Here is a 56,708-nt window from a genome sequence, read left to right as displayed (position 1 = left end):
GCCCACATCCTGGTGGCGTCAGTCCCGCAGCGCCGCCACCATCACCGCCCGCGCGATCGGCGCCGCGTCCCCGCCGCCGCTGATCTCCGCCCGGTTCGCCTCCGCGTCCTCCACGACCACCGCCACCGCCACCTCGGCCCGCCCCGCGTCGCGTGCCTGCGCCCAGGCGATGAACCAGGCGTACGGAGTGCCGGTGTTGCCGACGCCGTGCTGCGCGGTGCCGGTCTTCCCGCCCACCACCACGCCCTTGATCGCGGCCCGCCGCCCCGTGCCCTTCTCCACCGCCGCGATCATCATCCGCCGCAGGTCCAGCGCGGTGGCGGGATTCACCGCCCGCCGGTACGACCGCCCGGACGTCTGCCGCACGAGATCGCCGTCCCACGTCGTGGTCCGGTCCACCAGATAGGGGTATGCCAGCTCCCCGCCGTTGGCGACGGCCGCCGCCACCATCGCCATCTGAAGAGGGGTCGCCGCCGTGTCGAACTGGCCGATGGACGACAGCGCCAGCTGGTCCACGCTCATCCGCCGGTCGAAATTCGAGGGCGCCACCCAGGCCGGGATCCGCAGCGCGTCGTCGTTGAAGCCGAACCTCTCGGCCGTCTCCACCATCCGTGCCCGCCCCACCTTCACCCCCAGGTTCGCCATCACGGTGTTGCAGGAGAATCTGACGGCGTACACGAGCGAGGCATTCTTGCAGCCCTTCACCGGGTTGGGGAGCCTCGTGCGGGTGCCCGGCAGCACATAGGGGTCGGGCGTGTCCGTGCGGGCGTCGGGATCGGTGACGACGCGCGCCTCCAGCGCGGCGGCCGCCGTCACGATCTTGAAGGCGGAACCGGGCGGATAGGTCTGCCGGATGGCCCGGTTGAGCATCGGCCGGCTCGCCGCCCCGCCCAGCCGCTTCCAGGCGGCGGTGACGGACGGGTCGTTCCCGGAGAGCAGCCCGGGGTCGTACGACGGGCTGCTGACCAGCGCCAGGATCTTCCCGGTCGACGGTTCGATCGCGGCGACCGCGCCACGCCGGCCGGCGAGCCCGGCGTACGCGGTCCGCTGCAAGGAGGCGTCGATTGTGGTGACGACCCGGCCGCCGGGCGGCAGGGAGCCGGTGAACTCGCTCCAGAAGGGGAGCGGGGCGAGCATCGGATGCGTACCGGACAGGACCGCGTCCTCGGCGTTCTCCAGGAGCGTGGTGCCGTAGAGCTGCGAGGAGTAGCCGGTGACGGGGGCGTACAGGGGGCCGTCGCGGTACGTGCGCTCGTAGCGCAGCTGCTGGCCGGTGTCCTTGGAGCCGGTGACCGGCTTGCCGCTCACCACGATGTGCCCGCGCGGGTCGGCGTAACGGGCGATCTCGGGGCGCCGGTTGGCGGGGCTGTTGTTGAAGTCGTGGGCCTGGAGCACCTGGACGCGTACGGCGTTGACGAACAGCGCGGCCAGCAGGACCAGACAGAGCCCGGCGGCGCGCCGGATGTACCGGGTCATCGCGTCTCCACCTCGAACGCGACCGTTCCGCCGGCCTCGATGGTCTCGATGTGCTCGGGGTGCGGGGCGCGGGCCGAGTCGCTGACCCGGATGAGCAGGGCCACGATGATCCAGTTGGTGACGACGGACGAACCGCCCTGCGCCAGGAACGGCATGGCCATACCGGTGAGCGGGATCAGCCCCGTGACGCCGCCGGCGATGACGAAGGCCTGGACGGCGAGGATCGTGGCGAGGCCGGCGGCGAGGAGGCGGCCGAAGGCGTCGCGCAGAGCGAGCGCGGCCTGGTAGCCGCGGGCGACCAGGAGTGCGTAGAGGAGGAAGACGGCCGTCAGTCCGGCCAGCCCCAGCTCCTCGCCCGCGGTCGCGAGGATGAAGTCGGACTTGGCGGCGAACCCGATGAGCATGGAGTGGCCCGCGCCCAGCCCGGTCCCGAAGATGCCGCCGGCGGCGAACGAGAACAGGGACTGGGCCAGCTGGCCGGGGCCGTCGCCGGCGCGGATGGAGGCGAACGGATCGAGCCAGTCCTCCACCCGGCTGTGCACATGGGGTTCCAGGGCGCCGACGGCGAACGCCCCGACGGCGGCGAGCAGAAGTCCCACCGCGATCCAGCCGGTCCTCCCCGTCGCCACGTAGAGCATGATCACGAAGAGGCCGAAGAAGAGCAGCGAGGTCCCGAGGTCCCGCTCCAGGATCAGCACGCCGACACTGAGCAGCCAGATCGCGACGATCGGCCCGAGCACCCGGCCGGTGGGGAACTGGAGCCTCCAGATCCGGCGGCCCGTGTACGCGAGGGCGCCCTGGTTGGCGGCGAGATAGGCGGCGAAGAAGACGGCGAGCAGGATCTTGGCGAACTCGCCCGGCTGGAAGGAGAACGCGCCGATCCGGATCCAGATCCGCGCGCCGTTCACCGCCGTGAAGAAGATCGGCACGATCATCAGGGCGAGCGCGGCGGCGACCGAGAGGTACGCGTACCGCTGTACGAGCCGGTGGTCCCGGATCAGCACGACGACCGCGATGAACAGCGCCACGCCGAGCGTCGACCAGATGAGCTGGGCGGGCGCCGCCCGGTCGGCCGGGGTCTCCAGATCGAGCCGGTAGATCAGCACCAGGCCCAGCCCGTTGAGGAGCACCGCGATCGGCAGGAGCAGTGGATCCGCGTACGGGGCCCGCAACCGCACGGCCACATGCGCGAGCAGCGCGAGCATCCCGAGGCCCGCCCCGTACCCGACGACATCGGGCGGAACCGCGCCGCTGCGGGCGAGCCCGACGTCGACGTACCCGTAGACGGAGATGAGGACGGCGCCGACGAGGAGGGAGAACTCGACACCTCGCTGTTTCGACACGGGCGGCGGTGCGGGTGCCGGTGCCGTTGCTGTCCTGGGCATGGCACGCAACGTAGCAAGTGGCGGTCTTATGTCCCTTTATCTGCGACTTTGACGCGCACAATCCGCCTTGGCGGCGTGCCTGGGCCGCACAACCAGCCTCGCCGGCGTTTGAGGCGCGGGGTCCGGGGCGGAGCCCCGGCGGGGGTTCGGGGGCGGAGCCCCCGCAGACGGGGGCTGGGGCGGAGCCCCAGTTTCGGGAAGGGGCGGGTAGGGGACAAAGCCCGCCGCAGGCGCCACCACCCGCACCGGTCACCCACTCGCGCGGCCGGCGCCTTGCGCTGCGAGCGCCTTCCGGCACAGCGCCAGCAGCCGCTCGTCCTGCTCGATGTCGTGCCCCCCGGACCCGCCCTCCAGCACGTTGTGCCGCCGCTGCCGCGAAAGCTCCGCCCGCAGCAGGGGCCCCGCCTCCACCGCCCCGCCGCCCATCTCCGCGAGGCACTCGGCCACCTCGACCCGCCCGTACCGGTTCTCCTCCCACGCCGTGAGCAGCAGTGGGAGCGCCTCCCGCACCTCACCCGTCACCCGCCACAGCGCAACCGCCGCGTCCATCCGCAGCCAGCTCTCGGGTGCGGTGAGCAGCTCCCGCAACGCGTCCGCCGCGTCCGCCGCGGGTCTCCCGAGGAAGCCCAGCGCGGCCGCGGCCGAACGGCGCTCGTCGGGCCCGTCGGCCGCGAGCCGCTCGCGCAGCACCGGCAGCACGGCGTCCACGTCGCCCGCGATCGCCCACAGCGCGCGGGCGGCGGCCGTCGCGACCGTCGCCGACGGGCTCCGGACCAGCCCGCGCAGCTCCGGCACGGCCTCCCGCGCAGCGGGCCCGAAGGCGGCGAGCGCCCGCAGTGCGGACTCGGTCACCCACTCGCCGCCCCGCTCCGGAGCGCCGCGCAGCACCCGGAGCACCTCGGGCAGCGCCTCGGCGGCCCGCAGTTCGGCGAGCCCGTGCAGCAGCGGCGCGGCCCGGTCGTAGAGCGCGTCGTCCAGCTCGATCTCGCCGAGCCGGCGCCGTAGCAGCGGAGCGAGCGGTGCCGCTCCGGCGCCGAGGTACGGCACCGCGAAGACCACCTCACGCGGTAACTCCGGCTGCTCCAGCGCCTCGGCGAGCGCCGGTACGGCCCGGGGGTCACCGAGCCGCGCCAGCGCGATCAGCGCCCGTCCGGGCCCCCCGGGCCGAGGGCGCTCGCGGCCCGCGTCCGCCTCGTCCCGGCAGACCTGGTCGGCGAGCGCGTCCGCCGCGGGCAGCGCGAGCCCGAAGAGGCTCTCCAGCAGGCTCGCCGCGGCGTCCCGCAGCCGCGGTTCCGGCGCGCCGAGCTGCGCCCCGACGTGCCGCACCAGCTCCTCGTACGGACCGCGCCAGGTGCGCATCAGGCCGTGGCACATCCACACCGCGTCGGCGCGCCGCCCCGGATCGGCGCTGCCGAGCTGCCCGATGAGCAGCTCGGCCCGGTCCTCGATCCGGTCGCCGAGCGCGGAGTGCAGGGTGCGCAGCAGGTCGTCGGCCCACGGGGCCCCGTCTCCTTGCGGTACGCCGTCCCCGTCCGTGGCCCGCAGCAGGAACGTCGCCGTCGTCGCGACGTTCCCAGGAAGCCGCCCCGGCGCACAGCGCGCCAACTGCGCCAGGGCGGACAGCCGCAGGCCCGGCGCACGGGGCGGGGCGACGAGCCCGGCCAGCCACTCCGCCGCCTCCTCCCGCAGGGAGGCGTGCCGCAGGGCCATCCTGCCCACCGCCTCGACCAGGGCGAGCCGCACCTCCGTGTCCGGCTCCGCGTCCAGCCGGTCCCGCAGCAGGGCGAACACCCGTGGCGGCTCGCCGTGCAGCATCGCCAGCGCGCACGGCGCCGCCAGCCGCACCCCGCGGTCCTCGTCCGCGACCAGCGCCAGGAACGCGTCCGCCCCGGCGCCGACCGCGGCCGCCGCCATCGCGAAGTTGGCCGCCTCCTCCTCGAACTCCTCCTCGTCGGGGCCGGGTTCGTCGTCGCCGTCCAGCTCGATGCCCCCGATACTGGTGAGCAACTCCACGATGGCGCCCCGGTCCTGGACCTCGGGGCTGGCGACGAGCTCCAGCAGGAACGGGATGCAGGCCAGCGTCGAGTCGTACACGTCGCCCTGGTGGTGCACCGCGGCGTACATCCCGTCCAGCGCGCCCTCCCGCTCGGCCGGATCCGCCGAGGCCAGCCCGTGAAGGAGCTCCGGGACATCGTCCGCCGGACCGTAGGCATGCCTCAGCGAGGCCCAGTCGACCTCGTCGATCCCCGTGAACACGCTGATCCCTCCCGCGAGCAGGTACTTGGGGAGAGTGTGCACCAGGACCACGTGGGCGTCAGCGCAGGTTGTCCCCCCAGCCGCCCTGGAGCATGGTCTGGAACGACCACTTCCCGTCCTGCTTGATCAGGATGTCGGCGTACCGCAGCTCCTGGGTGGCGCCGCCCATGGTCATGGTCGAGTCGGTGAAGACCACCACCATGGCGGACGTGAGGAACACGGGCGTACGCACCGAGGTGAAGCTGATGTCCTCGGAACCGTCCCCCATGACGTGGGTCATGGTCGCCACGAACTGTTCACGATCCCACTGGGCCGAGGCGCCGTTGCCCGAGCTGTCGTCGCTCACCAGGTTGAGCGGGAAGACCGCCATGTCGGCCATCCGCTCGATGTCGCGGCGGCCGCTGGCCGCGTCGTACTCGGCGAACCACTCCTCGATGCTCGCGAGCTCGCCGGGGGTGGGGGTGTAGCCGGTGTCGGGCAACTGGGGCACGTGCACTCCTTGTCAAACTTGACTACTTGATGACAGTGAGAGTAATCCCCTTCCTCTCGCTAGTCAAACTTGATTAATGACATCGTCCCGAATCCGTAGGACCGTCACCACCGTGTGTCGCGTCGTCCCCTGCTCGACCTCCGCCGTGAGCCCGGCCCGCACCGTGCGGTACGGGACCTCGCCCACCCCGACCGCCATCGCCACGCCCTCCGACTCCCAGGGCTCCCCGGGGGCTGCGGTCCCGAGGCCCGCCAGCAGGGCGCCCGCCTGTGTGCGCAGCGCGGGTGGCAGGGGGCTGGAGACGGCCGGGGTGTCGTCGTCCGGCAGCACCAGCACCAGTGCGGCGGGCCGCCCGGCCGGGCCGGTGAAGCCGACGACCGCAGCGTCCCGGACGTCGGTGTGCCGCAGCTTGCGCCAGTCGCGCGCACCGGCCCGGTACGGCCCGCTCAGCCGTTTGATCACCAGCCCCTCGACCCCGGCGGCGGGGAGCGTCTCGTACCAGGTCGCGGCCAGCTCCGGGTCCGTCGTCATCGGCACCGGCTGGAGGGGCGGGCCGAGCGGACCGAGCAGTTCCACGAGCCGCTCCCTGCGTCGCTCGTACGGCGCCGGGCGCAGGTCCTCGCCGTCCGCCGCGAGCAGATCGAAGGCCGCGTACGAGGCGGGCAGCCTGCGGGCGAGGAGCGTCGCCCGAGCCGCCGTGGCGGCCGCCCGGCGCTGTACGGCGGCGAAGTCGATCCGCCCGCCGGTCCAGATCACGACCTCCCCGTCGAGCACCGTGCCCTCCGGCAGCGCGAGCGCCGCCTCCGCCAGATCGGGGAAGGCGGCGGTGACGATCCGCCCCGAGCGGGCCTGGAGGACAGGCTTCCCGTGCGCGTGGAAGATCACCATCCGGTGGCCGTCGAACTTCGGTTCGTACGCCAGGCCCGCTCCGCGCGGCAGCCGCGCCACCGTCCCGGCGAGCGCCACCTTCACCGGCGGGCGCGGCACGCTCATGGCAGGGTGCCCGCGAGGGCGGGGTCGAAGAGCGATTCGAGCAGATCCCCGTACCGCTCCAGCCGCTCCGTCATGTCGCCGAGCCGGAACATCAGCCTTTCGGGGGAGTCGCAGTCCTCGATCTCCTCCCACGTGACGGGTGCGGACACGGTCGGCTCGGGCCGGGCGCGCAGCGTGTAGGGGGTCGCGGTGGTCTTGGCCGCGGAGTTCTGGCTGTGGTCGACGAAGACCTTCCCCGGGCGCAGCGCGCGGGTCATCCGGTGCACCACCAGGCCCGCGAGCTCCGCCTCGGCCGCCACGGCCAGGGCCTTCGCGTAGGCCGACACCTCCCGCGACGGCGTCGGCTCCAGCGGGACCAGCAGATGCAGCCCTTTGGAGCCGGACGTCTTCGCGTACGCCTCCAGGCCGTCGGCGGCGAGCCGCTCGCGCAGCCACAGGGCCACCTCGCAGCACTCCACGACGGTGGCGGGCGGCCCGGGGTCGAGGTCGAGGACCATCCGGTCGGCCCTGGCCGGCTCGGCCACCCGCCACTGCGGAGTGTGAAACTCCACCACCAGGTTCGCCGCCCACATCAGCGACGGCAGGTCCTGTACGACGACCTGCTCCCCGCTCTCCCGGGAGGAGCGCGGCACCTCGGCGACGCGCACCCAGGAGGGGGTGCCCGGGGGCGGGTTCTTGGTGAAGAACCGCTGGCCGTCCGGGCCGTCCGGGTAGCGCAGGAAGGACAGCGGGCGGTCGTGGAGGTGGGCGAGCAGCGGGTCGGCGGTGAGGGCGTAGTAGTGCAGCACCTCGCCCTTGGTGGTCCCGGTCGCCGGGTAGAGGACCTTGTCCAGATTGCTGAGCGTCAGGCGCCGCCCGTCCACCTCTGTGATGGGCGTCATACGATGAGAATCCCACGAATCGCCTCGAACCCGGATGAAAGGGATGGACGTGCGATCCATTTGGAACGGCGCGATCTCCTTCGGGCTGGTCAGCATCCCGATCAAGCTGGTGAACGCCACGGAGAGCCGGTCGGTCTCCTTCCGGCAGGTCCACACCGCCGACATGGGCCGGATCCGCTATCGCAAGATCTGCGAGCTCGACGACGAGGAAGTGCCGACCGAGGAGATCGGCAAGGCCTACGAGGACGCGGACGGCACGATGATCCCGATCACGGACGAGGACCTCGCGTCGCTGCCGCTGCCGACCGCGAAGACGATCGAGATCGTCAGCTTCGTGCCGACCGCGCAGATCGATCCGCTCCAGATGGACGCCGCGTACTACCTCGCCGCGAACGGGGTGCCCGCGGCGAAGCCGTACACCCTGCTGCGCGAGGCGCTCAAGCGGAGCGAGAAGGTCGCGGTCGCCAAGTTCGCCCTGCGCGGTCGTGAGCGGCTCGGCATGCTGCGCGTCGTCGACGACGTGATCGCCATGCACGCGCTCCTGTGGCCGGACGAGATCCGCGCGACGGAGGGCATCGCCCCGGAGACGGAGGTCAAGATCCGCGACGCCGAACTCGACCTGGCGGACGCGCTGATGGACACGCTCGGCGACATCGACCTCGACTCGTTGCACGACGACTACCGCGAGGCGGTCGAGCAGATGATCGCCGCCAAGGCGGAGGGCGTCGAACCGGCCCCCGAGGCGGCCCCGGCCGCGGCGGGCGGCAGGGTGATCGACCTGATGGCCGCCCTGGAGAGCAGCGTCCGAGCGGCGAAGGAGGCCCGCGGCGGCGAGCCGGCCGCCGAACAGCCCGCGGAGGTCACGGAACTCAAGCCCCGCAAGCGGGCCCCGGCCAAGGCGACGGCCAAGGCGTCGCCGAAGGAGACGGGCGCGAAGAAGTCCACGTCGACGGCGAAGAAGACGGCGGCGGCGAAGTCGACGAAGTCGGCTTCGGCCAAGTCCACGACGAAGAAGACGACGGCGAAGAAGACCACCCCCCGCAAACGCGCCTCCGCTTGACCGGGGTGCGGGGGGCCTGCGGGGGCTCCGCCCCCGAACCCCCGCGCCTCAATCTCCCCCTACGCCCTAGCGGGCGTGGGGGGACCCCCAGCGGGGCTCCAAAGGAGCCCGTCCGGCGTTTGAGGACACGGCCGAAGGCCGTACGGGGGTCTGGGGGCTTGCCCCCCAGTTCGGGAAGGGGCGGGGCGGGGACAGAAGCCCGCCGCAGGCGCCCCACCCCCACCCGCCCCGCCCTACCCCCGCCGCAGCAACACGTCCAGCACTGAGCCCAGGTACCCCGCCCGCTCCTCGCCCCCCGGCACCGCCTCGGGCACCGCGTGGGTGAGTTGGGTGTGGCCCAGGTAGCTCGTGTACGCGAGGAGCCCCCGGCGGCGGGCCTCCGCCGCCGGGAAGCCGAGTTCCTCGAAGAGCGCGGCCACGTACGACACCCGCCGGTCGGTCACCCGGCGCAGCACCGCCGCCACCACCGGGTGGTCCGCGGTGGCCAGGAGGGAGACCTCCAGGGGGTCCTCCGCCGCCGACTCCGTAGCCTCGGCGAAGAGCAGTCGCAGCCGCCGCTCCGGGTCCGGTTCCCGCTCGACCGCCGTGATGATCTCCTCGGTGCAGATCTCCTCCCAGCGCGCCAGCGCGGCCTCGATCAGTGCCTCACGGTTCGTGAAGTGCCAGTAGAAGCTGCCCTTGGTCGCCCCGAGACGTGCCGCCAGCGGTTCCACCGCCACCGCGGCCAGCCCTCGCTCGCCGATCGCCGTGAGTGCCGCGTCCGCCCAGTCCTGTGCGGTGAGCCGAGGCCGGGATCCGGGTCGAGCGTCGGGCCGGGAGGAGTCACGTCGGGAGTCAGGTCGGGGCATGAGAGCAACCATACGGTACCGTATGGAAAAACATACGCTCCCGTATGGAGGACGGAGGTGCGTGATGCGCACCGTACGGAATGTCCATGAGCGCGTCATCGAGGCGCCCGCCGCCACCGTCGGCGCCCTGATCGACCGGATCTCCGCCGACGACGACCCGCTCAGCCCTGGCCCCGCCTGGCCCGCCATACGCTTCGACCGCCCGCTCGGCGTCGGCGCCGACGGCGGACACGGTTTCGTCCGGTACGCGGTCGGCGCCTACGAGCCCGGCCGCAGCGTCCGCTTCGACTTCGCCCCGCCGGAGAACGGCTACCACCGCATCGACATCGAGCCTCTCGGGCCCGGCCGCTGCCGTGCCGTCCACGTTCTGGAGCAGCGGCCGAGCCTCCGTGAGCGGATCCTCTGGACGCTCTTCATCCGGCCCATGCACGACGTCTACGTGGAAGAGCTGCTCGACAACATGGAGCGTGCCGCGACCGGCCGGCTCCGCCGTCCCGCCGCGCGCTGGTCCCGCTGGGTCCGCCTGGCGCACCGGCTCGTCTGGGACCGGCCCGAGGCGGTGGGCGTCCCCGAGGGCGCGCACCTGGCCCGTACCGCCTTCGACCGCACCGACTTCAGCGACGCCTGGCGGCTGCCGCTGGAGCCCGGCATGGACCGCGATCCGCGTGCCTGGCGTGACGTACTGCCGTTTCCCGTCCGCGCCGTCGAGGGTGACGAGCTGCTGCTCGGCGAGGACGCGTCCCACCTCGACTTCCGCGCCTCGCTCCTCGTCGGTGAGCGGGACGTGACCCTCACGACCGTCGTACGGACCCACAACCGCCGCGGCAGGCTCTACTTCGCGCTGGTCCGGTACGTGCACCCCGTCATGGCCCGGCTCATGCTCCGCCGCACGCACCGCGCGCTCGCCCTCGCGGCTCCGTCCGCCGCCGAGCGCCACGAGCTGCCGAGCGGGCTGTCGAGCCCGAGCGTGCCGTCGGGCGGACCGTCAGCCGAGCGCCGCGCGCAGTGACGTCCTGCAGGCACCCACGAACGCCTCGCGGGTCTCCGTGCCGACCAGGTCCAGCGAGAGATACGGGTTGGCAACTGTTGACTCGGTTGTTGGTCGTGGTTGGTCAGGGTGTCCCTCGATGGGGTGAACGGCGCCGGTTCCCGGGATCTTGGGAGTGTGTGGAACGCATGATCGGTGGTGGCGGTTGTATTCGATGCGGCCAGGGGGGGTGGCTGGTGGCACGCAAACGCGGCAGGAAGCGCGAACTGCGCACCATTGCAGCCCCCTTCACCGTTGGCGCGCCTACCGGTGCCCGGATCCGGGACCGTATTCGTGTCACCGCGGTCGAGGCTGAGGTTCTGCGGCTGGTCGGCGAGCACCTGGGCCGCCATCAGCGGACTGATCTCGCGATGCGTGTCGAGATTGGGCGGGTGAAGATCAAGGAGAACCGGAGGGCTGAGCGGAAGAAGAAGCTCACCGCCGTGTCCTCCTCCCGCTGGGCGGGCGCGATGACCCGCGCCAGCGAGGACCAGTACCAGCTCTCTCTGCGCTGCCTGTCCGACGAGCGGGCCGGTCTGCGCCGGGCTGTCCGCACCATCGAAAAGCGGCTTGCGGTGCCGTGCAGGCAGCGGAACGGCAGGACGCGGGGCTACCGGGACCAGGCCGAACGGTGGTCCAAGCAGCGACGTCTCGCGGTGCTCAAGACCCGTCTCGCGCAGGTTGAGGAGCGCATCGAGTCCGGTCGGCCGAGCATCGTCGTAGGTGGCCGGCGCTTGGCGAAGACGCGGCACAACCTCGCCGACGCCCAGCTCACCGAAGCGCAGTGGCGGCAGCGGTGGGACGTCGGCCGTCTGTTCCTGACCGCTGACGGGGAGTCGGGTGCCCCGCACGGCAACTACACCATCGCCGTCGATCCCGCCGACGGCTCAATCACGCTGGTGCTGCCGGAGCCGTTGCGGCATCTGGCGAACGCCCCCAGGGGCCGGTACCGGCTCACGAGCACGGTCAGCTTCTCGCACCGGCGTGAGGAGTGGCTGGACCGGGTCATCGCCGACCGGGCCGTGCGCTACGACATCGTGTGCGACCCGCGACGCGGGCGCTGGTACCTGGATGCCTCCTGGTCGGCCGACACAGCCGTATTGCCGACTCCCGAGGAGATCCGGGCCTTCGGCGAACGCCTCCTCGGTGTCGACCTCAACTCCGACCACCTCGCCGCCTGCATCCTTGACGAGCACGGCAACCCGGTCGGCGAACCCATCACCGTGCCGATCGCTGTCGAAGGACCGGCGAGTCAGCGAGACGGCCGTCTTCGCGCCGCGATCAGCCGGCTCATCGCCATTGCCCACGAGCACCACTGCGCGGGCATCGCGATCGAGAACCTGGGCTTCGACGACGCCCGCGCCACTGGCCGGGAGACCATGGGAGGCGGCGGGCGGGGAAAGAAGTTCCGTCGCACCGTCTCCGGTATCCCCACCGCCCGCTTCCGGGAACGGCTGCGCGGCATGGCCTACCACCAGGGTCTGGTCGTGATCGCGGTCGATCCGGCGTACACCAGCATCTGGGGCGAGCGGTATTGGAAGACCCCGCTCCAGAAGCAGACCAAGACCCAGGTCACGCGGCATCACGGTGCCTCGGTGGCCATCGGACGACGGGCCCTCGGGCACCGAACACGGCGTCGGCCAGGTGTGACCGCCCACGACCGGAGGATCGTGACGCGGAGAGCTACCGGCCAGGCCAGGTTCATCCCGAGGGCGCGTGGGACCGTGAGCCCACCCAGGACAGCGAGCACGCCAAACGGAGGCGGCAAGACTCGACTGCACCAAGGTGACCAGCTTGCGCTGTTCCCCGACCCTCAAGACCGTTCGGAGGGTCACCGGACGAGTCCGGTGTCATGCGATTCGACCAACAATGGCCAACATCGCTAGGAACGGTGAAAATGGTGCGCCACCTCGGCTCCAGCCCCACCACCGGGCTGCACCCGCACGACATCCAGCGCATGAACGACCTGCTGCTGCGCCTGCGCGACAAGGGCAACACGGTCCTCGTCGTCGAGCACAAGCCCGAGGTCATCGCGATCGCCGACCACGTGGTCGACCTCGGTCCTGGAGCGGGCACCGACGGCGGCCACATCTGCTACAGCGGAGACGTGCCCGGTCTGCGCGCCTCCGGCACGCTCACCGGCCGCCACCTCGAGCATCGCGCCCGGCTCCGCGAGACCGTCCGCGCACCGCGCGGACACCTCTCGATCAAGGATGCCGACCTGCACAACCTGCGGGACGTCAGCGTCGAGATCCCGACCGGCGTGCTCACCGTCGTCACGGGCGTCGCCGGATCCGGCAAGAGCTCGCTGATCCACGGCTATCTCGCGGGCCAGGACGGTGTGGTGGTGGCCGACCAGTCGCCGATCCGCGGCTCCCGCCGCTCCAACCCGGCGACGTACACCGGCCTGCTCGGCCCCATCCGCAGCGCCTTCGCCAAGGCCAACGGGGTCAAGCCCGCCCTGTTCAGCGCGAATTCGGAAGGCGCCTGCCCGAAGTGCAACGGCATCGGACTGGTCTACACGGACCTCGCGATGATGGCGGGCGTGGCCTCGGTCTGCGAGGAGTGCGAGGGCAAGCGCTTCACGCCCGAGGTGCTCACGTACCTGCTCCACGGGAAGAACATCAGCGAGGTCCTCGGCATGCCGGTCGCGGAGGCGTACGACTTCTTCCCCTCGGGCCAGGCCCACACCATTCTCGGCCGGCTGACCGACGTGGGCCTCGGCTACCTCCGGCTCGGCCAGCCGCTCAACACGCTCTCCGGCGGTGAGCGCCAGCGCCTCAAGCTCGCCATCCACATGGCCGAGAAGTCCTCCACGTACGTCCTGGACGAGCCCACCACGGGCCTGCACATGGCCGATGTGGACAAGCTCCTCGCCCTCCTCGACCGCCTGGTCGACGACGGGAACTCGGTGATCGTCATCGAGCACCACCAGGCCGTGATGGCCCACGCCGACTGGCTGATAGACCTCGGCCCCGGCGGTGGCCACGACGGCGGCCAGGTGGTCTTCACCGGCACCCCCTCCGACCTCGTCACGAACGCCGACACCCTCACGGCCCGGCACCTGCGCGACTACGTCAGCTCCTAGGGGCCCAGGCGCCGGACATGCCGGTGCCGGTGCGGATCGGGGGATCCGCACCGGCACGGCACGGCTATGCCTTGCGTTCCTGGGGTTGAGGGCCCTGGCAGGCTTCGATCGGAGCGTTGTCCGGCACCGTGCCCGGCATGCTGCCCGGCAGGGTGTCCGGGATCGTGCCGGGGAACGGAGCGGTGTCCGGTTCGTCGAAGCTGAGGATGTCGTCCCCGTAGAGATCCTTCAGCCAGTTGGCCTGGTAGATGGTGTCGAGGTAGCGCTCGCCGAGGTCCGGGGCGATGGCCACCGCCGTGAGCCCACGGCGGTCGTGCTGGTCCAGCCAGCCCATCGCGCCGCTGACCACGGTGCCGGTGGAGCCGCCGAAGAGGAATCCGCGGCGGGCCAGCCGATGGCAGGCACGTATGGTGTCCGCTTCCTCGACGCGTATCACCTCGTCCACGAAGGACTCGTCGAGCAGCGGCGGGCGGATGCTCATGCCCAGGCCGGGGATCATCCGCCGGCCGGGAGGGCCGCCGAAGGACACCGAGCCGACGGCGTCCAGTGCGACGATGCGCACCGGCCGGTGCCACTCCCGGAACCACCGGGCGCAGCCCATCAGGGTCCCGGCGGTTCCGGCCCCGACGAACAGGACGTCCAGACGCGGGAACTGGCGGGCGATGGCCGGCGCCGTCGTGCGGTAGTGCGCCTGCCAGTTGGCCGGATTGGTGTACTGGCTGAGCCACACGTACCGCTCGTCCGAGGCGCACAGTGAACGGACGTAGTCGATCCGCGCACCGAGGAAACTGCCGTGGGCCTCGTGCCCGGCGATGATGTGCACGCGGCTGCCCAGCGCCTCCATCATCAGCCGGGTCGACAGGTTGCAGCGGGAGTCCGTCACGCACAGAAAGCGGTAGCCCTTGCTCGCCGCGATCATGCTCAGCGCCACGCCCAGATTGCCGGACGAGGACTCGACCAGAATCGAATCCGGCGTCAGGACCCTGTTCCGCTCGGCGGCCTCCACCATCTCGGTCGCGGCCTTCAACTTGATCGAGCCGGCGAAGTTGAAGCCTTCACACTTCAGGAAGAGCGAGTGCCCGAAGATCGACTTGAGGTCGACGTAGAGCTCCTCCTCGTTGAAGGCATAGGGAACGGAGATGACTGGCACGATGGCCTCCTCATCTGCAGCAGAGCACTTCTTGACGTCTGGAGGTGTGTGGGCTGCACGCTCTCTGGGCGAGACCCTGTGTCCAACCAGGCCAGACGGGGAGCCCTGCTCAGTGGCCGCGGTGTCGTGCGCCTTCAGCCGCGGCGACTTGACCGATGATCTTTCCTGGAAGTAGTGCGCTGTGAGCCTCCTTCGCCGCTCATCCGTGGCGGCGCAGTTCATGGAAGAAGCCGTCGATGACGTGCAACTCCCCGGATCTGATCACCTCGTCGTAGACGAATTTGCCTACGGCGAGGTCGAGGACTCCGAGCCCGAAGGGCGAGAACACCACCGGCCGGTCCGCCGGCAGCGTCACCCGCCCCGCCATCACGTCGTCCAGCGTGCCGTTCAGGAATTCCCGGTTGCCCGTGAGCTGCTCGGCCAGATGGGGGGAGGTGTTGGCCTGCAGACAGTGCTCGACGTCATCGACGATGTTGGCCGAGGCGAGCAGGATCTCCGGCGCGAGGTCGCGCAGCGAGATGTGCAGCACCAGCGGATTGTGGGCGAACCACGACGGGTCGCCGATGTGCGGCTCACCGGCGACGGTGGCGAAGACCACCATGTCGCTGAGGCGGATCAGCTGCTCGGCGCTCTCGTGCACGGTGATCTGGCCGGCCGTGCCCGACTGCTCCAGATAGCAGCGGAAGCCGGCCGCGCTGTCGGTGGACAGGTCGTGCACGCCGATCTCGTCGAACGACCAGCCGGTGCCCGCCAGGAAGGTGTGGATGTAGCGGGCGATCAGGCCGGTCCCGATGAAACCGACGCGGGTGGGGCGCCCCCGGCCCCGGCTGAGCCGGTCGGCCGCCAGTGCCGCGGACGCGGCCGTCCTGGTGGCGCTGATGATCGAGCTCTCCAGGCAGGCGAAGGGGTAGCCGGTGTCGTGGTCGTTGAGGATCAGTACGGCCGAGGCCCTGGGGATCCCGGCCGCGACGTTCCCCGGGAAGCTGGAGATCCACTTCAGGCCGTCCACCCGCACCTGTCCGCCGATCGAGGCGGGGAGCGCGATGATCCGCGAGGACGGCCGGTCGGGGAAGCGCAGGAAGTAGGACGGTGGGTTCACCGAGTCACCGGCGCCGTGCAGCTTGTAGGTGGCCTCGATCAGCTCCACGATCTCCTTCTCACGCCCGGTCAGCGCGCGCTGGACCTGGGCGCCGGAGATCACCGAGAACGGCGGCACGGTCAGTGACGGTTCGGTCGACGACGGTTTCGTCGCCGGTTTCGTCACCGGCTTCGTTGTCGGCTGTGACATCGCGGCCTCCGTAGCGGGGGACTGGCTGGTGGTGGTCATCCCGTGGTCACCTCGACGGTCGGCGAGCAATCGGCCAGGCGTACCGCGTCCGCCATCGCGACGACGACCTCGCGCGGCCCCTCGAAGGGCTCCCTGCTGTGCGCGGTCCGTACGTTGTCCACGACCATCAGGTCGCCGGCCTGCCACGGTTCGCGCGCGGTGTTGGCCTCGTAGACCTTGTTGAGCAGCGCCACGACGTCCTCGCCGATCGGGTCGCCGTTGCCGAAGCGGGTATTGAACGGCAACCCATCTGCACCGTATTCATCCACCAGGTACTCGCGCACCTCGGGAGCCATCGTCCACTCGTTGAGGAACGCGATCTGGTTGAACCAGCAACGACGTCCGGTGACCGGGTGGCGCACCACGGCACTGCGGCGCTGCCTGGTGCGCAGACCGCCGTCGGACTGCCACTCGAAGTCGATCGCGTGGGCCCGGCAGTAGCTCTCGACGGCGCCCCGGTCCTCGGTGCCGAACGCCTCGGCGTAGGACGCCCCGATCTCGTCGTTGTAGCTGCGGGTGAGCAGCCAGCCCTCCCGCTCGAACCGCTCGGTCAGCTCGGTGGGCAGCGCGTCCAGCACGGTCGGCGCGTCGGCCACCGCGGTGGCCCCGCCCTCGGTGGGCGCGCTGACACAGGCGAACATCATCAGACCGGGGAATTCGAGCGTGTAGCTCAATTCATGGTGCATACACATGGGCTGGTTCTGCGGCCACTTCGTCGAGGAGTACACGCCGTCGGCGTACGCCTGCCGGGGCGCGAAGGCCTCCCGTTCGGTCATCAGACCGGTCGCCAGCCGCGAGAAGACGGCACCGGCTCCGGCCGCGTCGCGCAGCCCGAGGCCGCGGACCAGCACCGAACCGTGCTCCGCCACGACGGCGCGCAGCGCGTCGCGGTGCGCGGCCGCCCAGCTCGGTGCCTCACCGGTGGCCTCGACCCGCAGCACCGGTGGTTTGCCGGGTCGCAGCTCCACATCGAGCTGGGACGCCGGGGATGAGGACGACATCTTCGGTTTCCTTTCGGTCGCTTCCGTCGTGCGGTCGTTCAGTCGTTTCGGTGGCTCAGTCGGTTCAGTCGGTTCAGTCGGTTCAGTTGCTCCGGTCGCTCCGGTCGCTCCGGTCGCTGTTCAGGGCTGCTGTGGCCGCTCACGTCGCCGCCCGGGACGGAGCCAGCAGATCGGCGGCGCTCAGGACGGCCTTGGCCGCCTCGGCCGGACACGTACGCGGGAAGTAGTGGCCACCGCCGGCGAGCTCGTACAGCTCCACGTGCTCGGCCAGCAGCTGCCAGTCGCGGTACCGGCGGGGGTATTCCGCCGTATGGGGGTCGTCGGCGGCGACGACCACGGTGACCGGCGCGGACAGCCGCACCGGGGGCGGGGCGTCCAGGGCGTCGGCGAAGTAGCGGTTCGCGGCCACGCAGTCGTGGCGGTAGGCGGCACCGACCTGCGCGGCGTGCCGCTCGTCCAGCTCGCCGAGCCCGGTGTGGCCGCTGTCCGCGCGCAGTCCCGCGGCGATCTCGGCGTCGCCGCGCCCGGTCAGCTCCGTGACGGTGGCGCGCCGGGTGGCCGCGTCGCCGAGCAGCTGCGCGGCGACGAACACCCGCTGGACGCCCGCCCCGCGCTCCTGGAGCGCTCGGGCCGTCGCCACGGCGTACGCGGCGCCCGACGAGTGGCCCCACAGCAGGACCCCGGTCAGTCCGCGCCCGATGATCTCGTCGACGACCTGCTCGACGACCTGTTCCATCGGAGCGAACGGCTCCCGCTCGGCGGCCACGTCATGACCGGGCAGCTCGACGGCGTACACCGCGGGGCCGCTGCCCTGCAGCGCTCTGGCCATCGGCTGGAAGTTCACGGCGTTGCCGCCCGCGTGGGGGAAGCACACCAGGGCACCGGCCTGCGCGCCGTCCGGTTCCGACAGGGACTGCAACAGCCCGGCGGGCCGCTGCTCGGACCTGCCGTCGACCAGTGCGGCCAGATCGGCGAGAACCGGATGGCGGGTGACGTCCTTGAGGGACACCGCACGGTCCAGGGTGATCGCCAGCTTCACCGCCGACAGCGAGGTGCCGCCGCGGTCGAAGAAGTGGTCTTGCCGTCCGATCTGGTCCTGCGGGACGCCGAGCACCTGCGCCCACGCGGCCGCCAGCCGCGCTTCGGTCGGCGTACTCGGTGCCTGGTGCGCCTCGTCCTTGTCCTCGACGGCATCGAGCTCCTTGGCGAGCGCCGTCAGCGCCTTCCTGTCGATCTTGCTGTTGGGGGTCAGCGGCAGGCTCTCGCGCCAGTGGAAGACCGCCGGGACCATGTACGCGGGAAGCGAAGCGCCCAGCCGTTCCCGCAGGACGCCGGTCTCGACGGGCTCCCCGGAGTAGAAGGCCACCAGCTGCTTGCTCTGGGCCCCCCGCTCGGCGACCACCACCGCGCCGTCGCGCACACCCGGCACGCGCAGCAGCGTGTTCTCGATCTCGCCGATCTCGATCCGGAAGCCCCGGATCTTGACCTGGGTGTCGCGGCGGCCGAGGAACTCCAGCTTGCCGTCGGCCCGCCAGCGGCCGTGGTCGCCGCTCCGGTAGAGCCGTGCGCCCGCACGGTGCGGATCGGCCATGAAGGCCAGCCGGGTGCGCTCGGGGTCGTTGACGTAACCGCGGCCGACGCAGACCCCGGAGAAGACGATCTCGCCGGGCGCGCCGAGCGGTACCGGCGACAGCTGCCCGTCGACGACGTAGACGTGCACGTTGTTGACGGGGGGACCGAGCGGGACCCGTTCCCCGTCCGGCACTCGCAGCATCACCTCGTGGTTGGTGTCGTCCGAGGTCTCGGTCAGGCCGTAGGCGTTGACGAGCTTGATCCCGGGCTCGGCCGCGAACCAGCGTTCGGCGAGCTCCTTCTTGAGCGCCTCGCCGGTGACCGACACACAGCGCAGGTCCGGCAGCGGGCGGGGGTGCTGCTCCAGAGCGGACAGGACGACTTCGAGGTACGACGGCACGATCTGGAGCACCCCGACCCGGCCGTCGACGATCCTGTCGAGGAACCGCTGGACGTCCAGGATCACCTCCTGCTCGACCAGCAGGGTCCGCCCGCCCACCAGGAGCGCGGAGACCAGCTGCCACAGCGAGATGTCGAAGCACTGGGGTGCGGTCTGGGCGACCACCTGCCCCTCGCCGATCCCGAGATCGTCGATCTTGGCGTAGAGGTGGTTGAGCATTCCGGCGTGCTCGCACATCGCGCCCTTGGGCTCACCCGTGGAGCCGGAGGTGAAGTAGATGTACGCGAGCTGGTCCGGCGTGACACCGATGCCGCCGAGGTCACCGTCGGGGTGGTCCTCCGCGTAGGCGGCGTCGACGTAGAGCATCGACACGTCGGAGACCAATTCGAGGGCCCGGTCGAGTGTGGTGGTGCTGCCGGGCTCGGTCAGTACGAGCCCGCACTTGGCGCGGGCGAGCGTGGTCGCGATGCGGTCGGCCGGGAAATGCGGCTCGATCGGCAGGTAGACGCCACCGGCCTTGAAGATCGCGAGGACGCAGGCCATCCAGTCCAGGTTGCGCTCGGTCACCACGGCGACGACGCTCTCGGGGCGCAGCCCCCGGGCCAGCAGCGCGCGGCCGAGCCGGTTGGCGCGGGCGTTGAGTTCACCGTACGTCCACTGCCGGCCGCCGTGCTCGGCGGCGACGGCGTCCGGGTGGGCCCGTACCCGCTCCTCGAACAGTTCGTGGAAGCGGCGGTCCGGCAGGTCCCGGTGCGGTCCGGCCAGCCCGTCGAGCTGGAAGCGGAGTTCCTCGGCGGAGAGCAGGCTCTGCCGTGTGTGCTCGGCGTCCGGAACGGCGGCGATCAGGGTGAGCGCGGTGAGGTGATAGCCCGCGATCCTGGCGGCGCAGGCCGCGTCGAGCACGTCGGTCCGGTGGCGCACCCGCAGTACGAGACGGTCGTCGCGCAGCGCGAATCCCGCCCTCAGCACGGTGTCCTCGGCGAGGCCGCCGTCGACGCGGGCCGGGTCGAACACGGCCTCGGGCGACGGCTCGGTGAGCCCCAGCTCGTCCTTGAGCCGGTCGACGGGGAAGTCCTGGTGCGCGAGCAGTTCCGACTCGACCCGATGGGCCTCCTGGACCAGCGACCGCCAGGTGCCGGAGCCGGATGCCGTCGACAGCCGGCAGGGCAGCGGCCGGCCGCCGCCCCGCGCCGGGACGTAGCCCGTCGTGACCTCGCTCTCGCCGGACAGCGCGGCGAGCACCTTGGCGTGCGCGGCCAGCAGCACGGAGCTGAGGGGCACTCCCAGGTCGTCCGCCGTGCGCCGCAGCGCGGTGGCGACGTCGTCCGGGAGCTGTGCCTCGTGCGCGCCGACGCCCGTGACGGGATTGGACGACCAGCGCGGGATCGCGGTGGATCCACCGGCGACGAGCACCCCGTGCCAGAACTCCCGGGCGGCCAGGACGGCGCTCTCCGTGTCCGTTTCGTCTGTTTCCATCGAATCTTCCACTCCACTCACCGTCGCCACGGTGCTGTCCGCCGCGGGCCGGGGCGGCGCCGCGGTTGTCGGGGCTTCCTCGCCAGGCCCGCGGGCCGGCCGTGCCGCTGTCCCTGCCCCGGACGCATGCGGGCCTCCGGCTGGTAGTGCGCGTCACGCGTTTCCGCGGCCGGATTTCCTTCCCACCGTGCGTACGCGGGGACTTCCTCGCCCTTCATGAGAAACGCGTCGGCGGCGAGCACCGCCCCCTCGCCCATCGTCACGCCGTAGTGCACGTGGGAATTGACACCGAGGGTGCAGCCCGCGCCGACCGTGCTGTAGTCGGACTTGAATGTGCCGTCCTCCTGCGAATGGCACTGGATCTTGCTGCCCGGATTGAGCACGGCGTCGTCCCCGACGGCGGCCAGCGACCGCTCGGTGATGGTGCATCCGTCATCGAGGACCCGGCGGCCGAGACGGAGCCCCATGAACCGCCAGACCAGGTTCTTGAAGGGGGTGCCGTTGAATACGTTGAAGACCTCGCTGGGCACCTTCCAGAGGCGCTCGTGCCACCAGAAGTACGGGTCGTAGATGGAGACCAGCCGCGGTCGCAGCGGCCGGAACGCGATGATGCGCTCCAGCATCGCGAAGTAGAAAGTGGTGAAGGCGAGGCTGATCACGAAGAACAGACCGATCGCGACGTGCCCGACGGGTGCGTACAGGTCGATGGCCGCGAGACCGGCCAGCGTGATCACGAAGAAGCTCAGCCACCGCAGGGAAAGCCAGATGATCATCGAGCGGATGTTGTAGCGGTTCTTCGAGGTGAGGTTCCGGCGCAGCTCGTCCCCGGTCCGCATCGAGTCGAACCGGTGGTCGCGCTCCACCGACCTGGGAATCTCGAAACACGGCGAGCCGAGCAGCCCGACCCCTTCGCGGATCTCGCCGTCCAGCGGAATCATCACCTTCGTCGCGAGCAGGCAGTTCTCGCCCGTCCGGCCGCCCGGGGGATAGGAGATGTTGTTCCCGACGAAATTGTTCGCCCCGACCGCTGTCCGGGAGACGCGGAAGGACGTGCTCGAGAATTCCGCGTTCATGAGCGAGAGCCCGTCGGCCACCATCGTTCCGCTGCCGATGGTGGTCAGGTACGGGGACTCGTGCTGCACTTCGGTGCCGAAGTTCGACCCGGTCTGCTCGACCTTGCACAAGTCGTAACCGAGGAACTGAAGGAAGTGCACGATGTAGGAGCTGTCACCGAACAGCCACTTGTAGAACTTCACATTCGTCATGCGCGCGATCATCCGGTGCACCGAGTAGTGCAGGCCGTACAGCGGATAGACCTTGTCCGGCTTGATCAGCTTGTTCAGCAGGCGCGGAACGGTGTACAGCGTCCCGAGGCCCAGAATGAGGAATCCGAAGTACAGCGTGAAGGAGAGGACCAGCGCGTCGAGGTAGACCCCCTGCGACGTGATCGCCAGATGGCCCGGCACCAGCACGCGCTCCAGCGCCGGGTACTGGACCAGGAGCATGTACGAGCCCCCCAGGGCGAGCGGCACGTACAGGACGATCACCTGGAGGACGCTGGCGAGCGCGTAGCCCGCCCGCCGCAGCGTGCCGCACCGCGCCGGCGCGACCCGCACGTAGTCCAGCTCCGTGCGCACCGCCGGGGATCCGTGCCACCGCTGGCCGTCCGGGACCGACTGGCCGCTCTGCAGCGCGGACGTGTGCCCGAGCTGCGCCCCATCGCCCATCGCGGTGTCGATGTCGAGCACGGTCTTCTCGCCGATGAACACGTCCCGGCCGATGGTGACCCGGCCGGTCTGGATGCGCCCGGCGTGTGCCCGGTAGCAGAGGAAGTACGCCTCCTTGCGGATCACCGTGTCGGCGCCGATCGTGAGCAGATCCGTGCAGACGGGGAAGGTGCGCGACAGGATCGTGACGTTCTTGCCGATCCGCGCGCCCAGCGCCCGCAGGTACAGCACATACACCGGATTCCCGACGAAGAAGATCATCGGGTTCGCGTGGGTCAGTGCCTTGACGGTCCAGAAGCGCAGATAGGTCAGGCCCCAGACCGGGAATTCACGCGGTTTCCACCGCCCGATCAGAATCCACTTGGCCCCGATCGGGAAGAGGCACATGCCGATGAACCCGCCGCCGCCGAAGACGAGCGCGCGCACATAGACATCGAGCACCCCCGACCCGTCGGACACCCACTCGTATCCCAGGGCCGTCACATAACCGGCGAGGATGGCGTACCCGACGAAAATCAGGAACTGCGCGACCCCGCAGAGGACGAACCGCGGCGTGCTCCCGGGCGGCGCCATCTCGGCCGGCGGCGGGGGCGCCGCCAGGGCAGGAGTGGGCGCGGCGTCCGCGAGGGCCGTCGCCAGGCTCCGGATCGTCGGGTTCCGGTAGATGTCCTTCATCGACACCGAAGGAAGATCGTCCCGCTTCCTGACCCGCGCGCAGAATTGAGCCATCAGCAGCGAGTTGGCTCCGAGGTCGTCGAAGAAGTGGCTGTCGACCGACACCTGCTCGACGCACACGACATCCGCCAGCACCTCGGCAAAGCACTTTTCGGTGCCGGCTGTCGGGTCGGCATATCCGCTGCTCGTATTCATGTTCACGATTGCGGATTCGTCCGGCTCTGGCGTCAAGACCTCGACAGATTTTTCCACCATTCGAGCTCCTTGGGGGAATTGCGACCACCATCGGCCAGTGCGGCCGGCACCCGGTGCCCTCGCGCTCCAGCGATGGCCGGATCAAGCAATCCGTAAGCCACGAGGTGGTGAGCTCCTCCAGTCTCCGACGTCCACCCCGGGGTTGCCACTCGAAGTCGATCGCGTCGGCGCGGCAGCGGCTCCGGCCGGTACGAGGGGGGCTCTACGGCCCCTATCAGGACCGGGATCGGGGGCGCTGAGCGCTCACATGTGAGCGGCGAACACGGGGCTCGGCTTACTGCATGCGAGTGGCGTGTTCCATCCGGCTCGAACAAGAAACTGCATCGCGAAATCGCACCAATAGCCTAGCGCGGTTCCGTATATCTGCTCGAAAACGCAAGAATGCCGTGATGTATTCCCGGAGTCGGTGCGGCGCTATTCCGACGCGGGTTGGTTCCGGCAGCTGACCGACATCAGTTCCCTCGAACCCGTGGCGATGTTGTGCGGCACGTGCGACTGCTGAGCGCCGACCGGTTCGGCTCCCTCGTGCGTACGTACGAGCCGAGGTCTGATCTGGACGGCGGCCTGACTGGCGGTCCTAAGCTGTCGGTCGTCGTGAGCGGGGAGAAGCCGGGGGAGAGCGTGGGCCGTCTTACGGAAGCGAGTCTCAGGACCCTGGCCGGTGCTCGGTCCTTCGAGCGTGGGCTCGGCTACCTTGACGCGGTGTCCGGGGTCGAGGTCGAGGACGACCGGATCACCGCGACCGTCCACGGCACGGAACGGTACGCGGTGGAGCTCGTCCTGAGCGGTCGCCGGGGCCTGGCGGGCGAGTGCGACTGCCCGTACGGCCAGGAAGGCAACTTCTGCAAGCACCTGGTCGCGCTCGGCCTGTCCGTGCTCGCCCGGAAGGAAAGCCTGCCCGACGCGCGCAAGGCGGCCCGAGACCGGGCGCAGACCCTCGACACCTGGCTCTCCGACCTGCCCCGGGAAGAACTGCTCACCGTCCTACGGGACGAGATGGCCGAGGACCGGAGGCTGCGCCGCCGCTTGGAGCTGCGGGCCGCGAGCGCCCGGGGAGACCTGGCCGGGGTTCGGGCCCGCGTCCGTGAACTGCTCGACATCGGCCCGTTCGCCCAGTACGGGTACGTCGAGTACGCCGACGCCCGCGCCTATGCCGACCAGGCCGGTCAGGCGGTGACGGCGATCAGGGCGCTGACCGGCTCGGGCTGGGCCGTCGACGCGATCGACCTGGCGCGGGAGGCGATGCGGCTGCTGGCCGACGCGGCGGGGAGCGTCGACGACTCCGACGGAGGGCTCGGCGCGATCGGCGCCGACCTCGCCGAGCTCCACCACGAAGCGTGTCACGCGGCCCGCCCCGACCCGGAGGACCTCGCGCACTGGCTGGTCGAACACGCGCTCGACGACGCGGTCGACCTGACCGACATCGACCCGCTCGACTACGAGGACGTCCTCGGAGACCAGGGGGCGAGGGCCCTGCGGGAGCGAGCGGTGGAGGCATGGCGGGCCAACCGCACCGGCTGGGCCGAGAAGTACCTGATGGAGCGCCTCGCGAAGGCGGGGCGCGACATCGACACGGTGATCGCCGTGCACGCCGCCGACCTCACGCCGGACGGCCATACCCACCTGGTCATCGCCCGTGAACTGGACGCCGCCGCCCGCCCCGGCGAGGCCCTCGACTGGGCCGAACGGGGCATCCGGGCCACCGAGGACCTCGCCGCCGTCGACACCGCCCTGGTCGACTACCTCTCCGACCGCTACACACGGGCCGACCGGCTCACTGAAGCCCTCGCCCTGCGCCGCGACCACTTCACCGCCCGCCGCACCCCGCTCACGTACCGCCATCTCCGCGCCGCCGCCCAGTCCGCCGACCGCTGGCCCGCCGAGCGTGAGAACGCCCTGTCCCTGCTGCGCGCCGCCGCCGGGCGGGAAGGGCCCCACGGAGGCAGTGTCCTGGTCGAGGCCCTGCTCGACGACAAGGACGCCGACGCAGCCTGGCTGGCCGCCGCCGAATTCGGCGCTGACGACGCCCAGCGGCTCGTCCTTGCCGACCAGTCCCGCCCCACCCGCCCCGCCGACGCCCTCGCCGTCTACGTAAGGCTGGCCGCCCCGCTCACCCGCGAGACCGGCAACGCGGTGTACGAGCAGCTCGTCAGCCTGCTCCTGGCCATGCGCGACTGCCACCGCCGGCTGGGCACGGCGGACGCGTTCGCCGCGTACGTCACCGCGCTGCGGGCCGCGCAGAAGCGCAAGCGGAACTTGATCGGGCTGATGGACGAACACGGGCTGTAAGCCCGGCCAGGCGGCTGTCTCGTAAACACCTCTACGAGATCAATCTGTCGGTGCAGCACGAGTCAGCTCCCTTCTCGCTCGGGGCCCTGGGCGAGCAGCTGATCGCCTTCGAGTCATGGGTGCGGGGCAAGGGCTGACGCGGCCGCCCGAAAGTCTGCGATCGCGCTCCGGATGGTCAGGCCGCTTGTCAGACCTTGATCACGGTGACGCGTCCGCCGCACAGCACCGTGAGGTCCTCGGGGTCGGAAGTGAGGATCGTGACCGGTCCCGTGGCGGCGGTCAACGCCGTGGCGGCGAGCATGGCGTCGATGGCGTACTTGTGGCCATGGAGCCCGGCTTCGGCGAGGAGGGTGGCGGCGTGGCGGGCGATCGGCTCGGTGATCGGTTCGATGACCAGGCGGGAGAGCGTCCACTCCAGGGCCGGGCGGTTGATACGGGGGTGGACCACTTCGACGAGGGTGGCCGCGGAGGTGATCACGCGCAGGTCGTCGGTGCGGGCCAGGGCGAGCCAGCCGGTGACCGTTCGGTCGCGAAGGACGGCTTTGGCCAGTCCTTCGCTGTCGAGGACGAGGGTGCCGCCGGGGACTGCGGAGGAGCGGGTCACGCGGCGCTCGCTCCGCGCTGTGCCTGTTCGCGTCGTGCCTGGTTGAGCTGATCGCGCAGGGACTGGACCTCCTCGTCCGTGATGGGGCCGTGCTCGGCCTCGGCGACGGAGATGAGCTCGTTGAGGTTGTCGCGTTCGATCTGGCGGGCGACTGCCGCGGCGACGTAGGCGGACAGACCGGAGGGGCCGCTGCGGGCCTTGGCGGCTTCGGCGATGTCGCGCGGCATGGTGATCGAGTACTTGCCGGTGGGCTCACTCATGCCACCTATCCTACCGCTCATCCTCCCAGTTTTGAGGGGAAGGACTTCCCTCTTGCGTGGCGGTCGCAGGCGATGGGTCGACAGCATCAGGCACGGTGTCGTATTCCACTCGCCGATCTGCATGCCCTCGGCCAGTTCCGTGCCCTTGGCCAGCTGCTGGATCGTGGTGCTGCGGGTGCGGCCGGACCGCTTGGACGGTTTCTGGTGGTTCCCGCGACCGACCACGAACGTGACCTTCGACGGCTCGCCCGGCTTCCACGCCTCGATGAGGTAGTCCGGGCGGGGTCGTGAGCCCTTGTCCCGCTGGCTGCCGCCCAGGGCCCAGCTGGCGCGCAGGATGGTGCTGGTGTCCACGACGGAGACGATGTGGTCCGGGTAGCGCTGTCGCACGATGTGTTCCGCGGCGGCGAGGCCGAAGCCGACGGCCAGCTCGCGGGCCTGCATGGCTTTGTACCAGCGTTCGGCGGTGCTGCCCTTGGCGGTGAGATCCATGGCGCCGGCGCGGTTGCCGTGCAGCGCCTCGCAATATTTCAGGCTCAGCCAGTGCTCCGCGAGCCCCCGTCCCATGCCCTGGCCGGCCAGTACGTATCCGCGGGCGACAGCGTGCAGCACCTGCCAGGGGGTCAGGTCGAGGGCGTGGGCGACGTCGGCCTTGGGGACGGGGCGCACGTCGGGCTTGCGCCGGACGGCTTCCTGACCGTTCTCCCGGCGCTTCTTGTCGATGGCCGCTGACGCGGAGTCGACGTGAGCGGCGAGATCGGCGGTCGACCTGACGTGAACGGTCTGCGGGCGGCTGAGTGCGTTCAGGATCTGTCGTGCGGTTCTTGCCATACGTCCCCCACGGTGTCCGTGTGCTCCTGGCCGGCTGCGAACGGTAGGTCAGTGCGCTGGGGCGCACGCAAGTACGCACGGCGCATCAGCGTGCTGATCCGGCCATGCTCGGTTGTTCGGCATCGGCGACGGCGTACACCTAACTCGACGTCTGACCGCACAGGATCGTCAATCCTGCGCCTTCCGAGAGCCCTCCTGCGGGTGGATGCCCGAATGCTCGTGCTGGGAAGTCATGCCCCGGCCGATCTGGAGGAGGGGACATGGAATCGAACGTGCGCAGCCTGGGTGCCGCGCCGGATCACGCGGTGTCGCTGCATGGTGAAGGGCAGTGGGACGGGAGCAGCGCTGTCGCGGAGCTGGCGGGCGAGTTCGGCGCGCAACTGGTCCGGGCCATCCGCGCGGGCCTCGCCCAGGGCCCGAGCGCCGCGCAGGAAGCACCACGACTGTCCCAGCTGACCTGGTACGCCTTCGCGACCGAGTACGCGCGGGCCCACTGGCCCGGCCGGGCGGCCAAGACCCGCGACGAGGTCAGCGACGCGCTCACCGCCGTCACGCTGGCGATGTGCTGGGACATCCCCGGCCGCCCGAACGAGGCCCTGCTTCGCCGTGCGCTGCGGCACTGGGCCTTCGTCATGCCCCGGCCGGGTGATCCCATGCCGCCGCCGCAGGACCGGCTGGCCCTGCAGTGGGTGGCCAAGGCATCCCGCCCCCTGGTCGACCTGTACGACCCGGTCCTGGCCCGCGACGTGCTGGAGTCGCTGCGACGCAAGCAGGACGGCGGCGAGGCGGCCGTGGAGACGATGCGCCGCAAACGCAAGGTCCTCGTGCACGCCCTCGGCTATGCCATGGAACTGGGCGAACTGGGCAGCAGTCCGCTGGAACGGGTGCGCTGGCGCGTGCCCAAACCAGCCGTCTCCGTGGACCCGCGGGTGGTGGTGAACCCCTCGCAGGCCCCGGGATCTGCTGACGGCCATCTCGTACGTCGGCGGATACCGCAGGGCTCGCGGCCGACGGCTGGTGGGGCTGTTCGCCGGTATGTACTACGCGGGCCTGCGGCCGGAGGAAGCCGTCGCGGTCACCCTGCCGGACTGCCGTCTGCCGACCAGAGGATGGGGCCGGCTGGTCCTGCACCGCACGCTGCCGCAGGCGGGCAAACGGTGGACCGACACGGGCCAGAACCACGACGAGCGTGGCCTGAAGAACCGCCGGCCGGGGGACACGCGGGTGGTGCCGCTCCCGCCGCAGATGGTGCGCCTGTGGCGCGAGAGCGTCACCACGTTCGGCACGGCCGAGGACGGCCGGCTGTTCTTCAGCGAACGCGGCAACGTCCTCAGCTACACCGCCTACCACCACGTCTGGCGCGAAGCCCGCGCCCTCGCCCTGCCACCCGTGCTCGCCGCCACCCCTCTCGCCAAACGCCCCTACGACCTGCGCCACTCGGCCCTGTCGACCTGGCTGTGTGCCGGCGCGGACCCGGCCGAGGTCGCCCAACGAGCCGGGAACAGCGTCGAGGTCCTCCTCGCTCGGTACGCGAAGTGCCTCTACGACCGGCAGTCCATCAACAACCAGCGCATCGAAGGACTCCTCAGTGCCTACGACCGCCCACCCAACCTGGAGGAGCACCCGGTCAGATCCCTGCCAGGACCTGTGGGGACCCGCTCGTCAGCGGGTCCGGGGCTGCGTGATCTGCCAGAGCCGACGCGGGAGTTCTCCCTCCTCGAAGGCACGGACTTCGGCCAGGTGCCTCCAGGCCGGTGGCGGAGAAGTCCGTGGCATGGACCGTGAAGCCCTCCCGTGCGAAGTAAAGGGCGTCGCGGCCGTGACCGGCACCGAGCTCCAGGACGTCCCTGGCGCCGGCGTCCCGGAAGGCGCTCGCCGCGTGGACGGCCGCGGTGGAGGGCTCCTCGCCGTACATACCGGGATGGGCGGTGTAGGTGTCCTGCCAATGGCGGCGCTGCGCCTCCGGCAGATCCTCACTGCTCATGGTGGCGCTCCCATCCGTCTTTCCCCGGTAGGCGACAGCGTAGATGCCCTCACCGGCGGCCCTTGACCTCGCGAGTACGGGGGCTGCGCCTCGCCCGGGTGGCGAGTTCAGCGTTTCGGAGGGTGAGCGTGGGACTCGTGGGCGGGGCGCGGGCCTATCACAGCATCGGGTTCGATGGCCGGCTTGGTGGCGGCATCGGCGGACGGCTCTCCTGAGGCGCGGCGTGCCTCTTCGCTCTTCATCGCCCGGGCCTCGCTCTTGAGGATCCGGGCCGACTTCCCTATGGAGCGTGCGAGTTCGGGCAGCCTCTTTGCACCGAGGACCAGGATGACGATGATCAGGATGATCGCTATTTCACTGATACCGAGCACGGTGTTCCCCTCCGATACGGGTGATATCCGCTGCATCGAGCCTGGTAGGGCCGCAGTGCGGGCCCCGGACTGTTCACGAGACTGTGGTGCTGGTGCTGGTCACAGGTGGGAAGCGATGACGGGCATCAGGTCCTGGAAGGTACGCCCGTTGGCCGACTCGCCGATCGCGGACATGTTCCATCCCTGCCCGGACCGGTGGACTTTGGCCATGATCTGGGCCGTGTACGTGCCGCCGCCCGAGAGGGTGTAGCGGGCCAGCTCCTGGCCGTTGCTCTCGTCGATCAGGCGACAGAAGGCGTTCTGTACATCCGTGAAGGTCTGCCCGGTGAAGGAGTTGACGGTGAAGACGATCTGGTCGACGTGCACAGGTACCCGCTGGAGGTCCACCAGGATCGACTCGTCGTCCCCGCCCTGGCCGGCGCCGCCGACGCGGTTGTCCCCGGTGTGGCGCACCGAGCCGTCCTTGCTGACCAGCTGCTGGAAGAACACCACGTCCACCGGATCCTTGCCCGCGAACAGCACCGCCGAGGCGTCCAGGTCGATCTCCCGCGCGGTCATCCTTGCGAGGAAGCCCTTGCGCGGGGCGGACTGCCAGCCCAGCCCCATGCGGACCACGCTCAGCGTGCCCCCGCCGGCCTTCTCCAGACTGATCTGCTGGCCCTTGTTCAGATTGATCCCCACCGTGTCCTCCTGATGATCGGCCGTCGAACAGCACAGCTTCGCGCAGCCGCCTCCGCGACCGCCCTGAATCTACAACACTGTAGAATATGGGTGGCGTGCGTTGTGCCCATTCCCGGGCGGCCTGGCGCACAGTCGTCCCGGGCCGGGCGAAGGGAAGTCCGGGCTGGTGAAGCGGCATTGCAGGCGGCGGGCGTGTTCAGCGTCTCCGGCGCGGGCGCAATGCTGGCTGCGCCCTGCGGGCCGGGCGGCTCGTATCCGTGGGGATCCCCGGATTGAGTCACGGGGGTGTGGGTGTATCAGGGGCGGGGGGAGGGGGCGGCCCGCCGCGCCGCCCCCTGTCGTCACTCGTGTTCAGACGCCGACGCCGAAGTCTGCCGCGATTCCGGCGAGGCCGGAGGTGTAGCCCTGGCCGACGGCGCGGAACTTCCACTCGGCGCCGCTGCGGTAGAGCTCGCCGAAGACCATCGCGGTCTCGGTCGAGGCGTCCTCGGAGAGGTCGTAGCGGGCGATCTCCGTCCCGCCGGCCTGGTTGACAACGCGGATGAACGCGCCCCTGACCTGGCCGAAGCTCTGGCTGCGGGCATCGGCGTCATGGATGGAGACCGGGAAGACGATCTTGTCGACGTCTGCGGGTACGGCGGCGAGGTCGACCTTGACGACCTCGTCGTCCCCCTCGCCCTCGCCGGTGAGGTTGTCGCCGGTGTGCTCGACGGAGCCGTCGGGGCTCTTGAGGTTGTTGTAGAAGACGAAGTGCTGGTCGGAGGGGACTTTCCCGGACGCGTTCACCAGCAGGGCGCTGGCGTCGAGGTCGAAGTCGACCCCGGTGGTCGTGCGGACATCCCAGCCCAGGCCGACCAGTACGGCGGTCAGGCCCGGGGCTTCCTTGCTCAGCGAGACGTTGCCGCCCTTGGACAGGCTCACACCCATGTCGTGGCTCCCATTCGGTATCCCCGCGGCCCCGGCTGGCGCGCCCGTGCCGTCGGACCAAGGCGAATCTACAACACTGTAGAAGTATATTGGTGGGGGTCCGGTCGGTGTGGTGCCTTCGCGGAGTCGGGCCGCCGAGCAGATGGCCGGTGGATCAGTACGATGAACCGCCACGCCGTGTCGGGTGAGGCCATGAGGCGGGAGGTTGACGGCATGACGGTGAAAGACATGAGCGGTGCCGACCCGTCCCGCCGTCGGGCGCAGGGTGAGCTGGAGAGCCAGGTGCTCGCGGCGCTGTGTCAGGCGCCGGGGCCGGTCACGGCAGGATGGGTCCAAGAGTGGATCGGAGGCGGCCTGGCCTACACCACGGTGATGACGATCCTGACCCGGCTGCAGGCCAAGGGGGCGGTGGCCCGGGAGCGGGTGGGCCGGTCGTTCGAGTGGATGGCGGTTGCCGACGAGGCCGGACTGGCGGCTCTGCGGATGCGGAAGGTCCTGGACGCCGAGAGTGACCGGCAGGCTGTCCTGGCCAGCTTCGTGACCGCTCTCACGCCTGGGGACGAGCGGCTGCTGCGGGAACTGCTGGGCAAGGCGTCCGAGGCTGGGGAAGGCTGAGAGCCGTGGGGGTCTTCGTGTTCCTGCCGCTGGTGCTGCCGTTAACGGCATGGCCGGTCGCGCGGCTGGCCGGGCATCATCTGCACCCGCGTACCGCGACCTGGCTGCTGACCGGCGTCGCGGCGGTGCTGGCGGTATGCAGCACGCTGTGCCTGGCGCTGCTGATGGTGGTGGGGACCGCGCAGCTGCCCGGCAACCCGCTGCCGGACGGCTGGTCCGATCCTGAGGTGCGCGAAGCGGTCCCGTACGACGAGGTCGCCGGCAAGGCCGCCATCCCCGCGCTCCTCGCGGTGATCACCTCGTGTACGTCGGCGGCGTGGCGCCACCGGCGGGTGCGCAGGCGCAGCCGGCGTGTTCTTGCCGGGCTGCCGGCCACCCCGGTGGCCGTGTTGCCCGATGAGGTTCCGTACGCCTACGCGCTGCCCGGCTCGCCCCGTGACCGGATCGTGGTGAGCACGGGAATGCTGGCCGCGCTGACCTCCCGCGAGCGCCGGGCGCTGTTCGCTCACGAGCGTGCCCACCTGGTGGGAGCCCACCACCGGTTCCTGCTGGCCGTGCAGCTCGCCGCCCGCGCCAACCCATTTCTGCGGCCCCTGCGGTCGGTGGTGGCCTACACCGCCGAGCGGTGGGCTGATGAGGAGGCTGCGGCCAAGGTCGGCAGCCGCCGTACGGTGGCGGTGGCGATCGGCAAGGCGGCGCTGATCAGCCGCGGCGCCCCGCTGACCACGCTGCCCGCGCTCGCGGCGGCGGCGGGGCCGGTGCCGCGCCGCGTCGCGGCCCTGCTGGAGCCCGCCCCGTTTGCCAGCTCCTGGCCGTCGGTCTTCACCGCGGTCGGCATGGCCACGTGGGGCGCGGCGGCCGGCACGACGGTGTCCGCGCTGTCCTCGGCGAATTCCGCCGTCACCCTGTTCTTCATCCTCCACGCCGCCACACCCCTCTGACTGGACGGCGGCGCATGACGCCGCTGCTGGTGGCGCGGGGTTGGCGTACGGGGGGAAGCTGGGAAGACGCACAGCGTGCCCGGCCCCGGCAGGGGGGCTGCGGGCAAGGAGAGGCGGGGCGATGTCCGGTCCGGTCGTGGTCGGGGTGGACGGCTCGCCGCCCGCCATGGCCGCCGTGGACGCCGCCGCCCGGGAGGCGCTGCTCACAGGCGCCCAGCTGCATGTGGTCCACGCCTTCACCTGGCCCGCCATGCACGTCCCGCCCAGCGCTTCGCCTCTCGGCCCGCCCGCCGGGGGCGTGCGGGACTCGGTCGAGCGCCTGCTCCACGAGGCCGTCGACCGGGCCCGGTCGACGGCCCCGGGAGTGCGGGCGACCAGTGCGGTGATGCCCGGTGAGGCGGTGGCGGCCCTGGAAGCGGAGTCACGGACCGCGCGGCTGGTCGTGGTGGGCCAGCGCGGTTCGGGGGGTATCCGAGAGCTTCTCCTGGGTTCGACGGCAGTGCACCTTGCCGCGCACGGCCACTGCCCGGTGATGGTCGTACGCGGACGCAGCGAGCCCGAAGGCCCGGTGGTGGTGGCGGTGGACGGCTCACCCCAGGGCCAGGGTGCGATCGCGTTCGCGTTCGCCGAGGCATCGATTCGGGGCAGTGAACTGGTGGCCCTGCACGCCTGGAGCACATGGAGCGATCACGGCGAGAGCGGCCCGGGCCATCCCGTGGAACTGGTCGACCTGATCGCAGACGTGGACCAGCTGCGGGCGGCGGAGGAGCGACTGCTGGCCGAGGCGCTGTCCGGTCACCGCGAGCGGTATCCAGAGGTGACCGTGCGCTCCCGGGTCGTTCGGGGCCGGACCCGCCCGGCACTGATCGAGGCGAGCGACGGCGCCCAGCTGATAGTGGTGGGGGCGCGCGGGCGTGGCGGATTCGCCGGACTGCTGCTGGGCTCGGTCAGTCAGGCCGTCCTCCACCACGCCAACTGCCCCGTCACCGTGGTGCGCTCGGGCCTGTGACGCCCATCCGCGCCCCCGTGCGGGGCCGCGGCGCTCGGGTGCGAACGGTCAGGTCTGTGTTGCTAGAGGTCGAACTCGTGGGGCGGGAGGTCGAGGGTGTAGCAGGCTTCGCGGACGACGGCTTGTTCGGTCTTGTCGAAGTCGCCGTCGGCGCCGCCGATGACGATGCCGATCTGGATGACGGCGCGGGCCTCGGCGGGCTTCTTCTTCGCCTTGGCAATCTCCTGCAGGATGCTGACCTTGCCGAAGTCGAAGTCGGCGGTGAGGGTGTTGAGGTAGTCGTCGAACCGCTTCTGCAGATCGGCGGCCGGGAAGTTCTGCAGGACCTCGTTGGTGGCGATCAGGTGGGCCACCCGCTGGCGCTCGGACTCGTCGATCGTGCCGTCTGCCGCGGCGACCAGGGCACACATGGCCATGCTCGCGTCGCGGAACGCGCCGGACTTCAGCTCGTTCTTCTTCGCCTCCAGTTGCGTCTGCATCTGCTGGGCGGACTGCTTGAAACGGTCCCACAGGGCCATGCCAACTCCAGGGGTCGCAGGGTTGTCCGGGCCGGGGACGGACGGAGCCGGCCCGGACGAGTTATTTCTACACCACTGTAGAAGTTATCGTGTGGGGTTGCGGGGCTGCTACGCCTCCTCGTCGCCGCCCTCGTCCTCGTCGCCCTCGAAGAAGTCGCCGATTTCGTCGACGGCCTCGGCCGCCACCATCCCGCCCACTACCCCGACCGCGAGACCGGCCGCGCCGGCTGCGACCACGGCGCCCGTGCCCGGCCCGGAGCGGTGACCGCCGTGGTGCCCGTGGTCGTCCTTGTGGGCGTGAGCGTCGTGGGCGCCGCCGTGCCCGTAGGGCGTGTGAGGGGTATGGGCCACGCGGGCCGTGTGCGCGTCGAGGAGCTGGCTGATCCAGGAGCCGACCACGGCGTTCCAGTCCCGGTGGGCCGCGCCCTCGTGGCTGACCACGTGGCGCCCCAGCACGTCGTGACCTGCGAACAGGCCGCCGCGCTTGTCTGCCTCCAGGACGACCTCCAGCCCGCTCGGGCTCGCCAGGAACGTCACCTCGATCTCGCCGACCTGGTGGGCGTACTGCGGGGCGGGGGTGAGCTCGATCTCCTGGTAGAAGGGCAGCTGCTGGCCGGTGCCGCCGATGCGCCCGAGTTCGAGGTCGGCGGACTTGAAGCCGAAGCCGAGCTGCCCGAACGCCTCCAGGATCGCTTCCTGCACCGGCAGCGGGCCCACGGAGAGGGGGTCGAGGTCGCCCTTGTCCTTGGCGTCGGCGATGCCGAGCTCGGTGCGCACCCCGAGGACGATTCCCAGGGGCTGGCCGTGCAGCTGGGTGAGGGGGGTCTCCCACGGGAGCGTGACGGCGAACGGTACGGAGCGGTGCTCGGCCTCGGCGAGGCGGAACCCGCCGCCGACCTGGAATCGCTCGAAAGCGGCCGCGCCTTCGTACTCGCCGTCATGGGTCTCGGCCTCGACGCGGGCGACGAGTTCCAGGGTGATGTGCTCGATGTCGAAGTCGGCCCTGCCGCCGGTGAGGCGGACCTCGCCGGTCAAGCTGCCGCCGGGCACGGCGGTCGTCACGTCGAGAACCGTGTCCACGGCGGGGCCGCCGACACCCATCGAGCCGAGCAGGCGCTTGAACACCATCGTGGCGTTCTCCTTCATATGCGTCGCGTTGTTATCTCTTTGCAGTGCGCGCGACGGTGCCGCGGGACCAGGGTCCGGCCCGCGGCACCGCGCGAGCGCGAGGCGCTACTTCGCCGCGTCCAGGGCCGCGAGGGCCTGTGCCCAGCGGACGTACTTCAGCTCGGCGAGCTCGGCGACGGTCGTCACGCCGAACGCCTCCTTGAGCAGCTCACCGTCACGGTCGGAGACGCCCTTGAGGGCCCCCACGGGAGCGGCGAGAATCTCCGGCAGGCTCTTGTCCGCCCACGCCTTGTCCAGCACCTTGTCCAGATCGATCGAAGCCACGTCCTCTTCCCCTCCTGACTCCACGCGCCCGGCAGGCGCGCGTACAGACACCCGGGCAGCACGGAATACCCCGCCCCGCCCTGGCGCTATCTACAAGCATGTAGAAGCATAGGAGCAGCGCGGCCACTGTCGAGTGCGCAGGCGACGGATGGGTGGGAAAGTCCGAAAAAAACCACTCCTCTTGCCGTGTGAAACGTCACTGGCCAGGGGCTTTACCGCTCCTTTACAGTCGTCGTGCGGATACCGAACCCGCCCTGTGCGCGGACCGCGCCAGCCAGCCCGAGTGAAGAAGGAGCAGCAGACCCGCAATGGGTGAACCTCCCAGTCCCAGCCGTGCCACGCCTTGCCCGCTGATCGTTGAGCCGGGAGCGGGGGTGGCACGGTGACCGAAGTCCTGCTGCTGCTTCTCGCGCTGGCGCTGACGCTGGCGTGTGCGGTGTTCGTCGCCGCCGAGTTCTCGCTCACGACCGTCGAGCGCAGTGAGCTCGAGCGTGCCGCCGCTGCCGGCGAGCGGGGCGCCGAAGGCGCCCTGAAGGCCGCCAAGCGCCTGACCTTCCAGCTCTCCGGGGCCCAGCTGGGCATTACCGTGACCTCGCTGGTGATCGGCATGCTCGCCGAGCCGTCCGTCTCCGCGCTGCTGCGCGGCCCGCTGGAGGCCATCGGCCTGCCCGGTGGGGCGGTGTCCACGACCGCGACGCTGCTGGGTGTCGCGATCTCGACCGTGGTACTGATGGTCGTCGGTGAACTGGTACCGAAGAACTGGGCGATCTCCCGTCCGCTGGCCGTCGCGAAGGTCGTCGCCGGCCCGCAGCGCGGCTTCACGGCCGTGTTCGCCCCCCTGATCCGGCACCTGAACAACACCGCGAACCGCCTGGTACGCCGGTTCGGTCTGGAGCCCGCGGAGGAGCTGGCCTCCGCCCGTACCCCGGAGGAGCTGGTGGCACTGGCCCGGCACTCCGCCCGTGAGGGAGCCATCGAGGCCGACTCCGCCGAACTGTTCGTCAGGACCCTGCACCTGGCCGAGCTGACCGCGGAGAACGTCATGACCCCGCGCGTCGAGGCCAAGGCCCTGGAGGCGCACGCCACCGCCGCCGACGCCGCGAACCTCACCCTGGCCACCGGCCTGTCCCGTTTCCCCGTCTACAAGGACACCCTCGACGAGGTCATCGGCACCCTCCACATCCGCGACGTCCTCGCCCTGGAGGAGGAGAAGCGGGCCATGACCCCCGTGACCGACCTGATGACCGAGCCCCTGCTCATACCGCACTCCCTGCCCGTCGACACCCTGCTGGGCAGACTCCGCAAGGCCCGGACCATGGCCATCGTCATCGACGAGTACGGCGGCACCGCGGGTGTGGCCACTGTCGAGGACATCGTGGAAGAAGTCATCGGTGAGGTCCGCGACGAACACGACCCACTGGAGGTCCCCGACCTCCTCCCGGCCCCCGAGCAAGACTGCCGCAAGGTGTGGCAGGCAGACGGAAGCGTCCGCCTCGACCAGCTGACGGAAATCGGCTTCACACCCCCCGAGGGTCCCTACGAGACGCTGGCCGGCCTGATCGCCACCCACCTTGAGCGGATCCCCCTGGCCGGCGACACCGCGGACGTGGACGGCTGGGAGCTCACCGTCCTCGACGTCGAACACCACCGCGCCGACCGAGTGTCGATCACCGCCCCCAACACCGACCCGATCTCCCAGGAGGAGGCCCGATGACCGCGATCCAGCTGCTAATCGGCGCCTTCACCCTGATCACCAACGCATTCTTCGTCGGCGCCGAGTTCGCGCTGATCTCTGTACGCCGCAGCCAGATCGAACCGGCCGCCCTCAAGGGCAACCGGCGAGCGAAGACCACCCTGTGGGGCCTGGAACACCTCTCCGCGATGATGGCCACCGCCCAGCTCGGCATCACCGTCTCCTCCCTCGTTCTGGGCGCGGTCGCCGAACCCGCCATCGCCCACCTACTGGAGCCCCCCTTCCACTCGATCGGCGTGCCCGAGGGCCTGATCCACCCGATCGCCTTCGTCATCGCGCTCACCCTGGCCACCTACTTGCACATGCTCATCGGCGAGATGGTGCCCAAGAACATCGCACTCGCCGCCCCCGCACCGACCGCGCTGCTGCTGGGCCCGCCGCTGGTCGCCCTCACCCGCGCACTGCGGCCGTTCGTCTTCGGCATCAACGCCTTCGCCAACACGCTGCTGCGGCTGCTGAAGGTCGAACCGAAGGACGAGGTCGCCTCCGTCTTCACCGACGACGAACTCGCCCGCCTGGTCAAGGACTCCAGCGCCGCCGGCCTCCTCGGCCCCGAGGACGGCGAACGCCTCCAGGACGCCCTCGAACTCGGCACCCGACCCGTCGGCGAAATCATGGTGCCCCTGGACCGGGTCGTCACCGTCGGCCACGACATCACGCCCAAGGGCTTGGAACGGACGGCGGCCGACCACGGCTTCTCCCGCCTGCCGGTCACCAGCGACGATGCGGAAATCCTCGGCTACCTGCACATCAAGGACGCCCTCGGCGCCGTCGACCGCACCGCACCCTTCCCGCGCACAGCGCTGCACCCGATCGTCACGGTCGCCATCGACGTCCCGCTCGACGACACCATGACCGCCATGCGGGCCGCCAACACCCACCTCGCAGCAGTCACCGGCACCAAGGGCACCGTCATCGGATTCATCACCATGGAGGACCTCCTCGACGAACTCGTCGGCGCCGCGGCCGACGGAGACTGACCGTCACGAAGCGGCGGCCAGCACCCCACCGCGCGTGCGGCATCGCAAGCCCGCTCGAATTGGCTTCGGCTCAGGCCGGGCGCTGGGGGACGGCCGGGGTGTCCGTACGGGCGGGCCGGCGGGTGCGCCGACGGTGGCGGATCACCAGTGCCGCGAGGAGCAGGAGGGCGAAGAGGACCGCGATCACGGCGGGTCCCGCGGCGCTCAGGGCGTCGGCAAGAGCGCGCTGTACGGTGCCTGCGCCATCGATGACGGGGTCGGTGGTGGCGGGGTCGCGCTGGACGCGGATTTCGTACCAGCCGTAGTAGGCGACGTAGGCGCCGACGAGCAGGAGCAGGGCGCCGCCAAGGCGGGGGGCGATCGCGCCGAGGCGGCGCAGGCGGGTGACGGCGGTGGTGCGGGTGAGGGCGACGGTGAGGGAGGCGGCGCCGACGATCAGTCCCATTCCGGCGGCGTAGGCGACGAAGAGGGTGATGCCTTCGGCGGTGGAGCCTGTGCGGAAGGCGGAGACGACGATGGCGAGGAAGGGGGCGATGGTGCAGCCGAGGGAGGCGGTGGCGTACGCCATGCCGAACAGGGCCATCGAGGGCAGGGAGCGGGTCACCTTCGGTGCCCGCCGGAGCTTGGGTGCGAGGGTGGGCAGCTGGCGGCCTGCGAGGAGCCATCCCCCGGCGGTGGCTATGAGGAGGCCGAATCCGATGGTGAACCAGGGCAGGTGCTGCTGCACCTGCCCGGCGACGGGCTGGATCGCCAGGCCGAAGACGCCGAAGAGTGCGGCGAATCCGATGGTGATCGCGGCGGTTGCGGCGAGGGCGCGGCCGATGGCGACGGTGCGGCTGGGGGTGTCGTCGCCGAGGACGAGGAGCGAGAGGTAGGCGGGGAGCAGGGCGAAGCCGCAGGGGTTGACGGCGGCGAGCATTCCGGCGCCGAGTGCGAGGGCGAGAGGCAGGTCGGACATGACGGTTCAGCCGGTGAGTCCGGCGACCTTGTCGGCCAGGCCCTTGCCGCCCGGCAGCACGCCTTCGTAGACGGTGGTGCCGTTCTTGTCGAGGATGACGTAGCGGCTCTGCTCGGTGACCTTGAACCGCTTCCACACCTCGCCCTTCTCGTCGGACAGGTGCGGGAAGGCGCCGGTGGCGGTGTCGGCGAGGAAGTCCTTCATGGCGGCGTTGGTGTCGAGGCCGGCGACGCCGACGACGTTGGCCTTGCCCTGGTAGTCGGCGGCGACCTTGGCGGTCTCGGCGGCCTGGGCCTTGCACTTGGGGCACCAGGGGGCCCAGAACCACAGCACCGTGGGCTTGCCCGCGAGCGTCTTCGCGTCGAACGGCTTGCCGTCCACGGTGGTGGCCGTGAAGTCGAGCGCTTCGGGCACCTTGGCCCCGTCCGACCCGGCGCCGCTGCTCCCGTTGGAGCCGGCGGGCGGCTGTGCGGGGGACGACGCCGTTGACGGGGAGACCGCGCCAGCGTCGTCGGCGGCGTCGGCGCCGCTTGTACCGCACCCGGTGAGGGCGAGCAGTGCGGCGGCGACGGTGGCCGGAAGGACTGTGCGGGCGCGCATGGTGACTCCTGTGTGTTGGGGACCGGAGGCGAGACTAGATCGGTTCCTCGGGTCGAGGGCGTGGTGGTGGCCTTACGGTTCGATGACGCTTGGCGCGGGTCAGCCCGCCGCGTCCTGGAGCCGTTCGCGGTCGAGCACCGTGATGCGGCCGCGGGCGAGCCGGAGGAGTCCACGCTCCTCCAGCTCGCGCAGCACTTTGGTGCAGGTTTCGCGGGAGGTGCCGGCGAGGGCTGCGAGCTGTTCGTGGGTGAGGGCGATCTGTGGGTGGCGTCCGACCGGGCGCAGCGGGCCGGCCGGGGGCTGGGCGCTGGTGAGGGTGGTCAGGGTGGTGGCGACGCGCTGGGCGACGGTCTTGAAGACGCTGTCGGACAGGCGCTGCTCGAGGTCGGCCAGGCGCCGTCCGAGGATCGCGGTGATCCGCGTGGCGATGCGGGCGTCGGACAGGAGGTACTTGTGGACGTCCGCGCGGCTCATCACGCACACGACGGTGTCGTCGAGGGCTTCGGCGTAGTTGTCGTACATGTGCTGTCCGAGCAGGACCATCTCGCCGAAGATGGTGCCCGGGGAGATGATCGCGGTCGTGAGCGCCCTCCCGTCGGCGGAGACCCGGAAGACGCGGACCCGGCCCTGCTTGAGGATGAACAGCACCTCGGAGGGCTGGGTGGGCGAGTAGAGGATCTCGCCCGCGTGGTAGGTCTTCATCGGTGCCGCGGCGGCGATGGCTTCCATCTCCGGCTCGGAGAGGTCGCAGAAGATGTCGACCTCGGCCAGGCACCAGGTCCGCTCGGCGTCGTCGTCCGCTGCGGCGTGGTTCATGTGGTGCGTCTCCTCGCGTCGTCCTGGGGCCCATGGTGGGGGTGCGGCGCCCCACGTCGGGCGTGCCAGCGCCTCGGCGCTGCTGGCCAGACAGTAGGACACCGCACCGCCGTCGACGGCTGTGCGACGCGGTGCTGTGCCCGGTGGTGGGGCGGCTGACGCGGGAGCCCCGTGGTTCATCGGGCCGGGCCTGTGCGGTTGCCCATGGCCTGGGCGATGGACGCGAACGTGGCGCCGGCGAGGAGGCCGAAGACGAGGTGGGCGCCGAGGCTGGAGGCAGTGACGTCGTTCCATACGAAGACGGGCATGCCCATGTTGGCGGGCATGATCCACAGCGCGCCGACGGTCCACCACACAGCGCCGTAGACCAGTCCGAGAGCGACGGCGGGCGCGAGGCGCTGGGCGAACCGCCCCAGCACCACGCCGAAGGCGACGCCGGCGAAGGTGGCGATCCCGAGGTGGATCAGCCAGCCGGCGAAGGCGTTGGTGGAGCCGAGGAGCCCGGCGACCATGGTGATCATGGCGGTGTCCATCACCGGCCTGGACACTGACATCCAGATGCCCATCCCGACACCGCCGACCAGCCCGGCCGCGGCACCCCACACCGCGTACACCGGGATCGCAGCACTCTTCGGGGATGCCTGCACGGTAGTGGCCATGGTGATCGTCCTCCTCCTGCGATGGTCCTTCCGCTCTTGTAGCCGACGCTAGGACGCCGGGCACAGGCAGATATGTGAGGGCGCTTACGTACCCGGCGGTAGCCTGCTGGGCTGTCCCGGGGGCTTCACCGCGGTCAGCAGGGCGTAGCCGAGTACACCGTCGGTGACGGCGGCGCGGGCCGCGTCCAATACGGCCGGGACGGCCTCCAGGTCCACGCCGGCGTCGGCGAGGCGGGCAGGGGCGGTGATGCGCAGCAGGTCCAGCCGTGCCTGGATCTGGTCGATCATGCGGATCATCGCCTCGTCGTGCCGCTCCGTGACGCGGGTGCGGAGCCCGGCAGCGGCGAGGAGCTCGGCGTAGTCGTCGAGCGGGCGGGCGTCTGCGATGCAGGCGATGCGGGCGGTCAGCCCGCGCAGCTCGTCCGGGAGCCGGTCGGTGTCTGCGGTGACGTCGGTGATGCCGAGGCGTCCGCCGGGCTTCAGGACGCGGGCGAACTCTGCGGCGGCCCTGGGTTTGTCGGGGAAGGTGCACAGCGCACACTCGGACATCACCGCGTCGAAGACCTCGTCGTCGTAGGGCAGGTGCTCGGCGTCGCCGGTGGTGAAGGTGGCCTGGTCGGCGAGTCCGGCGGCTTCGGCGGCCCCCTGGGCGAGGGCGGTGTTGGCCGGGGCGTAGTCGACGCCGTCCACCCGCACCCCGTAGACGTCGGCCAGCAGCAGAGCGGTGGTACCGCGGCCTGAGGCGACGTCGAGGACCCGCATGCCGGAGGTGAGTGCGAGCCGGTCGGCGAGGCGGCGGGTCAGGGCGGTGCCGCCGGGGTGGTAGGAGTCCCCGAGCAGCAGAGCGACGATGTCCTTCGAGTACGCGTCCGCGCAGCAGGACTTGATCTCCTCGTGGTTCACGGTCGGCGCGCTCCTTCAGGTCTCGGTGCGGCTGGTCTTCGAGCCGTACGGGGTCGTGGTCAGCCGACCCGCGAGGGGCAGTGCGTTCGGGGCGACCGGAGCGACGGGGACGCCGGACATCTGCTCGCGGACCTGTTCGCGATAGCCGACGGAGTTGTAGGCGCAGAACGGGATGAGACGCCCGTCGGGGGTGATCTCCTCGACGCAGCACTTCATCAGCTGCTTGACGTTGAGGGTGTAGGGGTCCTGGAAGTCCTGCACGACGATCATGAACGCCTTGTCGTTCAGCTGCTTCACGGCCTCCGGCAGGTCGATTCCGCAGCTGTCGGCACAGTCCAGCGCCTCGGCGGTGGCCCGCAGCTTGTCCTCGGTCGTCTCGGTCCCCATGAACGCGGAGGCCGACCACAGCTTCTCCAGGGCCTCGCGGATGCGGGCGTCGGGCATGACGCGGTTGGTGACGTAGTCGAGGTAGTCCTCCACGTTCAGCAGCCGCGGGATCGGCACGACGGTGCGGCTTCCCGGTTCCCCGTCCACCAGCAGGTAGGTGATGGAGCGGCAGGTCGGGAAGCAGCACGGCACGGGGAAGAAGTCGCCGTGTCGGAACCAGGCGGGCCGCTGCTCGTTGATCAACCGGATCACGTCGGGGTTCGTGAGCCGTTGCAGCGGGTCGAACTCCACGTGCCGGCCGGAGTGGGTGACCGGCTGGAAGGCCACGGACCGCACGGCGGGGTGGTCGATGCCGTACTCGATGATCGCCCCGAGTTCGTGCTCGTTGAGCCCGCGCTCGACGGCCGCGACCAGGGTGACGGTCAGGCCGGCCTCCGCGCAGTTGTCGAGAGCCCGCTGCTTGAAAGCACGAAGGTCCCGGCCACGGATCTCCAGATGGGTGCGCGCGTCGAAGCCGTCGAACTGGAGGTAGACGTTCACCGAGCGGCCCGGCACCTGGTTACGTCGGCCGAGCTCGGCGACGAAGGTCTTGTCATTGGCCAGGCGGATGCCGTTGGTGTTGAGGTTGACGTTCCTGATCGGGCGGGCCTGGGCGAGATCGATGAAGTCCAGGATGTGCTTGTGGATGGTGGGCTCGCCGCCGGAGAACATCACCACCTCCGCCTCCCCCTCGGAGGCCACGAACGCGTCGAGCATCCGCTCGCACTGCTCGTGGGTGATCGAGTAGCCGTCGGGTTGGTGTCCGGAGACGGCGAAGCAGATCGGGCAGTCCAGGTTGCAGCCGGTGTTGACCTCGATGATCCCCAGGCAGGCGTGCTGCTTGTGCTCCGGACACAGCCCGCAGTCCGACGGGCAACCGTCCTTCACCTCGGTCTGGAAGGTGAGGGGGATGGTGCCGGGCTTGTTGAAGCGGGCCGAGGACAGGTACTCCTCGGCATCCCCGTACACCAGCGCCTCGAACTCGCCGTGCTCACGGCAGCGTTTACGCAGGTACACCCTGTCCTCGCGGATGTTGACCTGCGCGTCGACGGGTGTCTTGCACAGCGGGCAGATGGACTTGGTGAACTCCACGAACACCTCGTCCCGGTCCGCCTTGCTCCGGGGTGCTGGCGCCTGGGCCATCGAAGAACTCCTCTCCCCTATGGGGCTTTTGTTCAGCGGACGTCGCCGCCCGGATCGGCTTCATGTTGTGGTCGGGGCTGGGCCGGGACCGTCGGGCAGCAGCCCTTGGGCGTTGCGCCCCGATGGCGACGGGCTCGGCAGCGCAGGGCGTAGCCGGTGCCCGCGAGGATCACGACCGCACCCGCGGTGATCAGCCACGCACTGGCCAGGGCCCCGCCGATCGCGCCGAGCGCGCCGCCGGCCAGGAGCAGCGGGCCCGCGCAGCACACCACCATCACCAGCCCGGCACCCACGGCCGCCGCGATAGCACCGAGACCGGAACGCTCACGGGATGCGGACATCACGACTCCCCTCCTCCCGGGCGCGCGACGAGGCGGGCGATCGCCGGGCGGCACGGATCAGCACGGCGGCGTACAGCAGGATCAGGGCGTCCTGGACCAGCACGAACCAGCTCAGCCGCTGCGTGAGATAGATCCCGAAGCAGCCGCAGTTGCCCACCTCCAGGCCGCGCGCGTACGCCTGAACGGCCAGCACCGTCCACACCACCGACACGCCCGTGTACGCCCACACCGGGGCCAGAGCCTTCGAGCGGGGGCGGGCCAGGAACCAGACGCCCGCCACCAACTCGCCCGCGATCAGCGCCACGGCCAGCCCTGTCCCGGCGGCGCCCGTGACGAGCCCGTACGCGGACAGAATCCGCGGCATGTGCCCGAAGGAGGCGAGCTGGCCGACGGCCATTGCCGTGTACACCGTCCCGAGAACGATCCTGAGCACCATGATCCGACCGTAGGCCGCCGCAGGCGCCGAGAACTGTAAGCGCGCTCACCGAACCGCCCTCCCGTACGCGGGACGATCGGAGGTGTGAAGAAGTGATCGCCGTAGCGCGAGCCGGGGTCCCGAGCGCCTTCGGGAGGTGCCAGGTGAACGGTCAGCAGTCCCACCGCCCATCCAGGCGGCAGGCCGTCAAGGGCGCGGGAGTGATCGGGTGCGTCGTCGCTCTGCTCGTCGGCGGGGGTGTGATCGGCTGGCAGACGCTCGCCGATCGGCCGTCCGAGCCGGTGACGGCCGTGCAACCGGGCCAGGACCCGTTGCTGGAGGCGCTCGCCGACTCGGCGGTGTCGGGCGGGCCGGGCAAGGACGGGATCCCCTCCATCGACAAGCCCCGGTTCGTGAGGGCCGGCGAGGCGGGGTTCCTCAGCGAGGACGATCCGGTCTTCGGGCTGGAGTACCGAGGTGAGGTGAGGGCCTACCCCCAGCTGGTACTGGTGTGGCACGAGATCGTCAACGACACCGTCGGCGGCGAGCCGCTCGCCGTCACCTACTGCCCGCTGACCGGCACGGTCATCGCCTTCTCCGCCCCGCCCGGCGTCCAGGAACTCACGTTCGGCACCACCGGCCAGCTCGTCAACTCCAACCTGCTGATGTACGACCGGCAGACCGGCTCGCAGTGGCCGCAGCTGCTCGGCCAGGCGGTCAGCGGCCCGCTCAAGGGCACGAAGCTGGACACCGTCCCCCTGGTGTGGACCACGTGGAAGCAGTGGCGGACCGCCCACCCCGACACCACGGTGCTGTCCACCAGCACCGGGGCACTGCGCTCGTACGGAAGCGACCCGTACGGCTCCTACGACGGCTATCCGGACCGCAGCGGCTACTACGCCACGGGCCGGCCGATCTTCCCCGTGCTCGCCACGAGCGACCGCTTCGCCGACAAGGACGTCGTCATCGGGGTCCGGGTCGGCGAGGAGCGGCTGGCCATCCGCAAGGACCTCGTACGCACAGCCAAGATCGTCCGGGCCGAAGTCTCCGGCACCCAGATGGAGGCACGCTGGGACGACCGGCTCGGCACCGCCAGAGTCGTTCAGCAGGTCGGCGAGCGGTGGGAGCCGGCTGACTTCCTCGACTCCATGTGGTTCGCCTGGTACGCCTTCTATCCCAACAGCCAGGTGCGGGCATGAGCAGGCCGCTGACCGAACTCGTCAGGGCGGGCGACGCCTGGGACGCCACCCTCGCCGTGATCAAGACCACGCCCGGGCAGGTACGGGCCGCCCTCGCCGTACGCCGCCACCGCAGGGCCGCACAGGTCGCCGCGACCCTGACCCTGCTGGTGTACCTGTCGTCCATCGGGGATCTCGCGGTGTCCCCCTCTGGCCAGTTCACGGGCGCCCCAGTCGTTCGGATCGAGCCGGAGCAGCTCTTCGAGGCGCGGGCGCCGTACCTGTTCGAGCCGGTCCTCGCCTGGCACCCCACCAGCCACATCGCGGTCTTCGTCAGCCCGGTCAACCTGCTGCTCGGCATCGTCGTGGCGGCCCTCGTCGGCTGCAACATCGCCGTCGCCACCCGCGCCGCCGCCCGGCAAGCCGCCTCCTGCCGGCGCACCCGCTACACCCGGCTGCTCGTCGTGCTCCCGGCGTTCCTCCTCGGATTCGCCTGCTGCGTACCGACGTTCCTGCTCGTCCTGGGCGCGAGCACCGCCGCCGCGCTTCTGCCGGTCCTGATCCCCCTGCGCCCGGTCTTCTACCCGCTCACCCTGGTGATGCTGGCCGCTACGCTGGTGTGGGGCGCCTCGCGGAGCGCACGCCCGACGCGGCGCCCGCGCCACGCGAGTGACGCCGGCGACGCTCGGTAACCGTGCGACGGCCGTCGCATCTGTTCGCGGCTGCAGGAACGCGCTCAGGCGAGAGCGTCGAGCGCGGCGAGAATGTCGGCCGGTTCGGCGCGGGTCGTGTAGTCGCTGTCGACGAAGGCCCAGCGGACCGTCCCCTCGCGATCGATGACATGGGTCGCGGGGATGGGCAGGGTACGCGCGTGGCCGGCCTGAGACCGGTGGAGGTCGATGCCGAAGCCCTCGTAGACGGCCGCCAGGTCCTCGGGCAGGTCGAAGGCGAGGCCGTACTGCTTGGCGGTGTCGCAGCCGAGGTCGCTCAGCACGTCGTAGGCCAGTTCGTTCTTCTCGGCGAACGTGAGGGACTCGTCGGGGATCTGCGGGGAGACGGCCACCAGGCGGGCGCCGCGGGCGGCGATCTCGTCGTGGTGCTGCTGCAGGGAGCGGAGCGCGATGTTGCAGTACGGGCACCAGGCGCCGCGGTAGAAGGTCAGCACCACCGGGCCCTCGGCCAGCAGTTCACCGAGGCCGACGGTTCGTCCCGTCGCGGAAGGCAGGGTGAAGGGCGGGGCCTGGTCGCCCACGGTCAGGGCGCGGTCGGCCTGGCCGGACTCGGCCAGCTCCTCGGCGGCCCGCCGCATGACGGCCCGGATCTCCGCGGGGATCTGCTCCTGGCGGCTCGCGTAGAAGGCGCGCAGCTCGGTGTTGACGCTCATGGGTTCCCTCTTCCTTGATCTTGGAACGTTCGTTTCAAGATAGAGGTTCGAGTGCACTCCAGGTCAACATCCGAGGCAGTATCTTGGAACTCTCGGTTCAAGTTGGCGGGGTGGAGCATGCCGGACATCAAGCACTTCGATCCGGACACTGCCCTGGATACGATGGTTCGGCTGTTCTGGCGGCAGGGCGTGGCCACGACCGGCGTCCAGGACATCGTGAACGCGACCGGTCTCAACCGCTCCAGCCTGTACGCGACCTTCGGCGGCAAGCAGGAGCTGTACCTCGCCGCCCTGGAGCGCTACGTCGAGCTCCGCTCCCGCCCGACCCTCGCCCGGCTCACCGAAGACAACCGCGGGCTGCCCGCTGTCGCGGAGTTCTTCGACACGCTGATCGACACCCGCAGCACGGGCGAGTACGCCCAGTGGGGCTGCATGGTCTCCAACGCCCACGCGGGCGCCGAGAACGACGACCCCGAGGTGCGGGCCATCCTCGACCGGCAGCACCGGCGCCTGCGCGACGCGCTCTACGCGGCGCTCCTCTCGGCCCAGCGGCAGCGACAGCTCGGCGGGGGCGCGGATCCCGACTGCGCCGCTGACATGCTGGCCCTGCTCGCACACGGGGTGAACCTGCGCTCCCGCGCCGGGGCCGACGCACAGGAACTACGGAGGACCGTCGCAGCGGCGATCGGAGCAGCCACCGGAACCGCCAACAGCCCGACGCGCTCCGCCCCGTAGGCGTTGGGCTGGCCGACCTGTGGCTCAGCCCAGGGCTGCGCGGCGCTCCGCTTTCTGGTTGACCGCGGTCAGTGTGGCCGAGACGGTCCTCGACGCCAGCGGGCGGACCGGCGAGTGATGCGGCGGCGCAGCCAGTCGCCGGCCTCCCCGACGGCCACCAGCAGCGCGGCGGAGGCTGCGCACGCCGCGAGGGAGGCGGGCTGGTCCAACGCCTTGCCCAGGAGCCACAAGGCCAGGGCCAGCAGCATCCACCAGGCGGTGACCGGCAGGGCGAAGCGCCGCAGACGACGCGGGTCCGTCACGGCGCGGCCTTCGCGGCCCGAAGTGTCGCGGCGGCTGCCAGCGCGCATCCGGCGACCGCCACTGCGCCAGCGGTCGCGGTTGCCGCCAAGGTGATCGCCGACGGGGTGTCGGCAAGACGCGGGACGGTGTTGAGCGGGGCTGCGGCCCACAGGGCGAGCAGGGCCCAGCCTCGCGGGCGGGCAGGTGCCAGGCGGGCCTGCAGGCGGTTTGGTATCCGGCCGGTGAGCAGGGCCAGCCCGGCCGGGAGCAGGGTGAGGGAGAAGGCCGCGAGGCCGATCCAGTGCCAGATCATGGGATGCGCGAGTGGCTTTCGTCGAGTCGGGTCGGTGGGCGTCAGTTGTGGCGGGCGGCGGATATGACCAGTCCGGTGACCAGTGCGGCGAGGCCGATGGTCAGGAGGGGGAAGCCAGGGCCGGGCAGGACGTACATGGTTGCTCCGGTCGCTGTGAGCGCGGCGCCGACGGCCGCGATGGTGGTGCCGGTGCGTCGTTCGGGCATGGGGTTCCTCATTGTGTGGGCGGCTTCCTGGTAGATCGGGAACGGGGTGCGGCCTGGTGGACGAGGTGGGCGGTAAGCGTTCCGATGAGGAGTGCCCAGGCCACGGCGGCGGGTCCGGCCTGTGGCCATCCGACGAGGACGGTGGTCGCGGCCGTGACGGCTCCAGCGGCCAGCGCGCGGCGGTCCCTCATGAACGCCCACTGCCGTCGTGCGCTGCCTGGCCTGTGGATCTCGCTGATGGCGGTTCTGATCACGAGCGCCGCGGTCACGATGGCGACGGGCAGGATCGAGGCGTCGTTCACGCCGCCGCCTCGATGAAGTGCCGCATGAGGCGGGCGGCGGTGACGGTGCCGAGCAGTGTCACCTGGGTGCCGTCGCGTTCGATGACGGCGACCACTGCGGGTGCGGGCCATCAGGTCCGCGACCTCCATGGGCCGTGCGCCGGGGCCGACCACGGGCGGCGGATACAGGTGGCGTGGTGCCCACTCGGCGACCGTGAGCCCGGCGAGGCGTTCGGCGAGCTCTCCGTCGTGCTGCTCGCCGACGACGCCTGCAAGCGCCGGGTCCTCGGCGATGTAGGCGGGGATGAGCTGCCGGATGAGCTGGGAGCCGGGGACAATGGCGTACGGCTGACCGTCGGCGTCGAGGACCAGCAGAGCCGGCAGCGACTGCTCGGCCAGCATCCGCGCCGCATCGACAGCGTCGTCGTCCGTGGTCACAAAGGGGTAGAGCTCGGCGAGATCGCGTGCACGCATGACCGCCTCCATCAGGCTTCGCCACCCGCACCCCGGCCGGAGCCGGAACCCGGGACGGTGTGCCGGTAGATGTCGGGGACGCCGTCGGCGTCCTCATCGAGCGACTCCTCCTCCCACAGGCGCCGGTAGATCTCGTTGCGCCGTTTCACCAGCACAGCGGCCACCACGGCGGCGATCAGCGAGCCGATCAGGACGGCCGCCTTGATGTGCTCGGCGTCGGCCGGGTCGGGGAAGGCGAGCTCTCCGATCAGCAGGGCGACGGTGAAGCCGATCCCGGCCAGCAACGCGAGGGCGAGCACGTCCGCCCAGGCCAGATCCGGGTTCAGCCGTGCCCGGGTGAACCGGGCCGCCAGGTAGGTGCCCGCGAAGATCCCCACCGTCTTGCCCACGACCAGGCCGATCACCACGCCGAGGGGCTCCGGGCGGGTGAACACCTCGCCCAGCGCCGAGGCCGACACGCTCACCCCAGCGGCGAACAGCGCGAACAGCGGAACCGCCACACCGGCCGAGACCGGCCGCAGCAGATGCTCGGTCCGCTCCCCTGGCGACGCCAGCTCGCCCTGGTCGCGGGTGGTGCGCAGGATCAGGCCCATCGCCACGCCCGCCACCGTGGCGTGCACCCCGCCGTTGTACGTCAGCGCCCAGATCGCCACGCCGAGCGGCACGTACCACCACCAGCCGCGCACCCGGTACCGCTGGAGCAGGTAGAAGACGACCAGCCCGACCAGCGCCCCGAGCAGGGCTGCGGGGTTCAGGCCGGCGGCGAAGAAGATCGCGATCACCAGGATCGCGCCGAGGTCGTCGACCACGGCCAGAGTGAGCAGGAACGCCCGCAGGGCGGAGGGCAGGTGGGTGGAGAGCACCGCGAGGACGGCGAGTGCGAACGCGATGTCGGTGGCCATCGGCACCGCCCACCCCGCCCCGCTGCCTGAGCCGATGGCGGTGATCGTGAGATAGAGGGCGGCCGGGACCGCCATGCCGCACACGGCGGCGACCACCGGCAGCGCCGCGGTGGCCGGCGTGCGCAGCTCGCCGACCACGAGTTCACGTTTCAGCTCGATCCCGGCGACCAGGAAGAAGACGGTCAGCAGCCCGTCCGCACTCCAGTGCCCCACCGACAGGTCCAGGCCGAGCGCGGGTATCCCGAAGTGGAAGTCGCGCAGGTGCTCGTAGGTGCCGCTGAACGGGGCGTTCGCCCACACCAGCGCCACCACGGCCGCCGCCAGCAGCACCAGCCCGCCGACGGTCTCCGTACGCAAAGCCCGGGCCACCTGCGCACGCTCCGGCCACGGCAGCAGGCCGAGGAAGACGGAACGCTCACGGGCAGCAGGCATCCGGGACCTTCCGGGGCATCGACGTGTGGGCACACGTGCCCCTTCGACGCCGACCAGACTTCCCGGCACACCCCGCATCACTTGACGCGTTCTTTACACACTATCCGCCGCAGCGCTGGCAGGACCAGGCCGCCCCAGGAAACCGCCGACGGCGCTCCGCGCCGTACGGCAGGGTCGCGCGCCGCTCGGCCTCCTGCCGGACCGAGGCCAAGGACGCGGCGACGGTCGCCTCCCATCGTGCGGCGACCAGGCCGCCCCACCACTGCCCGGCCCGCCACAGATCGGTGGCGAGCTCACCCTCGTACACCAGCCGCGTACCGGCCCGTGCTCGGTGAGGGTGAACGACTCGGTGACGGCCGGGACAGGCCCGCGCACCAGCCGGAAGTCGACCCGCTCCGGGCGGGTGAACCGCACCGTCCCCACCGTCGTCGCTGTCAGGCGTCCGCCCGCGACGGGGTGGCCCGAGCGCCACCCCGTCGACGAACAGCTCCGCCGCTCGCGCGTGGTCCCCGGCCGCGATCAGGCGCTCCACCTCCGCCAGCGGCCCGCGCTCGACAGCCGGGTACGCGGCCTCCGCCGCTGCCTGCCGGGATCGGAATCGAGGGCTTGGCCACGACGCGGGCGAGGACCGGTGCACGAAGGTCAGTCCGCCGAGCGCCGCCGCGGTGCCCGGGTGTCCGCCGAGCGCGAGCCCCACGCCACCGAGCCCGGTGCCGAGGAAGACGCCGAAGCGCGGCGATGGCGGGAGGCCAGGGTTCGTACCAGCGTGACGAGCCAGGCGATCGCGAGGACACCGCCGCCGATACGCACCCTGGTCGGGGGCTGCTGCTCAGGGCCATCCAGCCGTGCCACAGGAGGCACAGCCCCCAGCCAACTGGGGCTTTCCAGGAAGTCGCGTCTTGCGTTCCCGCGATGGCATGGCGTTCGTCTGCTCCTCTCGCTCGTGGTCGTTGTGGACGGGTGCTGAGCGGCAGCTCACCGTCGTGTGCGGTGTCGCAGATGGCGGCGGTTCGGGAAAGGCGCCGACTGCCACGGTCGCCGGAATCCAGAGCGCGAGCAAGGCGCCGAGGGTTCCGTCTCTGTCGTGCAGGACCACCATCAACGTGAAGGTGCAGGCGCCCAGACCGGCCACCGCGCATGCGTCGGCGGTCAGTGTCGTCCGATGCGGACGGGCGGACGGTTCGTGGGAGCGGAGCCGCTGCCGCGAGACGTAGGTTGGCCCCGGCGCCGGCGAGCAGCACGACCCCGGCCAGGCCCGCAGCCGTGAGCATCCCCTGGACTCGCCGGGGCAGGGAGCACAGGGCACGCCACTGGTTCGCCTTGGCAGGGCGCTGACCTCCAGAAGGTCCCCGACCGCAACCCCGTCGCACTCGACCTCCGCCGTGAGCGGGGTGCCGTCCCAGGGGTCGGCCCAGGCGACCGCGCACATGTCGTACTCGGTCGTGCCGGTGACCTTCGCGACCACGGGCTGTCCGAACCCGTACGCGAGCGTCACAAGGCCCAGACCTGCCAGGCCGAGCGTCATCGCGGCCCAGCTCCACCAGGGCACCAACACCCGGCCGCGGCGTGCGGGGCCGCCTCGCCGCGGCCGCGCAGGTGGCGCCTGATCAGCCGCAGCCGGCGTGCGCCGCTCACGGAGGCCGAGGCGATGCCCACCAACGCCGCCAGCCCGGCGACGGTCACCCCGAAGACCACCATGAACCGGGAGTCCTCCAGATCGGCCGCCTCCCCGCGTACCGGCCAGGGCCGGGCGCTGATCGGCAGCAGGTCACCTGGCCGCGGGCTCCCCGGGCGGCGAGGAACAGGGGCAGGGCTCCGTCCGGACTGAGGTGCGTCACGCGGGAGACATCCACCTCGAGAATCTTCGGTGCCTCGCGCAGAGCCGCGCGCAGGACACGGCTGGTGTCCTTGGCCGTGTCGGCACTGAGGTCGCCCTTGAGACGGATGACGAGGAACTCCCGGCGGGGTTGAAGCCGGCGGAGCAGCGCTCGCGAGCGCTGGCGGAGCCGTTCGGCCGGTGACATCGGTGGCATCAGGGCTCCAGGGCAGGCGTCGGCGGTTGCCGACCAGCCTTCCCGGCTCACCTGGTGCGGACGATACGCGCCGGAGCGCCCATCCGCCGCTTGGACAGGAGCGGCGACCACTTCAGGGCTGCCGGGTTCCGGCAATCTGCTCGCATCCCTGGTGCGCATCAAGGACCTGTCAATGTCACGTATGGAACGTGTAAGGTCCGTGACGGAGTGCCGGGAAGCCTGGTCGGCGAACAAGGGACACGTGTCTTTTCTGCCGATCGGGGGATTTCCGCCATGGTGCTCGTTGCCGTCTTCGGAGCCGCGCTGCTTGTCGCGGTCCTGCTGTCCGGGCTCGCCGCCCGCACCGTTCTGTCGACCTCGCTGCTCTTCCTCGCAGGCGGTGCGCTGGTCAGCGACGGCTTCCTCGGATTGATCCACATCACACCCGAGAGCGAGATCGTGGCGGTCACCGCCGACCTCGCCCTGTTCGCCGTGCTGTTCACCGACGGCATGCACGTGTCCTTCGCCAAGCTGCGGGCCAACTGGCGCAACCCCGCACGCGCCCTCGGCCTGGGCATGCCGCTCGCCTGCGTCGGCATGGCACTGATCACCCACTACCTGGTCGGCCTGGACTGGACGACCTCGTTCCTCGTCGGCGCCGTCCTCGCACCGACCGACCCGGTGTTCGCCTCCGCCATCGTGGGCCGCAAGGAAGTCCCGGCCCGCCTGCGCGAGCTGCTGAACGTCGAGAGCGGGATCAACGACGGCCTCGCGCTGCCCGTCGTACTGATCCTCATCGCCGCCGCCGGGCCCACCGCTGCGGGTGCCGAGGCATCCTTCGGGACGATCGCCCTGGAGCTCGGCCTCGGTCTGGCCTTCGGCGTGCTGCTGCCGCTGATCGTCAACGGACTCGTACGCTTCCGGCTCCTGGGCGCCGAGCCCAAGCTCCAGCCGCTCCTGCCCCTGGCCACCGGCATCATCCTCTACGCCGCATGCCACCTCACCCACGCCAACCCCTACCTCGCCGCCTTCTCCGCGGGCGCGGTTCTCGCGGCGATCTCTCCGGAGTCGAAGAACGCGTTCGAGCCGCTGGGGGAGTCGCTGGCCGAACTCGCCAAGTTCGCCGCCCTGCTGGTGTTCGGCGCGCTGCTCACCCCGCAACTGTTCGGCGACCTCTCCTCGGGCGGATACGTGGCCGTTGTCCTCGCGATCGTGCTGATCCGACCGGGCTCGCTCCTGCTGTCGCTGTGGGGGACGCGGATCGACCGCAGGGAGAAGCTCGTCGCGGCCTGGTTCGGGCCGAAGGGCTTCGCGTCCGTCGTCTACGGCCTGCTCGTCCTCCAGGCCGGCATCCCGCAGGGGCAGGAGGCGTACACGCTGATCGCCGTCTGCATCGCCTTCTCGATCATCGCCCACAGCAGCACCGACGTCCCCATCGCCCGCCTCTTCCACGTCGACGACCTCGTCGAGGCCGGCGCCGCACCTCAGGCACGCCCCGACGACACCGCGAAGAGCAAGGCACTTCCCCATGCGCGCACGTGACCTGACCTGGCCATGCACCCCGGTCCACCTGGACACCAGCCTGCGAGAAGCGGCCGAGCTTCTGATCCGCGAACGCGCCCCGGTGCTCGCCGTCGTGAGCGAGGACGGACACCCCGTGGCCACGGTTTCCGCAGCACGGGTACTGGCCGCGGCCCTGCCCGACGCCGTGCGGGATGACCCCCTCCTTGCCGCGGTCGTGGGCGAGTCGCTCGACGACGACGTACGGGCGCGGGCAGCCTCGCTCCGGCTCGGCGACGTGCTGCCCACACGCCTGCCCACGCCGGCTGTCGTCAGTCCCGATGCCTCGCCGGTCCAAATGGCCTCGCTGATGGACCGCACAGGCAGCACCGTCGTCCTGGTGGTCGACCACGACGGCGACAGGCCGAACCTGCTCGGCACCATCGACGCGGCCATCCTGCTCCAGCACTACCTCTGACCAGCCGCACGACCACGGCGGTGAGGAAAGAGAACGAATGAAGCCGGGACGGGGCCGGAAGGCGACAGGGACAGCACTGGCTGAAAGTGGGATGCGTCGTCGTGGCGGGCGCTGCTGCCGCCGACCGCGCGCCCCAGACACGCGCCCGTCGAGCAACACTGTGAGTAGGCGGACACCGTACTGATCCGACCATCGGGAGCGCCTCGCGGGCCTGCGGCTCGGGCGGAGGGCCGCCTGCTTCGGCCATGGGAGACGGCGATGAACGGTTCGGTTCGGATCGGACGAGTTCTCGGCGTGCCGCTGCGCGTTCACTGGACCGTGCCGCTGCTGGTGGTCCTGTTCGGGTACAGCCTGGGAAGCCAGACGCTCCCCGCGTGGATTCCGGACCTGCCGCCGGCCACCTACGCGGTCGCCGGGCTGGTGGGTTCCCTGCTGCTGATCGGAAGCCTTCTGGCTCATGAGGCCGCGCACGCCTTCCTCGCCCGGAGGAGGGACATCCCGGTCCAAGACGTCACGCTCTGGGCGCTGGGAGGGATGACGCAGATGGGCAAGCCGCGCACGGCCGGCGCGGCCTTCCTGGTAGCCGTCGGCGGGCCGCTCACCAGCCTCGTCGTCGGCGCGGCGGCGCTCGGTGCGGGCGTCGGGCTGAACGCGCTGTTCGGCTGGGCGATGCCTGCGGCCGTTCTGGTGTGGCTGGCGTGGGTGAACTTCTTGCTGGGTGTGTTCAATCTGCTGCCCGCGGCGCCGCTGGATGGAGGGCGTGTGGTGCAGTCGGTGATCTGGTGGCGTACGGGAGACCGGGACCGGGCCGAACGAGCGGCCGCACGCAGTGGGCAGGTGCTGGGCTTTCTGCTGATCGCCGGCGGCTGGGTCTACGTCCTGCGCGGCGCGCTGGGCGGTCTGTGGCTGATGGGCATCGGGTTCTTCGTCCTGATCGTCGCCAACGCGGAGCGACGGCAGGCCGGGATGGCTTCAGCCCTGCGCGGGGTACGAGCGGCTGACGCCATGTCGAGCCCCGCGGAGACCTGTCCCGACTGGCTTACCGTGGAGCGCTGCGTCGACGACGTGGCGATGCGGGCCCGCCATTCCGCCCTCCCCCTGATCGACTTCGGGGGCCACCCCAGCGGCCTGGTCGACCTGTCTCAGCTCGGGAAGATCCCCGCGGCGCAGCGCAAGGAACTGCGCGTACGTGACATGGCGACCGCGCTGTCGCAGTGCACCACCTGCGCACCGGACGAGCTTCTGGAGAACGTACTCGAAAAGGCCCGCCCGAGCAGGAGCGGCATACGCATTCTCGTCATCGAAGCCGGGCTTCTGGTGGGCATCATCACCGCACGTGACATCGCCCGGCTCGTCCAGCGGCACTCACTGCGCGGTACGAACAGCGGTATGGACACCTGATGAACCCTCCAGGCTGGAGGCGGGCGACCGGGGGCGTCAGCGGCAGGGCCCCGCTCCGGCTGCGAGCGCCAGGACGAGCGCCCTCCCCGCCGCCTTGGTCCGTCGTCGGATCACGGTTCTCCCTCTGTCATGGTGCGGTGGCAGTCGTGGGCGCGGTGGGCGTGGCGCAGTGGTGAGCCGCGGCGGAGCGTTCGGCGAAGACCTTCAGTACGGAGAGCTCGTACGCCTGGTCGGCGTCCGTCCTCTTGGCCTTGTCGTCGTACGGGATGAGCGTGAAGAGGGCGGGTTCGCGGCTGCTGGGGCAGGTGGCGGTGGTCCAGTAGCTGCCGTTGCTGAGCACACCCGACCGCTGTCCGGACGCGATGGGATCGGGGTCTCCCGAGCGCTCGGCGTGGTCGTGCCGCGCGCTCTCCGTGTACGGTCCGTAGTGCGCGGCGAGCCGGTAGGTGGTGTGGCTCTCGGTGTTGCCCAAGACGCATTCCTCGTACGGTGTGGTGCTGCGTTCGCTCTCCCAGGCCCGTGCCACGGCCTTGCCCCGGGCGGTGATGCCGGAACAGGTTCCCTTGG

Annotated in this window: 51 protein-coding genes and 2 pseudogenes; 17 read left to right on the top strand and 36 right to left on the bottom strand. The window is 70.8% G+C overall.

Features of this window, described 5'->3' with window-relative positions; translation table 11 throughout:
* Window positions 1-18 precede the first annotated feature (18 nt).
* The 6 genes from ABT342_RS26525 to ligD form a co-directional block, all read right to left on the bottom strand.
* Window positions 19-1,476 carry a penicillin-binding transpeptidase domain-containing protein gene (locus tag ABT342_RS26525; protein WP_351578789.1) on the bottom strand — a complete coding sequence of 486 codons (1,458 nt, stop codon included), beginning with the start codon at window positions 1,474-1,476 and terminating at the stop codon, window positions 19-21.
* Window positions 1,473-2,861 carry an FtsW/RodA/SpoVE family cell cycle protein gene (locus ABT342_RS26520; RefSeq protein WP_351578787.1) on the bottom strand — a complete coding sequence of 463 codons (1,389 nt, stop codon included), beginning with the start codon at window positions 2,859-2,861 and terminating at the stop codon, window positions 1,473-1,475. Before ABT342_RS26520 ends, ABT342_RS26525 begins: the two co-directional genes overlap by 4 nt.
* Before the next feature lie 249 nt (window positions 2,862-3,110).
* Entirely contained in the window at window positions 3,111-5,117 is a 2,007-nt protein-coding gene (locus tag ABT342_RS26515; RefSeq protein WP_351578863.1) for a HEAT repeat domain-containing protein, read from the bottom strand.
* A 58-nt stretch (window positions 5,118-5,175) separates the two neighbouring features.
* On the bottom strand, window positions 5,176-5,607 hold the full coding sequence (locus ABT342_RS26510; RefSeq protein ID WP_351578784.1) for a nuclear transport factor 2 family protein: 432 nt from the start codon (window positions 5,605-5,607) through the stop codon (window positions 5,176-5,178).
* A 63-nt stretch (window positions 5,608-5,670) separates the two neighbouring features.
* A complete protein-coding gene (locus ABT342_RS26505; protein WP_351578781.1) occupies window positions 5,671-6,600 on the bottom strand; it encodes an ATP-dependent DNA ligase in 930 nt (309 codons plus the stop codon).
* A complete protein-coding gene (ligD, locus tag ABT342_RS26500; RefSeq protein WP_351578778.1) occupies window positions 6,597-7,481 on the bottom strand; it encodes a non-homologous end-joining DNA ligase in 885 nt (294 codons plus the stop codon). The genes ABT342_RS26505 and ligD overlap by 4 nt, the downstream gene beginning before the upstream one ends.
* A 49-nt stretch (window positions 7,482-7,530) precedes the next feature.
* On the opposite strand from ligD, the gene ku reads away from it, so the two are divergent.
* Entirely contained in the window at window positions 7,531-8,541 is a 1,011-nt protein-coding gene (gene ku / locus ABT342_RS26495; RefSeq protein WP_351578775.1) for a non-homologous end joining protein Ku, read from the top strand.
* Window positions 8,542-8,774: 233 nt separating this feature from the next.
* On the opposite strand, the gene ABT342_RS26490 is transcribed toward ku, so the two are convergent.
* The gene (locus ABT342_RS26490) at window positions 8,775-9,389 is read right to left on the bottom strand and encodes a TetR/AcrR family transcriptional regulator (protein ID WP_351578772.1); all 615 of its coding nucleotides are present in this window, start codon (window positions 9,387-9,389) and stop codon (window positions 8,775-8,777) included.
* A 64-nt stretch (window positions 9,390-9,453) separates the two neighbouring features.
* On the opposite strand from ABT342_RS26490, the gene ABT342_RS26485 reads away from it, so the two are divergent.
* The 3 genes and pseudogenes from ABT342_RS26485 to ABT342_RS26475 all read left to right on the top strand — a co-directional run.
* A complete protein-coding gene (locus ABT342_RS26485; RefSeq protein WP_351578769.1) occupies window positions 9,454-10,398 on the top strand; it encodes a DUF2867 domain-containing protein in 945 nt (314 codons plus the stop codon).
* A gap of 167 nt (window positions 10,399-10,565) precedes the next feature.
* Window positions 10,566-12,302, top strand: coding sequence for a hypothetical protein (locus ABT342_RS26480; protein WP_351578860.1), 1,737 nt, complete (start codon window positions 10,566-10,568; stop codon window positions 12,300-12,302).
* Window positions 12,303-12,307: 5 nt separating this feature from the next.
* A pseudogene (locus ABT342_RS26475) lies at window positions 12,308-13,504 on the top strand (ATP-binding cassette domain-containing protein); the annotation flags it as partial.
* Window positions 13,505-13,568: 64 nt separating this feature from the next.
* Here the strand turns inward: ABT342_RS26475 and sbnA are convergent.
* From sbnA to ABT342_RS26450, 5 genes are all read right to left on the bottom strand, one after another.
* On the bottom strand, window positions 13,569-14,654 hold the full coding sequence (sbnA, locus tag ABT342_RS26470) for a 2,3-diaminopropionate biosynthesis protein SbnA (protein ID WP_351578766.1): 1,086 nt from the start codon (window positions 14,652-14,654) through the stop codon (window positions 13,569-13,571).
* Between the two features lie 199 nt (window positions 14,655-14,853).
* Window positions 14,854-15,942: a 2,3-diaminopropionate biosynthesis protein SbnB gene (sbnB, locus tag ABT342_RS26465; RefSeq protein ID WP_351578857.1), complete on the bottom strand. Its 1,089-nt coding sequence runs from the start codon at window positions 15,940-15,942 to the stop codon at window positions 14,854-14,856.
* Between the two features lie 35 nt (window positions 15,943-15,977).
* Window positions 15,978-16,982: a TauD/TfdA family dioxygenase gene (locus ABT342_RS26460; protein ID WP_351578763.1), complete on the bottom strand. Its 1,005-nt coding sequence runs from the start codon at window positions 16,980-16,982 to the stop codon at window positions 15,978-15,980.
* A 139-nt stretch (window positions 16,983-17,121) separates the two neighbouring features.
* Window positions 17,122-20,430 carry a non-ribosomal peptide synthetase gene (locus ABT342_RS26455; protein WP_351578760.1) on the bottom strand — a complete coding sequence of 1,103 codons (3,309 nt, stop codon included), beginning with the start codon at window positions 20,428-20,430 and terminating at the stop codon, window positions 17,122-17,124.
* A gap of 17 nt (window positions 20,431-20,447) precedes the next feature.
* Window positions 20,448-23,087, bottom strand: coding sequence for a Pls/PosA family non-ribosomal peptide synthetase (locus ABT342_RS26450; protein ID WP_502965621.1), 2,640 nt, complete (start codon window positions 23,085-23,087; stop codon window positions 20,448-20,450).
* A gap of 621 nt (window positions 23,088-23,708) precedes the next feature.
* On the opposite strand from ABT342_RS26450, the gene ABT342_RS26445 reads away from it, so the two are divergent.
* Window positions 23,709-25,376 carry an SWIM zinc finger family protein gene (locus ABT342_RS26445; protein WP_351578854.1) on the top strand — a complete coding sequence of 556 codons (1,668 nt, stop codon included), beginning with the start codon at window positions 23,709-23,711 and terminating at the stop codon, window positions 25,374-25,376.
* Between the two features lie 187 nt (window positions 25,377-25,563).
* Here ABT342_RS26445 and ABT342_RS26440 read toward each other — a convergent pair whose 3' ends face one another.
* A complete protein-coding gene (locus ABT342_RS26440; RefSeq protein WP_351578754.1) occupies window positions 25,564-25,980 on the bottom strand; it encodes a PIN domain-containing protein in 417 nt (138 codons plus the stop codon).
* Window positions 25,977-26,240 (bottom strand): CopG family transcriptional regulator, encoded by a 264-nt coding sequence (locus ABT342_RS26435; protein ID WP_351578851.1) that lies wholly within the window; start codon window positions 26,238-26,240, stop codon window positions 25,977-25,979. Before ABT342_RS26435 ends, ABT342_RS26440 begins: the two co-directional genes overlap by 4 nt.
* Before the next feature lie 1,848 nt (window positions 26,241-28,088).
* Here ABT342_RS26435 and ABT342_RS26430 point away from each other — a divergent pair.
* Window positions 28,089-28,856: a site-specific integrase gene (locus ABT342_RS26430; protein ID WP_351578751.1), complete on the top strand. Its 768-nt coding sequence runs from the start codon at window positions 28,089-28,091 to the stop codon at window positions 28,854-28,856.
* A 306-nt stretch (window positions 28,857-29,162) separates the two neighbouring features.
* Here the strand turns inward: ABT342_RS26430 and tatA are convergent, their stop codons facing one another.
* The 3 genes from tatA to ABT342_RS26415 form a co-directional block, all read right to left on the bottom strand.
* Entirely contained in the window at window positions 29,163-29,426 is a 264-nt protein-coding gene (gene tatA / locus ABT342_RS26425; RefSeq protein ID WP_351578748.1) for a Sec-independent protein translocase subunit TatA, read from the bottom strand.
* Window positions 29,427-29,525: 99 nt separating this feature from the next.
* Window positions 29,526-30,107, bottom strand: coding sequence for a TerD family protein (locus ABT342_RS26420; RefSeq protein WP_351578745.1), 582 nt, complete (start codon window positions 30,105-30,107; stop codon window positions 29,526-29,528).
* A 351-nt stretch (window positions 30,108-30,458) separates the two neighbouring features.
* Window positions 30,459-31,034 carry a TerD family protein gene (locus ABT342_RS26415; protein WP_351578742.1) on the bottom strand — a complete coding sequence of 192 codons (576 nt, stop codon included), beginning with the start codon at window positions 31,032-31,034 and terminating at the stop codon, window positions 30,459-30,461.
* Between the two features lie 213 nt (window positions 31,035-31,247).
* On the opposite strand from ABT342_RS26415, the gene ABT342_RS26410 reads away from it, so the two are divergent.
* From ABT342_RS26410 to ABT342_RS26400, 3 genes are all read left to right on the top strand, one after another.
* Window positions 31,248-31,649 (top strand): BlaI/MecI/CopY family transcriptional regulator, encoded by a 402-nt coding sequence (locus ABT342_RS26410; protein ID WP_351578739.1) that lies wholly within the window; start codon window positions 31,248-31,250, stop codon window positions 31,647-31,649.
* A 5-nt stretch (window positions 31,650-31,654) separates the two neighbouring features.
* Window positions 31,655-32,590, top strand: coding sequence for a M56 family metallopeptidase (locus ABT342_RS26405; RefSeq protein WP_351578736.1), 936 nt, complete (start codon window positions 31,655-31,657; stop codon window positions 32,588-32,590).
* Window positions 32,591-32,711: 121 nt separating this feature from the next.
* Complete coding sequence (locus tag ABT342_RS26400; RefSeq protein WP_351578733.1) at window positions 32,712-33,599, top strand: universal stress protein; 888 nt, start codon at window positions 32,712-32,714, stop codon at window positions 33,597-33,599.
* A 62-nt stretch (window positions 33,600-33,661) separates the two neighbouring features.
* Here the strand turns inward: ABT342_RS26400 and ABT342_RS26395 are convergent, their stop codons facing one another.
* The 3 genes from ABT342_RS26395 to ABT342_RS26385 all read right to left on the bottom strand — a co-directional run bounded on the left by ABT342_RS26395 (window position 33,662) and on the right by ABT342_RS26385 (window position 35,569).
* Complete coding sequence (locus tag ABT342_RS26395; protein ID WP_351578730.1) at window positions 33,662-34,117, bottom strand: tellurite resistance TerB family protein; 456 nt, start codon at window positions 34,115-34,117, stop codon at window positions 33,662-33,664.
* A gap of 108 nt (window positions 34,118-34,225) precedes the next feature.
* A complete protein-coding gene (locus ABT342_RS26390; RefSeq protein WP_351578727.1) occupies window positions 34,226-35,245 on the bottom strand; it encodes a sporulation protein in 1,020 nt (339 codons plus the stop codon).
* A 105-nt stretch (window positions 35,246-35,350) separates the two neighbouring features.
* Window positions 35,351-35,569 carry a hypothetical protein gene (locus ABT342_RS26385; RefSeq protein WP_075971580.1) on the bottom strand — a complete coding sequence of 73 codons (219 nt, stop codon included), beginning with the start codon at window positions 35,567-35,569 and terminating at the stop codon, window positions 35,351-35,353.
* Between the two features lie 382 nt (window positions 35,570-35,951).
* Here ABT342_RS26385 and ABT342_RS26380 point away from each other — a divergent pair, with 382 nt between their 5' ends.
* Window positions 35,952-37,283, top strand: coding sequence for a hemolysin family protein (locus ABT342_RS26380; RefSeq protein WP_351578723.1), 1,332 nt, complete (start codon window positions 35,952-35,954; stop codon window positions 37,281-37,283).
* Complete coding sequence (locus ABT342_RS26375; RefSeq protein WP_351578721.1) at window positions 37,280-38,302, top strand: hemolysin family protein; 1,023 nt, start codon at window positions 37,280-37,282, stop codon at window positions 38,300-38,302. Before ABT342_RS26380 ends, ABT342_RS26375 begins: the two co-directional genes overlap by 4 nt.
* Before the next feature lie 70 nt (window positions 38,303-38,372).
* Here ABT342_RS26375 and ABT342_RS26370 read toward each other — a convergent pair whose 3' ends face one another.
* The 8 genes from ABT342_RS26370 to ABT342_RS26335 all read right to left on the bottom strand — a co-directional run bounded on the left by ABT342_RS26370 (window position 38,373) and on the right by ABT342_RS26335 (window position 44,584).
* A complete protein-coding gene (locus tag ABT342_RS26370; RefSeq protein ID WP_351578718.1) occupies window positions 38,373-39,260 on the bottom strand; it encodes a cytochrome c biogenesis CcdA family protein in 888 nt (295 codons plus the stop codon).
* A 6-nt stretch (window positions 39,261-39,266) separates the two neighbouring features.
* Window positions 39,267-39,860, bottom strand: coding sequence for a redoxin domain-containing protein (locus ABT342_RS26365; protein WP_351578716.1), 594 nt, complete (start codon window positions 39,858-39,860; stop codon window positions 39,267-39,269).
* Window positions 39,861-39,959: 99 nt separating this feature from the next.
* Complete coding sequence (locus tag ABT342_RS26360; protein WP_351578714.1) at window positions 39,960-40,676, bottom strand: Crp/Fnr family transcriptional regulator; 717 nt, start codon at window positions 40,674-40,676, stop codon at window positions 39,960-39,962.
* Window positions 40,677-40,852: 176 nt separating this feature from the next.
* Window positions 40,853-41,335 carry a hypothetical protein gene (locus ABT342_RS26355; protein WP_351578712.1) on the bottom strand — a complete coding sequence of 161 codons (483 nt, stop codon included), beginning with the start codon at window positions 41,333-41,335 and terminating at the stop codon, window positions 40,853-40,855.
* An 84-nt stretch (window positions 41,336-41,419) separates the two neighbouring features.
* Window positions 41,420-42,238, bottom strand: coding sequence for a class I SAM-dependent methyltransferase (locus ABT342_RS26350; protein ID WP_351578710.1), 819 nt, complete (start codon window positions 42,236-42,238; stop codon window positions 41,420-41,422).
* 15 nt (window positions 42,239-42,253) lie between these two features.
* Window positions 42,254-43,807, bottom strand: coding sequence for a radical SAM protein (locus ABT342_RS26345; RefSeq protein WP_351578708.1), 1,554 nt, complete (start codon window positions 43,805-43,807; stop codon window positions 42,254-42,256).
* A gap of 32 nt (window positions 43,808-43,839) precedes the next feature.
* Window positions 43,840-44,148 carry a mercuric ion transporter MerT gene (merT, locus tag ABT342_RS26340; RefSeq protein WP_351578706.1) on the bottom strand — a complete coding sequence of 103 codons (309 nt, stop codon included), beginning with the start codon at window positions 44,146-44,148 and terminating at the stop codon, window positions 43,840-43,842.
* Window positions 44,132-44,584, bottom strand: a complete 453-nt coding sequence (locus ABT342_RS26335) for a MauE/DoxX family redox-associated membrane protein (protein WP_351578703.1) — start codon at window positions 44,582-44,584, stop codon at window positions 44,132-44,134. Before ABT342_RS26335 ends, merT begins: the two co-directional genes overlap by 17 nt.
* A gap of 143 nt (window positions 44,585-44,727) precedes the next feature.
* On the opposite strand from ABT342_RS26335, the gene ABT342_RS26330 reads away from it, so the two are divergent.
* On the top strand, window positions 44,728-45,762 hold the full coding sequence (locus tag ABT342_RS26330) for a DUF3179 domain-containing protein (protein ID WP_351578700.1): 1,035 nt from the start codon (window positions 44,728-44,730) through the stop codon (window positions 45,760-45,762).
* Window positions 45,759-46,433: a hypothetical protein gene (locus ABT342_RS26325; RefSeq protein WP_351578697.1), complete on the top strand. Its 675-nt coding sequence runs from the start codon at window positions 45,759-45,761 to the stop codon at window positions 46,431-46,433. Before ABT342_RS26330 ends, ABT342_RS26325 begins: the two co-directional genes overlap by 4 nt.
* A gap of 44 nt (window positions 46,434-46,477) precedes the next feature.
* Here the strand turns inward: ABT342_RS26325 and ABT342_RS26320 are convergent, their stop codons facing one another.
* Window positions 46,478-47,125, bottom strand: coding sequence for a peroxiredoxin-like family protein (locus ABT342_RS26320; RefSeq protein WP_351578694.1), 648 nt, complete (start codon window positions 47,123-47,125; stop codon window positions 46,478-46,480).
* Window positions 47,126-47,242: 117 nt separating this feature from the next.
* Between ABT342_RS26320 and ABT342_RS26315 the strand changes: the two genes are divergently transcribed.
* Entirely contained in the window at window positions 47,243-47,860 is a 618-nt protein-coding gene (locus ABT342_RS26315) for a TetR/AcrR family transcriptional regulator (protein ID WP_351578691.1), read from the top strand.
* 68 nt (window positions 47,861-47,928) lie between these two features.
* Here ABT342_RS26315 and ABT342_RS26310 read toward each other — a convergent pair whose 3' ends face one another.
* The 6 genes from ABT342_RS26310 to ABT342_RS26285 form a co-directional block, all read right to left on the bottom strand.
* Entirely contained in the window at window positions 47,929-48,162 is a 234-nt protein-coding gene (locus ABT342_RS26310) for a hypothetical protein (protein WP_351578688.1), read from the bottom strand.
* A complete protein-coding gene (locus tag ABT342_RS26305; RefSeq protein ID WP_351578685.1) occupies window positions 48,159-48,455 on the bottom strand; it encodes a hypothetical protein in 297 nt (98 codons plus the stop codon). Before ABT342_RS26305 ends, ABT342_RS26310 begins: the two co-directional genes overlap by 4 nt.
* A gap of 41 nt (window positions 48,456-48,496) precedes the next feature.
* Window positions 48,497-48,661, bottom strand: a complete 165-nt coding sequence (locus ABT342_RS26300) for a hypothetical protein (RefSeq protein ID WP_351578682.1) — start codon at window positions 48,659-48,661, stop codon at window positions 48,497-48,499.
* An 8-nt stretch (window positions 48,662-48,669) separates the two neighbouring features.
* Window positions 48,670-49,416: a CBS domain-containing protein gene (locus ABT342_RS26295; RefSeq protein ID WP_351578679.1), complete on the bottom strand. Its 747-nt coding sequence runs from the start codon at window positions 49,414-49,416 to the stop codon at window positions 48,670-48,672.
* A gap of 11 nt (window positions 49,417-49,427) precedes the next feature.
* The gene (gene nhaA, locus ABT342_RS26290; RefSeq protein ID WP_351578677.1) at window positions 49,428-50,750 is read right to left on the bottom strand and encodes a Na+/H+ antiporter NhaA; all 1,323 of its coding nucleotides are present in this window, start codon (window positions 50,748-50,750) and stop codon (window positions 49,428-49,430) included.
* Between the two features lie 100 nt (window positions 50,751-50,850).
* Window positions 50,851-51,057 carry a hypothetical protein gene (locus ABT342_RS26285; protein WP_351578674.1) on the bottom strand — a complete coding sequence of 69 codons (207 nt, stop codon included), beginning with the start codon at window positions 51,055-51,057 and terminating at the stop codon, window positions 50,851-50,853.
* Window positions 51,058-53,056: 1,999 nt separating this feature from the next.
* Between ABT342_RS26285 and ABT342_RS26280 the strand changes: the two genes are divergently transcribed.
* From ABT342_RS26280 to ABT342_RS26270, 3 genes are all read left to right on the top strand, one after another.
* Window positions 53,057-54,304, top strand: a complete 1,248-nt coding sequence (locus ABT342_RS26280) for a cation:proton antiporter (protein WP_351578671.1) — start codon at window positions 53,057-53,059, stop codon at window positions 54,302-54,304.
* A complete protein-coding gene (locus ABT342_RS26275; protein WP_351578667.1) occupies window positions 54,291-54,740 on the top strand; it encodes a CBS domain-containing protein in 450 nt (149 codons plus the stop codon). Before ABT342_RS26280 ends, ABT342_RS26275 begins: the two co-directional genes overlap by 14 nt.
* Window positions 54,741-54,998: 258 nt before the next feature.
* Window positions 54,999-56,141, top strand: a complete 1,143-nt coding sequence (locus ABT342_RS26270) for a site-2 protease family protein (protein WP_351578664.1) — start codon at window positions 54,999-55,001, stop codon at window positions 56,139-56,141.
* A gap of 127 nt (window positions 56,142-56,268) precedes the next feature.
* On the opposite strand, the pseudogene ABT342_RS26265 reads toward ABT342_RS26270, so the two are convergent.
* Window positions 56,269-56,708, bottom strand: a pseudogene (locus ABT342_RS26265) (hypothetical protein); the annotation flags it as partial.

This window comes from Streptomyces sp. NPDC000410 (genome assembly GCF_040300305.1).
Taxonomy (GTDB): domain Bacteria; phylum Actinomycetota; class Actinomycetes; order Streptomycetales; family Streptomycetaceae; genus Streptomyces.
This window is presented reverse-complemented; position numbering and strand designations above follow the sequence as displayed.

Coding starts and splice junctions, on each gene's coding strand:
- ABT342_RS26525 (WP_351578789.1), bottom strand. CDS start 1,476: ATGACCCGGTACATCCGGCGCGCCGCCGGGCTCTGTCTGGTCCTGCTG.
- ABT342_RS26520 (WP_351578787.1), bottom strand. CDS start 2,861: ATGCCCAGGACAGCAACGGCACCGGCACCCGCACCGCCGCCCGTGTCG.
- ABT342_RS26505 (WP_351578781.1), bottom strand. CDS start 6,600: ATGAGCGTGCCGCGCCCGCCGGTGAAGGTGGCGCTCGCCGGGACGGTG.
- ligD (WP_351578778.1), bottom strand. CDS start 7,481: ATGACGCCCATCACAGAGGTGGACGGGCGGCGCCTGACGCTCAGCAAT.
- ABT342_RS26490 (WP_351578772.1), bottom strand. CDS start 9,389: ATGCCCCGACCTGACTCCCGACGTGACTCCTCCCGGCCCGACGCTCGA.
- ABT342_RS26485 (WP_351578769.1), top strand. CDS start 9,454: ATGCGCACCGTACGGAATGTCCATGAGCGCGTCATCGAGGCGCCCGCC.
- ABT342_RS26480 (WP_351578860.1), top strand. CDS start 10,566: ATGATCGGTGGTGGCGGTTGTATTCGATGCGGCCAGGGGGGGTGGCTG.
- sbnB (WP_351578857.1), bottom strand. CDS start 15,942: ATGTCACAGCCGACAACGAAGCCGGTGACGAAACCGGCGACGAAACCG.
- ABT342_RS26460 (WP_351578763.1), bottom strand. CDS start 16,982: ATGTCGTCCTCATCCCCGGCGTCCCAGCTCGATGTGGAGCTGCGACCC.
- ABT342_RS26455 (WP_351578760.1), bottom strand. CDS start 20,430: ATGGAAACAGACGAAACGGACACGGAGAGCGCCGTCCTGGCCGCCCGG.
- ABT342_RS26450 (WP_502965621.1), bottom strand. CDS start 23,087: ATGGTGGAAAAATCTGTCGAGGTCTTGACGCCAGAGCCGGACGAATCC.
- ABT342_RS26435 (WP_351578851.1), bottom strand. CDS start 26,240: ATGAGTGAGCCCACCGGCAAGTACTCGATCACCATGCCGCGCGACATC.
- ABT342_RS26415 (WP_351578742.1), bottom strand. CDS start 31,034: ATGGGTGTGAGCCTGTCCAAGGGCGGCAACGTCTCGCTGAGCAAGGAA.
- ABT342_RS26410 (WP_351578739.1), top strand. CDS start 31,248: ATGACGGTGAAAGACATGAGCGGTGCCGACCCGTCCCGCCGTCGGGCG.
- ABT342_RS26400 (WP_351578733.1), top strand. CDS start 32,712: ATGTCCGGTCCGGTCGTGGTCGGGGTGGACGGCTCGCCGCCCGCCATG.
- ABT342_RS26395 (WP_351578730.1), bottom strand. CDS start 34,117: ATGGCCCTGTGGGACCGTTTCAAGCAGTCCGCCCAGCAGATGCAGACG.
- ABT342_RS26390 (WP_351578727.1), bottom strand. CDS start 35,245: ATGGTGTTCAAGCGCCTGCTCGGCTCGATGGGTGTCGGCGGCCCCGCC.
- ABT342_RS26375 (WP_351578721.1), top strand. CDS start 37,280: ATGACCGCGATCCAGCTGCTAATCGGCGCCTTCACCCTGATCACCAAC.
- ABT342_RS26370 (WP_351578718.1), bottom strand. CDS start 39,260: ATGTCCGACCTGCCTCTCGCCCTCGCACTCGGCGCCGGAATGCTCGCC.
- ABT342_RS26365 (WP_351578716.1), bottom strand. CDS start 39,860: ATGCGCGCCCGCACAGTCCTTCCGGCCACCGTCGCCGCCGCACTGCTC.
- ABT342_RS26360 (WP_351578714.1), bottom strand. CDS start 40,676: ATGAACCACGCCGCAGCGGACGACGACGCCGAGCGGACCTGGTGCCTG.
- ABT342_RS26355 (WP_351578712.1), bottom strand. CDS start 41,335: ATGGCCACTACCGTGCAGGCATCCCCGAAGAGTGCTGCGATCCCGGTG.
- ABT342_RS26345 (WP_351578708.1), bottom strand. CDS start 43,807: ATGGCCCAGGCGCCAGCACCCCGGAGCAAGGCGGACCGGGACGAGGTG.
- merT (WP_351578706.1), bottom strand. CDS start 44,148: ATGTCCGCATCCCGTGAGCGTTCCGGTCTCGGTGCTATCGCGGCGGCC.
- ABT342_RS26335 (WP_351578703.1), bottom strand. CDS start 44,584: ATGGTGCTCAGGATCGTTCTCGGGACGGTGTACACGGCAATGGCCGTC.
- ABT342_RS26325 (WP_351578697.1), top strand. CDS start 45,759: ATGAGCAGGCCGCTGACCGAACTCGTCAGGGCGGGCGACGCCTGGGAC.
- ABT342_RS26320 (WP_351578694.1), bottom strand. CDS start 47,125: ATGAGCGTCAACACCGAGCTGCGCGCCTTCTACGCGAGCCGCCAGGAG.
- ABT342_RS26315 (WP_351578691.1), top strand. CDS start 47,243: ATGCCGGACATCAAGCACTTCGATCCGGACACTGCCCTGGATACGATG.
- ABT342_RS26305 (WP_351578685.1), bottom strand. CDS start 48,455: ATGATCTGGCACTGGATCGGCCTCGCGGCCTTCTCCCTCACCCTGCTC.
- ABT342_RS26300 (WP_351578682.1), bottom strand. CDS start 48,661: ATGCCCGAACGACGCACCGGCACCACCATCGCGGCCGTCGGCGCCGCG.
- ABT342_RS26295 (WP_351578679.1), bottom strand. CDS start 49,416: ATGCGTGCACGCGATCTCGCCGAGCTCTACCCCTTTGTGACCACGGAC.
- nhaA (WP_351578677.1), bottom strand. CDS start 50,750: ATGCCTGCTGCCCGTGAGCGTTCCGTCTTCCTCGGCCTGCTGCCGTGG.
- ABT342_RS26280 (WP_351578671.1), top strand. CDS start 53,057: ATGGTGCTCGTTGCCGTCTTCGGAGCCGCGCTGCTTGTCGCGGTCCTG.
- ABT342_RS26275 (WP_351578667.1), top strand. CDS start 54,291: ATGCGCGCACGTGACCTGACCTGGCCATGCACCCCGGTCCACCTGGAC.
- ABT342_RS26270 (WP_351578664.1), top strand. CDS start 54,999: ATGAACGGTTCGGTTCGGATCGGACGAGTTCTCGGCGTGCCGCTGCGC.